Source organism: Sphingomonas sp. DC5200-1 (assembly GCF_049897245.1).
In the GTDB taxonomy this organism is placed as follows: domain Bacteria; phylum Pseudomonadota; class Alphaproteobacteria; order Sphingomonadales; family Sphingomonadaceae; genus Sphingomonas; species Sphingomonas aquatilis.
Map to the genome: position 1 here is coordinate 449,528 of NZ_JAFCVW010000003.1, position 56,211 is coordinate 505,738.

Genomic DNA, 56,211 nt, shown 5'->3' on the forward strand with positions numbered 1-56,211 from the left:
CGTCGGGGAAGCTCAGCACGCTCGGCTGGATCGCCTCGATGTTCATCGGCGAGGGGATTTCCGCCTCCGCCTGCCACGTCTTGCCGCGATCGGTGGAGCGTTCCATCTTGAGGAACCAGCGGTTCTTTTCGGGCGTGCCGACTTCGCGGCTGGACGGCGCGAGCCATGTCCCGTCGCGGGTCACGAACATCTTGTTCTTGATCGGGCCGAGGATGCCGTCGGGCAGGCGCGTCGGCTGGCTCCAGTGGCGGCCACCGTCGGTCGAGGTGATGACCATGCCCCACCAGTCGCGCGGGTTGGGGCCGATCTTGTAGAACAGATGGAGCGGCTGGCCGGCGGGCTGGAACAGCACCGGGTTCCAGGTGGGGTAGAGCTTGCCGTCCGCGCTGCGGCCATCGGCGACCGCGACGGGCGTGTCCCAGCCCTTGGCGCTGTGGCGGGCGAACCAGATCTTCACGTCCGGCCGGCTTTCGCCGCTGCCGCCGAACCAGGCGGCGGCGAGGGTGCGGTCGGGGAGTTCGACGATCGTCGAGGCGTGCGCCTGGGGGTAGGGCGGGGCGGCGTCGATGAATTGGGATTGCAGGATGGGGGATTGCGCCAGCGCAGGCGTGGCGGCGGCCGTGATGACGAGCGCCAGCCATCCAACCCACTTCGTCACCCCGGACTTGGTCCGGGGTCCACTCTGCGGCGAGGGGGATGGCTGGAAGCTCCGACGCTGCCCCCGCGGCCCGGTGGACCCCGGAACAAGTCCGGGGTGACGAAGGTGGTGGGTCGAGGGGAATGGCTGGAGGTTCGCGCGCTGCCCCCGCGGCTGGGTGGACCCCGGAACGAGTCCGGGGTGACGGTGTGGGTGGGGCGAGCGGAGGGGCAAACGCGGGGTCGTCATCGTGCGCAGGTATCGCCGGTGCCGGGGTCGAGGTCCAGGCAGCGGCCGTCGAGGCCCTTTACCGGTAGATGGATCGTCGCGGCGAGGGTGGGCGCGATGTCGACGGTTTCCACCGACAGCGGCTGTTCGAAGCCGGCGATGCCCTTGCGCCAGAACAGGATCGGCACGCGGCGGTCGTAATCCCAGGGCGACCCATGCGTTTCGATATAGCCTTCCTTCGGCTCCTCGATCGTCGTCACGCGCGGTTTGAGCAGGACGAGCAGGTCGCCCGACACGTCCGGGTTGAACGAGGCACGCGCGCGTTCGAGGAGCGTCCAGTTTTCGGGCGGCGTGGTGGCGAAGGGCGTGGCGGCGATCTGTGCGCGGGTGAAGGCGCCGGCGACCTGCGGCATGGCGGCGAAACGCTTCTGCGCCTCGGCCAGCACGCGCGGGCGCAGCGCGGCGGGCAGGTCCTTGCCGAGATAGACGTCGCCCTCCGCGCCGACCAGCGCGGGAACGGTGAGGCCGAACTCGCGCATCAGCGCGGCGTTCACCACCTTGATCGAGGCGTCGCCGGAGACATGCTCCTCCATCGGCATCGCATGCTGCTGCTGGCGTTCGGTCATGTCGTGCGCGCCGTGATCGGCGGTCAGCACGACCTCGTAATCGATGCCCCAGCTGTCGAGCGTGTTGAGGAAGCTGCCCAAGGTGTGATCGAGCTGGTCCATCTGGATGCACATTTCGGTGCCCTGCGTACCGAGCGCATGGCCGATATAGTCGGTCGCCGAGGCGCCGATATCGATGATGTCGGTCTGCGGCCCCTTGCCGAGGCCCATGTCCTGGATCAGCCCCGCGGCGATCGCGAACACCGCGGCATCGCTGGCGGGCGAGACGCGGAAGCCCTTGAGGTCACCCGCCGCGCGCGCAAAGCGGCCCTGGCCGTAGACCTTGCCCGCCACCGTGATCGGCCGGTCGAGCGCCTCGCAATAAGAGGGCAGTGGCAGCGGTTCCTGGGGCTTGGCGACCAGCGCCGCCACGGCGTCACGGCCACGCTGGACGGCGCGGGGCACGGCCCGGCCGGCATAGCTGGAATAGGTCTTGCCGTCCCACCACCAAAGTTCGTCGACCTTGTGACCGCCCATCATCACCGCGGCGCGATCCTTGCCCGCGACCGAGACGACGCGGGTGCGCGGATCGGCGGCCTTCATCATCTCGCCGAGCGTCGGCACCTTCAGATGCTTGTCGCTGACGACGTAATTGTTGTGGTCGGTGCCGGGGACGGTTTCGTCCTCGGTGCAATAGACGATCTTGTCGGCGCGGGCGATGTTTTGCTCGACCCAGTTGTTGGCGACGATGCCGGTGTGCGCCGGGCGCATGCCGGTGAGGATCGTCGAATGGCCGGGGCACGTCTCGGTCGCGGCATGGCTCTGATAGCCCGACGGGAAGACGACGCCGGTCAGCAGGCGCGCGAAGCCTTCGGTGAAGTGATTGCGATATTGCTGGAACAGGTCGGCGGAAAATTGATCGACCGAGATGGCGACGATCAGCTTCGGCGGCGTCTTTAGCGCGGTGCTGGTCGCGCCGGGAGCCGGGGCGGACGTCGGGATGCGGGGCGCGGGGCTCGGTTCGGGACGGAAGCCCGGCGCGGGCGCGGTTTGGGCGATCGCCGGCGCGGCGGCGGTGGCGAACAGGGCGGCGGCGATCAGCGCTTTCATCGAGGGTACTCGTGTTACGAAACCGCCGCCGCTATGACGGGCGGCGATGGATCGGGCAAGAATGGGCAAGCCGCGAACGGCGGTGGTGGCGATGCGCGCACTGTGTTGCGCGCTGATGACGATTCTGGCGAGCCTGTGGGCGGTGCCGGCGACGGCGGACCTCGCCCCCGCCGGCGGCGCGCCGCACCTGGCCATGCAGCTGGTGCCGGAGAGCGACAGTCCGCGGGCCGGGCAGGCGCTGACGATCGCGATCGCGACGCAGCCCGAAAAGGGGTGGCACGGCTATTGGCGCAATCCGGGCGATGCGGGGTTCGCGCCCGCGCTGCAATGGACGCTCCCCAGGGGCGTGACCGCCGCGCCCGACCTGCAATGGCCGGTGCCCTCGACGCTGGTCGTCGCGGGGCTGATGAATTACGTGTACGAGGCGCCCTACGCGCCGCTCGCGACGCTGCGGGTGCCGGCGGGGTTGGCCAAGGGCACCAGGCTGCCGGTGCGGCTGGCGATCAACTATCTCGTCTGCACCGACACGATCTGCGTGCCCGAGGCGCAGGCGCTGAGCCTGGACCTCACGATCGGCGATGGCGCACCGTCGCATGGCGCGGACTTCGACCGCTGGCGTGCGGCGATCCCCAAGCCGCTGGATGCCGCCGCGACCTATCAGGTGAAGGGCGGCAAGCTGGTGATGGCGGTGCCGCTGCCCGCCGCGGCGAAAGTCTCTGACGTCGCCTTCTTTCCCTATGGCCCCGACATGGTGAAATACGCCGCGCCGCAGAGCGTGACGCGCGACGGCGACCGGTTGCTGCTGACCACCGAGGGCGCGCCGAAGGGCGAGATTGCGGGCGTGCTGCGCATCGGCCGCGACCTGGGGCTGAGCGTGACGGCCAAGCCCGGCACGGTAGCCTCGCCCGACGATCGCAGCGGCTGGATGGCGGCGCTGCTCGCCTTTGCCGGCGCGGTGCTGGGCGGGCTGATCCTGAACGTCATGCCCTGCGTATTCCCGATCCTGAGCCTGAAGGCGCTGCATCTGGCGCGCGGCGGATCGGACGAGCGCGCGGCGCGGATCGATGCCTTGGGCTATATGCTGGGCACGGTGCTGATGTGCGTCGGGCTGGGCGCGCTGATCCTGGCGCTGCGCGCGGGTGGATCGGCGGTCGGCTGGGCGTTCCAGTTGCAGGACCCGCGCATCGTCGTGCTGCTGATCGCGCTGACCTTTGCGATCACGCTGAACCTCGCCGGGCGGTTCGAGGTGCCGGTGCCCGCCTTCGCCAGCCATGGCGGGGCGGCGGGATCGATCGCGACCGGCGCGCTCGCCGCCTTCGTTGCGACGCCGTGCAGCGGGCCGTTCATGGGCGCGGCGCTGGGCGCGGCGCTGGTGCTGCCCTGGCCGGCGGCGCTGGCGGTGTTCGCGGGGCTGGGGCTGGGGTTGGCGCTGCCGTTCCTCGCCATCGGGTTCGTGCCCGCGCTGCGGCGGCGGTTGCCCAAGCCGGGGCTGTGGATGGAACGCTTCCGTCGCGTGCTGGCGGTGCCGATGGCGCTGACGGTGCTCGCGCTGTTGTGGCTCGCGTGGCGGCAGGCGGGGACGATGGGGCTGGCATTGGGCCTCGCGACGTTGGTCGCGACCGGCGTGATCCTGAGCCTGGGCGGTACGCGGCAGCGGCGGGGCCAGGGCTTCGGCTGGGCGCTGGCGCTCGCGGCGCTGGTGGTGCCGGCGGGGCTGGCGGCGGCGCTGACCGGCGGCGCGACCAAGCCCGCGCATACCGGCGGCGATGCGTTCAGCGAGGAACGGCTGGCGAGCCTGCGCAAGCAGGGGCGGCCGGTCTTCGCCTATTTCACCGCGGACTGGTGCCTGTCGTGCAAGGTCAACGAAGCCTCGTCGATCGACACGAATGCGACGCGCGCGGCGTTCGAGCGCAACAATGTCGCGGTGCTGGTCGGCGACTGGACCGATGGCGATCCGGCACTGGGGCGGTTCATCCAGGCGCATAACCGCGCGGGCGTGCCGCTGTATCTATACTATGCGCCGGGAGCGGCCGAGCCGAGGGTGTTGCCGCAGGTGCTGACGCCGGGGATGCTGGCGGAGCTGAAATAACCCCCAAGTCGAAGTCCTCCCCCTGGCGGGGGAGGACTTGGGGGGGCGCTTGGGCGGAACTGGTTGAATATTCCCCTCTTGTGCGGCGCAGCGATTCCTCGCAGCATGGAACCGAAGCTGGCAGGGGGGCTTTATCGTTCCGATGGGGAAACGACCGGCGTTCGACGAGATCATGGGGCAGCACGGCGACACGCCGCCGCGGCCCGAACTGGCAGCCTTGGGCACGTGGCTCGCCGATACTCCGGATGACGATCTGCGCCGTCGGCAACAGGCCGCCGAAAATACCTTCCGCCAATTGGGCATCACCTTCGCGGTTTATGGCGACACCGATACGCGCGAACGGATCATCCCGTTCGACATCGTGCCGCGCGTGTTCCTGCACGACGAATGGGCGCGCCTGTCCGAGGGGCTGGTGCAGCGCGTCGAGGCGATCAACGCCTTCCTCGACGACATCTATGGCGAGCGCCGCATCCTGAAAGAGGGCGTGCTGCCCGCCGACCTGATCCTCGGCAACCCGCAGTTCCGCCCCGAGATCGCCGGCATGCGCCCGCCGCACGGCATCTGGGCGCACATCTGCGGCATCGACCTGGTGCGCACCGGGCCCGACCAGTTCTTCGTGCTGGAGGACAATGCCCGCACGCCGTCGGGGGTGAGCTACATGCTCGAGAACCGCGAGGCGATGGTGCGGCTGTGCCCCGAGCTGTTCCGCGAATATCGCGTCGAGCCGGTCGACAGCTATCCCGATCGCCTGCTCCAGACGATGAAGTCGGTGGCGCCACCGGGGCGCGGCAGCCAGCCGGTCTGCGTCGTGCTGACGCCGGGCCATTACAATTCGGCCTATTACGAACACAGCTTCCTCGCCGATTCGATGGGCATCGAACTGGTCGAGGCGGCCGATCTGGTCGTCGACGACGATCGCGTGTGGATGCGCACGATCGCAGGCCGGGTGCAGGTGGACGTGATCTATCGCCGGATCGACGACGACTTCCTCGATCCCTTGGTCTTCCGCCCCGATTCGATGCTGGGCGTGCCGGGGCTGATCGCGGCTTACGCGGCTGGGAACGTCGCGATCATCAACGCGCCGGGCAACGGCATCGCCGACGACAAGGCGATCTACAGCTACATGCCTGAGATCGTCCGCTTCTATTCGGGCGGCGAGGCGAAACTGCCCAATGTCGAGACGTGGCGCTGCCGCGAGCCCGAGGCCTTATCCTACGTGCTCGATCATTTGGACGAGGTGGTGGTGAAGCTGGTCGACGGGTCGGGCGGCTATGGCATGCTGGTCGGCCCGACGGCGAGCAAGGCCGAGATTGAGGCGTTTCGCGCTGCGCTGGTCGCCGAGCCGCACCGCTACATCGCGCAGCCGACGCTGGCGCTGTCGACCGTGCCGACGCTGACCGATGCGGGCGTCGCGCCGCGGCACGTCGATTTCCGCCCGTTCGTGCTGACCGGATCGTGCGGGGTGCAGGTGGTGCCGGGCGGGCTGACGCGCGTCGCGCTGAAGGAGGGGTCGCTGGTCGTCAATTCGAGCCAGGGCGGGGGAACGAAGGACAGCTTCGTGTTGATGGCAGAAGAGGCGCCGCGGCAGGGGCAGACGCAGACGATGGGTGAGATGACGCAGAGCCAGGGGGGCGTGGCGTGAGCGTGTCGCGGCCGCAAGCGCTCCGTCACCCCGGACTTGGTCCGGGGTCCACTCCGCGGCGAGGGGGATGGCTGGAGGTTCGGGCGCTGCCCCCGCGGCCCGGTGGACCCCGGAACGAGTCCGGGGTGACGGGTTGGGTGTGTCGTCAATTGCGTGCCACATTGGGTGGGGGGCGTTTCGCATGATGCTCTCCCGCACCGGCGCATCGCTCTACTGGCTTGGTCGCTATCTCGAGCGGGCCGATTTCATCGCGCGGTTGATCGAAGCGACCGTGCGGCTCGACGTCATGTCGTCGCGGCCGGCGGGGGAGATCGCCTGGTCGTCGGCGCTCGCGGTCACCGAAACCGAAGAGGCGTTCGCCGCCAGTGGCGCGGCGCTGCGGCAGACCGAGGTCGTGCGCTTTCTGACGCTCGATACCAGCCACCCGGGATCGGTGATCCGCTGCCTCGACCGCGCGCGCGACAATGCCAAGGCGGTGCGTACCGCGCTGAGCCGCGAGGCGTGGACCGCGATCAACCGCGCCTGGCTGGTGTTCGAAAACCGCAACCAGGTCGGCGACACCGCCCAGACGCTGAGCCTGGTCGAGGCGGTGAAGAACGAGACGCGCGGTTTCGAAGGCGCGGTGCATCAGATGCTGCGCAACCAGTCGCACTGGTTCATCCGGCTGGGGCAGGCGGTGGAGCGCGCCGACAACACCGCGCGCCTGCTCGACGTCAAATACCATATCCTGCTGCCCGAGGGCGAGGCGGTGGGCGGCGTGGTCGATCGCGACCAGTGGACGACGATCCTGCAGACGGTGTCGGCGGTGACCGCCTATCGCTGGCTCTATTCGGACGGGTTGACGCCGGCGAACGTCATCGACCTGCTGATCGCCAACCGCGACCTGCCGCGCAGCCTGCTCGCCTCCGCCGAGACGACGGTCGATCTGCTCGGGCTGCTCGCCGAGCGCACCGGCGCGCATGGCGAGGCGGACCGGATGGCGCGGATGCGCGCCGCGCGGCTGGGGCGGACGCGGTCGGGCGAGGTGATCGCCAGTGGGCTGCACCAATATCTGCAAGCCTTCATCCGCGAAAATGGCCAGTTGCACGAGGCGATCGGCCGCCAGTTCCGGTTCGGCTGATGCGCCTTTCGATCGATCACCGCACCGTCTATCGTTTCAGCGAACCGCAGAGCCGGCTCGTCCAGATGCTGCGCATGACGCCCGAAAACAGCCACGACCAGACGGTGGCGCGCTGGCGGATCGACGTGGATCACGACGCGACGATGCGGCGCGGACGCGACGGCTTCGGCAATGCGGTGACGATGCTGTACGTCGAAGGGCCGCTGCTCGACATCGAGATCGCGGTGCGCGGCGAGGTGCTGACCAGCCATTCGGATGGCGTGGTGCGCGGCGTCAACGAGGTGCTGCCGCCCGCGGTGTTCCTGCGCGCGACCGACGCAACGCCGCGCGATCCTGCGATCGCCGCCTACGCGCGCGAGGTGGTGGCGGGCGCGGACGGTGTGATCGCGCAGCTGCACCGGCTGAACCATGCATTCCATGGCCGCTTCGCGCTCGACCGGCGGCGGCCGGAGGCGGGGCTGAGCGCGGCGGTGGCGTTCACGCGCGAGGCGGCGACGTCGCGCGATCTGGCGCAGATGTTCGCGGTGGCGGCGCGCAGTCTCGAGATTCCGGCACGCTATGTGTCGGGGTATAGTATCGTCGAAGGATCGCTGCGCCCGACGCCGCATGGCTGGGCGGAGGCGCATGTGCCCGGGCTGGGCTGGGTGGGGTTCGATCCCTGCACGGGGCGATCGCCGCAGGAGGAAAGCGTTCGCGTTGCGGCGGCGCTGGATGCAGCGGGCGCGGCGCCGGTGGCGGGATCGCGGCTGGGCGAGGGCGAGGAAGAGCTGGACGTCGCGGTGAAGGTGTCGGCGGCGCAATAACCGCGTGCCGTTTTCGCTGTGCCGGCGGGATGCATGTCCGCTGACGGTGCGACTTGAGCCGAGACGGGAGCGCGTCTGGATTCCCGCCTGCGCGGGAATGACGATTGGGGGGCGCGCATTCCTTTCGTCATCCCGGCGGACGCCGGGATCGATGGTGTCGGAACGTCGGTTGGCGCGTGATGCGGCAAGGATCCCGCATCCATGGATCCCGGCCTGCGCCGGGATGACGAAAAGGGGGGGCGTTCCTGTGCATCATCGCTCCCCCGCAAACGCAGTTAACCGGATCACAACTCCGCGGGCGTTAGGCGGGCAGCGTGGGGTATGTCCGCATCTCGAGGCTGCGATACGCATGGGTTGGCGTGATACTGGTCAGCGCTGCGTCGTGCGTGCCGCCGCGGCAGGGCGTCAGTCGCGTGTCGCAGGCGGTGCCGCCGCCGACGCCGCGGCAGTTGCTGCGCGACCTGGCGCTCGACGTGCCGGGCGATCTGCCGGGGCTTGCCGGTCTGCCCGCGAGCCTGCGCGATGCGGTGGACGGCGACGATGCCGCGGCCGTTGCGCCGCAGGCCGCGCCGCCCTTCCTCGCGCAGATGCAGAGCCAGGAGGATGCGGCGCGCGCGACCGACTGCCTGACCGCCGCGGTCTATTACGAGGCGCGGTCCGAACCCATCGATGGCCAGCGCGCCGTCGCACAGGTGGTGCTGAACCGTGTGCGCGACCGCGCCTTTCCGCACAGCGTGTGCGGCGTCGTGTTCCAGGGATCGACGCGGCGCACGGGGTGCCAGTTCAGTTTCACCTGCGACGGATCGATGGCGCATCGCCGCGAACCCTATGCCTGGGCGCGGGCGCGCAGCGTGGCCGAGGCGGCGCTGGCGGGCAACGTCTATGCCCCGGTCGGCGGCGCGACCTTCTACCACACCGATGCGATCCTGCCGTGGTGGGCGTCCAGCCTGACGCGGATCGGGTCGGTCGGCGCGCATATCTTCTATCGCTGGCGCGGCGCGATGGAGAGTGCGCTCAGCTTCCGCGCGGCCTATGCGGGCGTCGAGCCGGGGGTGGTTGCGGGCGGAGGCGATGGCGGAGCGCAGCCGCAGGTCGCGACTTTGTATCGCGACAGCCAGGACGATCGCGGCGTCACGGTACATCGCGGCCGGATGACGCCGGTGGCGAGCGTGGCCGAGGCGCCCGCGACCGATGCGCCCAAGGCGGACGCGCCTGCTCCACGGATGATGATCGCGGCGGGCGTTCGCGTGCATCGCGGCAGCGAGGCGCCGCGGCGCCTGATGACCGAGGGTGCGGTGATCGGCGCCGAATCCGACCCGACCTGAACCGCGTCAGGCGACCGCCATCGCGTCGGGCAGCGGCGGCGGGGCCAGTTCCTCGTCGGTTAGCGCACGCCAGCCGTTGGGGCCCAGCATCTCGATCGGGCGATAGCGCGTCTTGTACGCCATGCGCGCCGATCCCTTCACCCAATAGCCGAGGTAGACATAGGGCAGGCCGCTGTCCCGCGCGCGCAGGATATGGTCCATGATGATGTAATTGCCGAGGCCCGGCCGCGCGGTCGCGGGATCGTCGCCATCCGCATCGAAGAAGCTGTAGATCATCGACAGCCCGTCCGCCTGCCGGTCGGTCAGGCAGGCGCCGACCAGCTGGCCGCGCATGCCCCCGACCGAGGGCGTGCGATATTCGATGACGTGCGAATTGACTGGGGAGTGCTCGACCATGTCGGCATAATCCTCCTCGTCCATCCCCGCCATGCCGCCGCCCGGATGACGCGCGCCGAGATAGCGGCGCAGCAGCTGGAACTGTTCGTCGGTCGCCCAGGGGCGGCAGGCGCTGACCTCCAGATCCTCGTTGCGGCGGAGCAGCTTGCGCTGTGTCGCATTGGGCACGAATTCGTCGGTGACGACGCGCACCGACACGCAGGCGGCACAGCCCGCGCACGAGGGGCGATAGGCGACGCCCTGCGACCGGCGAAAGCCGATACGGCCAAGCGCGTCGTTCAGCTCGGCGGCATGCGGGCCGGACAATTCGGTGAACACCTTCCGTTCCTGCCGGCCCGGCAGATAGGGGCAGGGCGCGGGCGTGGTGACGAAGAAGCGCGGAAAGCGAAAAGGCGCAGTCACCGCCGACAAACCCCCGAAGCAGACAGGCGCACGATACGCCGCGGCGACATATGAATCACCCCGTCGGTCCTGAAAAGCGGCTTTACCATCAAAGAAGGTTAATCGGCGGCAGAGAGTCTTTCCAGCACGGCCTGTTGGTCCGATCCGGGACAAACGGCGCCCATATTGCGTCGCACCCTGATTGCTGCGTTGCGGGAACTTTTATCGGAATGGGACGTAGGCCTTGTCCCTAGGTGTAACTTCGGAGTTGACTGATGACCAAGATTGCAGGCTCGCTCGCCGCGCTCGCGCTGACCACCGCCTCGATCGCCACGCCGGCGTTCGCGGCTCCCGTGAACCCCGCCGCCTCGCTGTCGGTGGCCAAGTCGGTCCGCGCCAGCGCGCCGTCGGCGCAGAAGAACAAGCTCGCCGGTGGCGGCCTGCTCGCTGCGATCATCGCCGCCAGCGTGGTGGCGATCGGTGTCGTCGCGATCGTCGACGACGGCAATTCCGACAGCAACTGAGCTTTCGCTCAGCTGCAAAGCGGGGGTCGCGCCACGGCGCGGCCCTCTTTTTGTGTGACCCGCTTAGGCAAGAGTGCAGTCAGCTGTCGGACTGCCTTTGGATCAATTCATACAATGAGCGAACATGTGGCACCCGCATGAATTGCGGCGTCGTATCGGCCGTGGGTTGCCAGATGCCGAAGTTGTTCGCTCCGCTGAAAAATCCCTCAGACGCGCCAAATCGTATCGTCCCTGATCCGTCGGATCGCTCACTCCATTCTACAGTGGGTAGGCGTTTGATATCCAACGACTTGAGATTGGATGCTCGTGCGATGATGATGCGCCTGTTCGTCACATAATATGATGTGTTTCGTCTGATGGCGATGTCGACGAAAAAGCGGCCGATCGTTACGTAAAGGCCAATGAACAGGAAGGGAAGTCCAAACAGTTTGAATGAAAGGTCTGCGTCGGTCTTCCACACGTCGTTGTTCCAGAGCATGGCAAAGCTGCCCCATACGAGGCTAAAGGGTATCAAGAAAACGTCTATTGGCCGGAGGATCAGACCGCGACTTGGCACGCCTTCCCAAATGATATTTTCACCAGCAAGGAGTTGCGGTCTCACATCGATCATGGCTTTTGCTCTTGGTCAGACGCAGGCGGCTCCGTGGCAACCTATTCGATACTTACCTTTGTCCTGAGTCAGCCGCAATCGCCCCCTACGCCTGTTCCACCATGCTCGTCTCGAAGCCGCCTTCGCGCAGGGCGGCGATCAGGCGGTTGAGGTGGTCGCGGTCGCGGGCTTCGCATTCGATGTCGGTGATCAGGCCCTTCGCCGGCAACGAGGTGAAGATGCGTTGATGGTACACCTCGATGATGTTGACGCGCTGGGCGTCGAAGATGCGCGCGACGTTGTAGAGTGCACCGGGCTGGTCCTGTAGCCGCACGCGCAGGCGGGCGAGCCGGCCCGACCGGGCGAGGTCGCGCAGCAGCACGTTGGCGAGCAGGCGCGTATCGATGTTGCCGCCGCATAGCACGATGCCGACGGTGCGGCCCTTGAACCGCTCCGGATAGGCCATCAGCGCGGCGAGGCCGGCGGCGCCGGCGCCCTCGACCACGGTCTTTTCGATCTGGAGCAGAAGGCTGACCGCCTCTTCCAGATTGCGCTCGCCGACCAGCACGATGTCGTCGACCAGCTCGGCGACCATGCGCGAGGTGATGCCGCCCGGCTCCTTCACCGCGATACCCTCGGCGAGCGTATCGCCGGCGCAGGGCAGCGCGGTGCCGCGGATGCGATTGTACATCGAGGGGAAGAGTTCGGCCTGCACGCCGATGACCTCGATCGGATGGTCCGAGGCGCGCGCGACGACGCTGTTGCCCGAGATGAGGCCGCCGCCGCCGATCGGGATCAGTAGCGTGTCGAGGCTCGGCACATCCTCCAGCATCTCGACCGCGACGGTGCCTTGCCCCGCGATGACGCGCGGATCATCGAACGGGTGGACGAAGGTGAAGCCGCACTCCGCCTCCAGCACGCGGGCATGGGCGTAAGCGGCGTCGAACGTGTCGCCTTCGAGCACCACCTTGGCCTTGTGGCCTTCGGTCTGCGTCACCTTCACCGTCGGCGTGGTGCGCGGCATCACGATCGTCGCGGGGATGCCGAGGCGGTTGGCATGATAGGCGAGGCCCTGCGCGTGATTGCCGGCCGAGGCGGCGATGACGCCCTTGGCGCGCGCCTCCGGCGACAATTGCAGCAACGTGTTGAGCGCGCCGCGTTCCTTATACGCCGCGGTAAATTGCAGATTTTCGAACTTCAGGAACACGGTGGCGCCGGTCATCTCGCTCAGCGTCTTGCTGATCAGCGTCGGCGTGCGGACGATCGCGTCGCGAATGCGGGCGTGGGCGGCGTACACATCGTCGATGGAGACGGGGAGCGAGGCGGTGTCGGCAGGGTTGGTGGCCATGGCGCCGAGCTAGACCATCTGGTGCGGCGGGGGAACACCGCTTATGCGCTGAGGCTATGGCACGATCGGCTTTGACAATAGTGGCGGCGCTGGCCGCGGTTCTGGCGACTTCGCAGGCGGCCGGGGCCGACGGGCTGGTCGATAACGTCAACGGCATGACGCTGGACAAGGACGGCAAGGTCGTCCGGTTCCAGGCGATGCTGGTCAATGCGCAGGGCGCCGTCGTCAGGTTGCTGTCGGCAAAGGACAAACGGCCGGAGAAGCTCGACTGGCGGGCCGACATGAAGGGCAAATATCTGTTGCCCGGCATGATCGACGCGCATGGCCATGTGATGGAACTGGGCTTCCGCGCGCTCGAACTCGACCTGTCGGATACGAAGAGCCTCGCCGAGGCGCAGATGAAGATCGCCGCTTATGCGCGCGACAATCCTGACAAGGCCTGGATCATCGGCGGCGGCTGGAATCAGGAGACCTGGGGGCTGGGCCGCTTCCCGACGACCGCCGATCTGGATGCCGCGGTCGGCGATCGTCCGGTGTGGCTGGCGCGCGCCGACGGCCATGCCGGCTGGGGCAACAGCGCCGCGCTGAAGGCCGCCGGCGTCACCGCGAAGAGCGTGTCGCCCGCGGGCGGCCGGATCGAGAAGGGGCCGGGGGGGCAGCCCGCGGGCGTGTTCGTCGATGCGGCACAGGATCTGGTGGTGAAGATCCTGCCCCAGCCGCTGGGCAAGGACCGCAACGCCGCCTTCCTGAAGGCGCAGGAGATCTTGCTCGGCTATGGCGTCACCGCGACCGCGGACATGGGCACGAGCATCGACGACTGGCTGACCTATCGCCGGATCGCGGACCTCGGCGGCCTGCGCGTGCGCATCATGAGCTATGGCATGGGGGTCGATACGACGGTGCAGATCGGCGGCACCGGGCCGACGCCGTGGCTGTACGACGACCGGCTGAAGCTGGTTGGCGTCAAGCTCTACGCCGATGGCGCGCTGGGATCGCGTGGCGCGTGGCTGAAGGCGCCCTATGCTGATGCGCCGGGCCAGACGGGCGCGGGCTTCATGAACGACACCGTGCTGCGCAACCGGATGAGCCGCGCGGCGATGGACGGTTACCAGGTCGCGGTGCATGCGATCGGCGACCGCGCCAATGCCGAGGTGCTGGATGCGATCGACGAGATGGCGCAGACCTACAAGGGCGACCGGCGCTGGCGCGTCGAACATGCGCAGATCGTCGACCCCGTCGACCTGCTGCGCTTCGGCAAATATGGCACGATCGCCTCGATGCAGCCGGTGCATGAGACGAGCGACCGACTGATGGCGGAGGCGCGGTTGGGGCCGCAGCGGCTGGCGGGTGCCTATGCCTGGGCGTCGATGCTGCGCAACGGCGCGAAGCTGGCGTTCGGATCGGACTATCCCGTCGAAAAGCCCGATCCCTGGACCGGCTGGGCCGCGGCGTTCACGCGCCAGGGTCCCGACGGCCAGCCGTTTGGCGGCTGGCAGCCGCAGGAGGCGATCACGCGCGAACAGGCGTGGTGGGCCTATACCGGCGGCGCAGCCTATGCGGGCTTTGCCGAGGATCGCTTCGGCCGCCTCGCTCCCGGCCAGAAGGCGGACTTCGTCATCGTCGATCGCGACCCCCTGCTCGCCTCCCCCGCAGACCTGCGCGCGACCAAGGTGGAACAGACGTGGATCGGCGGCCAGAAGGTGTGGCAGCGGAAGTAAGCCGCACGCCAAAAGGGCCGCAGCACCCCCCGATGCTGCGGCCCTTCACTCCCGGATACTGGGGAGGGGTAAAAATGGGCGGTCAGGCGACCGCGACGACCTCTTCGGGTTCGCGCAGCACATAGCCGCGGCCCCAGACGGTCTCGATGTAATTCTCGCCGTCGCACGCCAGGCTGAGCTTCTTGCGCAGCTTGCAGATGAAGACGTCGATGATCTTGAGTTCGGGTTCGTCCATGCCGCCGTACAGGTGGTTCAGGAACATTTCCTTGGTCAGCGTGGTGCCCTTGCGGAGGCTGAGCAGCTCGAGCATCGCATATTCCTTGCCGGTCAGATGCACGCGCGCGCCATCGACCTCGACCGTCTTGGCGTCGAGATTGACGGCGAGCTTGCCGGTGCGGATGACCGATTGCGAATGGCCCTTCGAACGACGGACGACCGCGTGGATGCGGGCGATCAGTTCTTCGCGATGGAAGGGCTTGGTGACGTAATCGTCGGCGCCGAAGCCGAAGCTGCGTACCTTGCTATCCATCTCGTTGATGCCGCTGAGGATCAGTACCGGCGTGGTCACGCGGGCGACGCGCAGCTTCTTCAGCACGTCATAGCCGTGCATGTCCGGCAGGTTGAGGTCGAGCAGGATGATGTCGTAGTCGTACAGCTTGCCGAGGTCCAAGCCCTCCTCGCCAAGGTCGGTCGTATAGACGTTGAACCCCTCGGTGCCGAGCATCAGCTCGATCGCCTTGGCCGTGGTCGGCTCGTCCTCGATCAACAACACCCGCATCGCGTCGTCCCCTGTTGGCGAGGCCGCCAGCACCCCTGGCTCGCGGCTCGCCCCGATTCATTAACCAAACGACATCTGAAGGCAAAAGGTTAATTCGGGATTAAGTGCGGGCGTCAATCTTTACGATTTGCGCTCGTCCGCCTCGGGATCGGCATCCGGATCGTGCGGCGTCAGGTCGGGGCCGAGCAACGTCTGGTGGCGGCTGCGCGGGATATCCTCGCCCAGCACCTCGCGCAGATACAGGCTGCGCACCAACGTGAAGATCACGACCAGCAGCGCCGCCGAGAAGAATAGGCCGAAGATACCGAAGATCACGCCGATACCGATGATCGCGAAGACGGTGATCGCCGGCGGGATCGAGACGACACGCGCCTGGACGTAGGGGGTGATGAAATTGGTCTGGATCAGCCGGACGATCGCATAGGTGGCGAGCGCGCCGATCAGCGCGCCATTGCCCTGCGTCGCGGCGAGGCCCAGCGCGGGGATCATCGCCGCCGTGGGGCCGACATAGGGAATGAATTCCGACAGGCCGGCGAGCAGGCCGAGCGCGGCGGCGGAGGGCACGCCCGAAATCCACAGGCCGATGCCGATCAGCAGCCCCATCGTCGTCATCAGGATCAACGACGAACGCAGCCACAGTCGCAGCGTCGAGCCGACGTCGAACAAAGCATCCTCGATCGCCGGGCGCTTCGAGGGCGGGATCAGGAACAGGAAGCCGCGCTGGTAGATGCCGGGATCGGCGGCGAAAAAGGCCGCACCGACGAGCAGCAGGATGCTGTTGAGAATGAGTTCGCCCGCGCCCTGCACCAGCCCGCCGACGTCCTGCGCCGCCTTCGACCCGGCATAGGCCTGCTGCACGGCATCGACGATCTTGGCGCCGACCGGGCTTTGCGATGCCCAGGCGGCCAGCTGGTCGAGCAGGTTGGGCAATTGCGTGACGAGCACGTTGACCTGCTCGCGGAACTGCACGCCGAACAGCCAGACGAGGAACGCGACGACGCCATAGGCCGTCGCCATGCCGAGGCAGAAGGCGGTCCGGTCCGACACGCGCAGGTGATCGCGGTAAAGGTCGGCGAGCGCATGGATGGCGATCGCGCCCAGCATCGACCCGAAAGCAAGGATCAGCAGATTGCCCGCGCGCAGCAGCGCCGCGGCGACCGCCGCGATGATGAGGACGTAAAAGATGCGCCGGATGAAGCGCGCATCGTCGGGATCGGGGGCGAGACGGTTCACGCGGGGCGGGGGGCGCTGGACATGGGCTATCCTGACAGGATCGGGGGGCACTGGACAAGAGGTGGGGGCAGTACTGCCGTGGGGCCGGATCGGTTCCGGTTGCAGGGTGACGGAGGTGGGCGATGCGGGGGCGTCGCGACCGCCGCCCGCACACACCTTACACCTTTGTCATTTGATCTTTATCCGCCGACACGGCAGCCCTTTGGACGTAACAGCGTCGAGCGGACCCGAGCCCCATGAAGATCCTCCTGGTTGATGACGACCCCGTCCTGGCCGATTCGCTGGCGGATGAACTGACCGGCTTCGGCCACGCGCTGTCGACCGCGAGCGACGGGCGGGCGGCGCTGGCGGCGATCGATCAGGATGCGTTCGATGCGGTGGTGCTCGACCGGATGATGCCGCGGGTGGACGGCATCGCGCTGCTCGAGCGGCTGCGCGGTGACGCGCGATCGGTGCCCGTCATCATGCTGAGCGCGCGCGGCCAGTCCGACGACAAGATCAGCGGCCTTGCCGCCGGCGCCGACGATTATGTCGTCAAGCCGGTCGAGGCGGCCGAACTCCACGCGCGGCTGCAGGCGGTGGTGCGCGGCCGGCAGTGGACGCGCGAGGCGAGCGACACGCTGCGCGCGGGCGATATCGTGGTCAGCCCGTCGCGCTTCCGGGCGTGGCGCGACGAAAAGCCGCTCGACCTCGCCAAGCTGGAGCTGAAGCTGCTCGCCGAATTGGTGCGCAACGCCGATACGGTGCTGACGCGCGCGATGCTGATCGAGCGGGTGTGGGGGTACGATTTCGAGCCCGACACCAATCTGGTCGACGTCTACATCCGCCGCCTGCGCCAGAAGCTCACGGCGCATGGCGGCGACGATCCGATCCAGACGATGCGCGGCGTCGGCTATCTGTTGCGCAGCTGACGCATGCCGCGGAGCCGGCGGCTGCGTGCGCCGCGATCGCTGCGGGCGCTGACCTGGATCTTCGTCGCGGCGATGATCGCGGCGACGCTGGGCACGGGCGTCGCCATCTATACCGCGCAGCGTCGGGCGATCGTCCAGCTGGTCGACCAGCGGATCGCCACGGCGGTCGACGCGATCGCGCACGAGGGCGAGCGACCGATGCCGACGCCGGTGCTGGTCGAGCGGCTGCGCATGCTGGCGAGCGACCGCGACACGGGCGATATCGGCGCGATGCTGGTCGACGCGCAGGGGCGGCAGATCGGCGGCAACATCCGGTTGCGTCAGGTGCCGCCGCGCGGCTTCAGCTCGCTGCATAGCGACGACGGGATCAAGGGGCTGACCGCAGGGCGCGCCTACACCGGTGACGTCGGCGATGGGCGGCGGCTGACGATGATCGCCGAGACCGAGCCGTTCGACGATTCGGGCACGGCGCGGCTGCGCAGCTATTTAGCCGGTTTCGGATCGATCCTGCTGGTCGTCGGACTGGGGCTCGTCATGTTTTCGCGGCTCGTCGAGCGGCGCATTGGCGCCATGCGCGCGACCGCGGCGGCGATCGTCGATGGCGACATGCAGCGCCGCGTGCCGACCGAGGGCGATGGCGGCGCGTTCGATGCGCAGGCGCACGCCTTCAACGCCATGCTCGACCGGATTGCCGAGCTGATGCGCGGGATTGCCGAAGTGTCGAGCGATATCGCGCATGACCTGCGCAGCCCGCTCGCGCGCCTGCGTGGCCAGCTCGTGCAGCTCGAACGCCGTGCCGAGACGCCGGCGATGCGCGACGGCCTGGCCGCGGCGATCGCGCAGAGCGACACGATCCTGGGCATGTTCGCTGCGATCCTGCGCATCGCCGAGGTGGAGGGTGGCGCGCGGCGCGCGGGCTTTGCGCGCTTCGACCTGGGCGAACTCGTGGCGGAGGTCGGTGAGATGATGGCGCCGGTGGTCGAGGACGACGCGCATGTCTTGGTCTGCGACCCCGTCGCCGCGCTGCCCGTCCACGCCGATCGCCAGTTGCTGACGCAGGTGCTGGTCAATCTGATCGTCAATGCCGTGCGTCATACGCCGCCGGGCACGCGCATCACGCTGTCGGCCGTGGCGGTGCGGGGGCAGGCGATCGTCCGCGTGGCCGATAACGGCCCCGGCATCGCCGCGGTGGATCGCGCCACCGCGCTGCGGCGCTTCGGCCGGCTGGATGCGAGCCGGTCGACCGGCGGGTTTGGGTTGGGCCTGCCGCTCGCCGCGGCGATCGCGCGGCTGCATCATGGCGAGCTGTCGCTGGAGGATGCGGCGCCGGGCCTGCGCGTGGTGTTGAGCGTGCCGCTGACTGGGTGATCGATCCCGACAGTACCGTCGCCCCGGCGGAGGCTGGGGGCCCTCGCGTTTTCTGCTGCGCCTCATTGCACGGAGATCCCAACCTTCGGTGGGCTGACGTCTGTCGGAGTCCAAACGAAAGGGGCGGCGCCGTCGCCGGCACCGCCCCTACGCAGTTGGACCTGTCGGCCGCTTAGAAGTTCACCGATCCTTCCAGACCGATCGTGCGCGGCGGGTTGAAGTTCGCATACGAGCCCAGCACCGCGATGTTCGCGTCCGAACGGCGATAGATATGCTGTTCGTTGAGCAGGTTGCGCGACCAGAGCGACAGCGTCGCCTTCTGGCCCTGTGCGCTCAGCGGGATGTCCGCCAGCGCGATGCGGCCGTTCACGATGAAGCTCGAGTCGGTCTTCACGCTTTCCGACTGGAAGCTATACTGCGGCGCCGCATAATTGGCGTCGAGGTGGAAGCGCGCATGCGTGCTGCCCGTGCCGATCGGCAGATCGTAATCGATCGCCGCCGATGCCGCGTGCGGCGGCGTGTAGACGGTGTAGACCTGCGTCAGCACGCCGAAGGTCGGGCCCGGGTTCGGGTTCGCTGTCGCGGGCACCTTGGTGTAGGTGTAAGCGTAGGAGGCGGTCAGCGTCAGGCTGTCGATCGGGCGCGCGCTGACGTCCAGTTCGATACCGCGGATCTTCGACGTGCCCGGCGCATTCGCCGTATTTTCGGTGTGCAGGTTGAAGTTCGGGTTGGCGATGGTGGTGCCCGGCAGGAACTGGTTGGTATCGACGTTGTCGAAGTCGATCTGCGTGTTCTTGCGGTCCATGATATAGCCCGCGACGTTCACGCGCACCTTGTGGTTCAGGAAGTCGGTCTTCGCGCCGATTTCATAGGCCTTCACCGATTCCGGGCCGAACGCGCCGAAGTTCGACGAGCGGTCGTTGGCGCCACCGGCGCGGAAGCCGCTCGAATATTTGGCGTATAGGTTGATGCCGGGCGCCGCATCGGCGGCCAGCGTCACCATCGGGTCGAACCGCCCGCGATCGTAGTTCAGCACGTAATTGGTGGGGACGCCCGACACGAGGTACAGCGTGCCGTTACGCTTGTCCTTCGAATAGCGGCCGCCGACCGTCAGGTGCAGCATCTCTGCCGCGGCGGGGGTCCAGGTCGCCTGGCCGTACGCGGCATAGCTGCGGGTGCGGGCGACGCTGGCGCGCTGCAGGAAGCGGGAGTTATAGTCCCAGCCCTGGTTGGACGAGCTGATCGTGCCGAACACCTGCGAGGGCAGGATGGTGTAGGCGGTGCCGTCGGCGTTCCACTGGTTCGACGAGGGCGTCGCGGCGGATTCGCGGGCCTGTTCGTTGAAATAATAGAGGCCGGCGACCCAGTCGAGCTGGTCGACGCTGCCGATCGCCTGGAATTCCTGGCTGAACTGGCTCTGGTACAGATCCGACAGGCTGTAGCGGCTGAACTTGCCGTTGGGGGCGTAGGCGACGCGCTCCGGACCGCCCGAATTGTCCCACTGGTTGGTCGCCACGCGGCGCCAGGCGGTGATCGACTTCAGCGTGATCGCCGGATCGACCTTGTACGACAGCGTCGCGCTGACGCCCTGCGTCTTGTCGACGCTGTACTGCTGCGGCACGCCGACGTCGGCGACGCTCTGGCGGTTCGGGTGGACGCCGACCAGCGCGGGCAGCGGCGCGATGCAGGTGGTGGCTGAGATCGTGCTCGACAGGCAGGTGGGCGCGCCGGCCGCGCTGCCCGGCAGGACGATGCGGTTGGTGGTGCGGTCGAGCACGCCGACGGTGCGGCCCAGCGGGTTGTAGTTGATCAGCTGGCTGAAGAACGGCGTGTTCTCGTCACGCGCCTTGTCGAAGGCGACGTCGGCGGTGAAGCTGTCGGTCGGCTTCCAGCGCGCGGCGATGCGGCCGCCGACGCGGTCATAGGCATTCCAGCCGAGCTGGCCGGCGAGCGGGTTGCGCGTCGTCGCATCCTGATGCTGGTACACGCCGTCCAGCTTGATCGAGATGTTCTGATATTCGGGCAGGTCGATATGCGCTTCGCCGTTGCGCGCGCCGTAATTGCCGAAGCCTGCGGTGACGCGGCCACCGAATTCCCCGGTGGGCGCCTTGGTGACGATGCTGAGCGCGCCGCCTTCGGTGTTGCGACCGAACAGCGTGCCCTGCGGGCCACGCAGCACTTCGATGCGCTGCACGTCGAACAGCGCGGCGTTCAGGCCCTGCGAGCGGCCGAGGTAGACGCCGTCGATATAGACGCCGACGCCCGAATCACGCGCGGTCTGGTTCTGGTCGAACGGCACGATGCCGCGGATACCGATCGTCAGCGCCGACTGGCGCGCTTCGAACGTGGCGACGCGCAAGCTGGGCACCGCGCCGTCACCCAGGTCGAGCAGGCTCTGGACGTGGCGGTCCTTGATCGCTTCGGGATCGAGCACGCTGATCGCGATCGGCGTCTTCTGCAGGTTGGTTTCGCGCTTGGTCGCGGTGACGACGATGTCCTGCAGCTGGTCCGGCTCGGCCGCGGGGGTCGGGTCCGTGGCGGGCGTAGGATCGGCGGCCGGCGCGGTGGTGGCGGTCGCCTTGGCGGCATCGGCGGCGAACGCCGGTGCGGCGGCGAGGGCGGATGCGGCGACGCCGATCATCAGCAGCGCGCGGCTGCCGGACATCTTCATCATGACGAAATATTCCCCTTCGAGGCAATGTGCCTTCCTGGGGCGCGCCTACCGCCGGGCTGTGGCGGGCGTGTTGCGATTCGATGACGCCGCCGGCGAGCGGGAATTCATCTTGGTGTCATTTTCGGAACGGGGCCACGCCGTGGTGACGATTTGGCTCCGGGTCGGCATAATCCATGCGAAGCCTTGGGGTTCCCCGAACGGGGCGGTTGACGATCGCGGCGGACCGACGCGCAGTTTTGGGGGCGACCGCATGTCGAGGGCAGCGAAGACCCGCTGCTCCTCGCTGCTGGCGATCGCAAAGGTCAGCGGAACGATGCTGCCGATATCGGCAAATGCTGGGGCCGGGGTGTCAGGACGGACGTCGGTCGACGGCCTCCTGCGCCTCTCCCTCGGCGATCAGCTTGGCGTAGCGTCGGGCCATGTCGAGGTGGACGCGGCGTCCGTCGCTGTTTGGCGTGCGGTCGGCGAGCGCGCGTTCCTGGCGCTCGCGGTGGATATAGAATTGGGTTTCGGCATGAGTCGGCATGAAGGCCTCCCTCATTGGGGTGATGCTTGTCGCCAACGGGCAACGCGTCACAAGCCATGACCTTTTAGCATGATAGGGCGCGTTTCGCCTTCATCTGCATCAATCCGCCCCGGGCCGGCGCCGCGGCTCTCGAACGGCACACAAACCGATCGGTCTCCAAACGAAAAGGGGGCCCGGCATCGCTGCCGAACCCCCCATTCCATCAGCCGTTGGCTGACGATCAGTCGCGATCGCCGGTCAGGAAGGCCGGCGCAAATTCGGGCGCAGGGCCGTCGTCGTTGCCGCCGCCGTTACGCGGGCCACGCCCACCGTCGCGGTCGCCGCCTTCGCCGCGGGGGCCACGGTCACGGCGCGGGCCGCGATCGCCGCGGTCGCCGCCACGATCGCCGCCGTCACGACGGGGACCACGGTCGCCGCGATCGCCACGGTCGCCGCGCGGGCCACGGCTGCCACGGTCGCCGCCTTCACGCGGTTCGCGCGCCGGACGCGTGTCTTCCAGTTCGGCGCCGGTTTCCTGATCGACGACGCGCATCGACAGGCGAACCTTGCCGCGCGGATCGATCTCGAGGACCTTCACCTTGACCTGCTGGCCTTCGCTGAGGACGTCCGAGACCTTCTCGACGCGCTCGTTCTTGATCTCGCTGACGTGGACGAGACCGTCCTTGCCGCCCATGAAGTTCACGAACGCGCCGAAATCGACCAGGTTGACGACCTTGCCGTCGTAGATCTTGCCGACCTCGGCCTCTTCGACCAGGCCCTTGATCCACTTGATCGCGGCTTCGATCTGCGACGAATCCGACGACGACACCTTGATGACGCCCTCGTCGTCGATGTCGACCTTGGCGCCCGTGGTGGCAACGATCTCGCGGATCACCTTGCCGCCGGTGCCGATCACTTCGCGGATCTTCGACTTGTCGATCGTGAAGGTTTCGATGCGCGGCGCGTGCGCCGACAGCTCCGAACGGGTCTCGCCCAGCGCCTTCGCCATTTCATTGAGGATGTGCGCGCGGCCTTCGTGGGCCTGCTTCAGGGCGACCTTCATGATCTCTTCGGTGATGCCCGAGATCTTGATGTCCATCTGCAGCGCGGTGATGCCCTCGCTGGTGCCGGCGACCTTGAAGTCCATGTCGCCGAGGTGATCCTCGTCGCCCAGGATGTCCGACAGGACGGCGAAGTCCTTGCCTTCCAGGATCAGGCCCATCGCGATGCCCGAGACGGGGCGCTTCAGCGGCACGCCCGCGTCCATCATCGACAGCGAACCGCCGCAGACGGTGGCCATCGACGACGAGCCGTTCGACTCGGTGATGTCCGACGTGACGCGGATCGTGTAGGGGAATTCTTCCTTCGACGGCAGCACCGGGTGCAGCGCGCGCCAGGCGAGCTTGCCGTGACCGACTTCGCGACGACCCGGCGCACCGAAGCGGCCGACTTCACCGACCGAATAGGGCGGGAAGTTATAGTGGAGCATGAAGTTCTGGTACGACAGGCCGTTGAGGCCGTCGATCATCTGCTCCGCGTCGCGGGTGCCGAGCGTGGTGGTCGCGATCGTCTGCGTTTCGCCACGCGTGAACAGCGCCGAACCGTGCGCACGCGGCAGGAAGTGGACTTCCGATTCGATCGGGCGGATCTGCGTCGTGGTACGGCCGTCGATGCGGCGGCCCGTCTTCAGGATCGCGGTGCGGACGATGTCGGCTTCCAGCTTCTTCACCAGCTTCAGGCTGGCGAGATACGCCTGCGGATCGCTGTCCTTCAGGTCGGCCATGCCGTCGCGGGCCTTGGCGCGCGCGTCGTTAATCGCCGTCTGGCGAGCCTGCTTGTCGGTCAGCTTATAGGCCGCCTCCAGGTCCTTGCCGATCAGCTTCTTCAGCTTGGCCTTCACGCCTGCGCTGTCGGCCTGGACCTTGAGTTCCCAGGGCTCCTTGGCGGCCTGTTCGGCGAGGTCGATGATCGCGTCGATCACCTGCTGCGACGCCTTGTGCGCGAACATCACCGCGCCGAGCATGACGTCTTCCGACAGCTCCTTGGCTTCGGATTCGACCATCATGACCGCGTCATGCGTCGCGGCGACCATCAGGTCGAGCTCGCCGGTCAGCACGTCGGCATCCGACGGGTTGAGGACGTATTCGCCGTCCTTGTAGCCGACGCGCGCTGCGCCGATCGGGCCCATGAAGGGCACGCCCGACAGCGTCATCGCGGCCGAGGCTGCGATCATCGCCAGCAGATCGGGCTCGTTCTCGCCGTCATACGACAGAACCTGCGCGATGCAGTTGATCTCGTTGTAGAAGCCTTCGGGGAACAGCGGGCGGATCGGACGGTCGATCAGGCGGCTGACCAGCGTTTCACGCTCGGTCGCGCCACGCTCGCGCTTGAAGAAGCCGCCGGGGATGCGGCCCGAAGCCGAAAACTTTTCCTGGTAGTGGACGGTGAGCGGGAAGAAATCCTGCCCTTCCTTCACCGACTTGGCGGCGGTCACGGCGCAGAGCACCACCGTCTCGCCGAGCGTCGCGATCACCGCGCCGTCGGCCTGGCGGGCGACCTTGCCCGTTTCGAGGGTGAGCGTCTGGCCGCCCCACTCGATCGATACCTTCTTGGCATTGAACATGTATTTTCCTTCACTCCCCACGCCAAATGCGTCGGGGGGCCTATCTGCGAGCTAAGCCGGCTCGCGCGGTGTGGAGCGTCTTGTCGCTCCGATGGATCGGGGCCGAATTGCCCGTCTTCCGCTTACCCGGCTCGTGCCGGTATTCGTGAAACGCGTGGCGCGCCCATAGCACGGATATACGAAAAGGGCGACCCGAAGGCCGCCCTCTCGTTTCACCCGCTGGGGGTTACTTGCGAAGACCCAGCTTCGCGATCAGGTCCAGATACCGCTGGCCATCGGTCTTGCGCAGATAGTCGAGCAGCGAGCGCCGCTTGTTGACCATCATCAGCAGCCCGCGGCGCGAATGGTTGTCCTTCTTGTGACCCTTGAAGTGCTCGGTCAGGTTCTTGATGCGCTCCGACAGGATCGCGACCTGGACTTCCGGCGAACCCGTATCGCCTTCCTGGCGGGCGTGAGCCTTGACGAGTTCGTTCTTGCGCTCGGCGGTAATGGTCATGTGTTCATCCTCGACATCACAGATTGAAAACGCGGACGACGCGGACCTCATGGTCCTCGACCGATACCAGCGCGACCGGCGTGTTGCCGTCGCATGCGAAGTATGGGCCATCGTCCGTGGCGATCCCGGTCAGAACACGCCCCTGACGGAGCGCCCCTGCCTGATCGGGGGTGAGGGGTAGAGCCGGGATGTCGTCCAGCCCCGCCCTCAACGGCAGGAGTATCTGTTCAAGGGTGCGCCCCATACCGGCTTCCGCCAGATTGTCCAGCGTTATCGCGGGTGCGAGGGTGAACGGGCCGGCCTTGGTGCGGCGGAGCATCGTGACGTGGCCGACCGTGCCGAGCGCGAGCGCGATGTCGCGGGCGAGGGAGCGGATATAGGTGCCCTTGGAGACATGCGCGGTGAGGGTGATGTCCTGCAATTCCTCCCTCGCGTCAGCGGGGGAGGGGGACCGCTCGCCGCAGGCGAGTGGTGGAGGGGGCGTGTCCGCAGATGCGACGTTCGCCGTATCCTCCCCCTCCGTCAGCGCGTCGCGCTGCCACCTCCCCCTGGCGGGGGAGGAATGGAGGGCATGCACCGTTACGTTTCGGCTTGCGAGCACCACTTCCTCGCCCGCCCGCGCCAGATCGTAGGCCCGCTCGCCGTCAACTTTCAGCGCCGAATACGCCGGCGGCACCTGGCTGATCGGGCCCGTGAAGCGCGGCAGCACCGCCTCCACGTCGGCCAGCGTCGGCCGCACGTCCGACGTCGCTACACCCACGCCTTCCGCATCCAGCGTATCGGTCTGCTCGCCGAAGCGGATGGTGAAATCATACACTTTGTCGCTGTCGAGCATCCGCCCGGCAAGCTTCGTCGCCTCGCCGACCGCGACCGGCAGCACGCCGGTCGCCAGCGGATCGAGCGTGCCGCCATGGCCGACCTTGAATTTGCCATAGCTCCCCTGGCGCAGCGCACGCTTCACCGCGGAGACGACCTGCGTGCTGCCGAGCCCCAGCGGCTTGTCGACGATGATCCAGCCGTGCATCAGCCGATCGCCTGCGCCAGTTTCAGGAACAGGCCGATCACCGCATCGGCCGGCGGGCCGACCAACCGCCCGACGACATCCGCCTTGGGCGCGATCATCGGCAGGACGACGAGGACGAAGAGCAGCAGCAGGAAGCCGAACCGCCCGATCTTCGCCCATTGCGCCGCGAGCGGGCGGGGCAGGATACCCTCGACGACATGTCCGCCATCGAACGGCGGCATGGGGAGCAGGTTGAAGATCGCGAGGAAGACGTTGACCAGCAGGAAGTTGACGAGGTTCGCGAAGACGAACGCCGCAACACCGGTCGGCTGTGCGCCATGCAGTAGCGCGACCGCGGTGCCGATCAGAATCGCGGCGATCGTGGCGAGGATCAGGTTCATGCCCGGCCCTGCGAGCGCCACCGCGACCATGCCCCATCGAGGGTTGCGCAGGCGCTGCGCGACGACCGGCACCGGCTTCGCCCATCCGAACACCGGCGCGCCCGCGATGGCGAGGCCGAGCGGCAGGATCAGCGTGCCGACCGGATCGACGTGGCGGAGCGGATTGAAGCTCAGCCGTTTCCGCTCCGCGGCGGTCGGATCGCCGAGCCACTTCGCCATCCAGCCGTGCGCAACTTCGTGAAAGACGATCGCGATGACGAGCGGGATGATCCACACGGCCGTGCGGTAGACGATGTTATCGGGGTTCATGGCGCGCGATATGGCGCGGGAGAGGGGATAGCGCCACTCCCTGTTCGTCATCCCGGCGTACGCCGGGATCCATGGACGCGTGACGCCGATGGCAGCTCGCCCTTGTTTGCGGCACCGGAACCATGGATCCCGGCGTGCGCCGGGATGACGAACAGGGGATTATGTGCCCAATGCCTCCGAAAAATGCCGCCGGCACAATGCGATATAGCGATCGTTGCCGCCGATCTCGGTCTGCGCGCCCTCGGCGATGGCGCGACCCTCGCCATCGACACGCAGGTTCATCGTCGCCTTGCGCCCGCATACGCACACCGATTTGATCTCGATGAGCGCATCCGCGATCGCGAGCAGCCGCGCCGATCCTTCGAACAACCGCCCCTGGAAATCGGTCCGCAGGCCATAAGCGAGCACCGGCACGTTGAGCACGTCGCAGATATGCGCCAGTTGCGCGACCTGGGCGGCGGAGAGGAATTGCGCCTCGTCGACCAGCACGCAGGCGAGCGGGCCGCGCGTCAGCCGATCCGCGACGCAGGCGGCGAGGTCGGTCGTGCCCTCGAACGGCGTCGCTGGTGCCTCTAGCCCGATGCGGCTGGTGATCGTGCCGTGCGCAAAGCGATCGTCCACCGCCGCGGTGAACAGCATCGTCTCCATCCCCCGCTCGCGGTAGTTGAAGTCCGCCTGCAACAGCGTCGTCGACTTCCCCGCATTCATCGAGGCGTAGTAGAAATAGAGCTTGGCCATCAGAAGCGGCGGTACAGGGGATCGCGAGGTTCCTGTAAAGCACCTTCTGCCTTATCCACCCTCACGGACTGGGGGGCGATCCGCCCCGTAGCGACGTCGCCGATCATCCACAGCGGCCACCAGTCGCCGGCCTTTGCGTTCTCGCTACAGGCGTAGGACGAACTGATCGTAACGATCATGAGATGCCGGCTGTCCTTCGACCAGCGCATCGCCGATGGTAGGACGGCGTCCGGAGTAAGGCAGCGGAACCGACTAACTGCCTGCCGTTTCGCTGCTGTGACAAGCTGACGGCGTCGCACGACCCGGCGGTCGACGATTTCAAAGAGCTCAAGCTCATCCATGAACGAACCGACATGATGGTTCACTGCAAGCCAGTGGGCATCCGGCGACCAGAGCACCGTGAACGGCATATCATCGGACAGGGAGCTCAGACGCGCGAGTATCTTGCCGCGCGAATCCTGAAGCTCGATCGGCGGCTGGCGATCTTGATATGCCCGCTGGACAATAACCAAGCTGCCATCCGGGGATGGCGCCCGACCGCGGCATGTCGCAACGAATTGATAGACGGTCTTGGTGCGATTGAACCCGCTGGATTTGCAGTTGGTGGTCAGCGCACCGATCTGCGCTTGGACGAACGACGCCTGGCTGAGTGCCGTTATGATGGTGAGCGCGCAAAGCCATAGACCATGGCGCCTAACGGCCGTGCGAACCCGATACGCTTTGCCCTTCCGTCCCACCGACACCTCGAGCATTGAACCACTGGCGCATGTAGGGCGATCCGGCGGTAGCATTCGGCCGTCCGCCTACGTGATGACGGTCGCCATCGTGCACCAACGTGACCTGCCGCCGTCTAGCCGTCAATCCTCGCCCGCGTCGCCCAGATCGCGTGCCACTTCCGGCCGGCGGAGCAGCTGGTCGATGTGGCTGCCTTCGTCGAAGCTTTCGTCGGCGAGGAACTTCAGCTTGGCGGCGTATTTGTTCTGGATGCGGTGCGCGACTTCGCGTTGCAGATAGGCGGTGTTGGTGCGCAGCGCCTTCAGCACCGCCTCCTCGTCCTTGCCGAGCAGCGGCTTCACGAAGACGGTTGCGTGGCGCAGATCGGGGGACATGCGCACTTCGGTGATGCTGACCATGTGCTTGGCCAGCGTTTCGTCATGCACGTCACCGCGCTGGAGGATCTCCGACAGCACGTGGCGCACCTGTTCGCCGACGCGCAGCGTGCGAACCGATTTTTCCTGGGGGTCTTTGTTCATCATGCCTCCAACCCCTCTCCCGCCGGGAGAGGGAGGGGCCCGCCGCCGTCAGGCGGTGGGAGGGTGAGGGTGACGGCCGGTGCCATTGCCACCCTCACCCTTCCGCTGCCTGCGGCAGCTCCCTCCCTCCCCCAAAGGGAGAGGGACGTCAGGGTTAGAGGGTGCGTTCGCGCATCTCGACTTCGAACGTTTCGAGGAAATCGCCGGCCTTGATGTCGGTGAAGTTCTGCGTGAACGTCACACCGCATTCCAGACCCGCGCGGACCTCGGCGACATCGTCCTTGAAGCGGCGCAGCGACGCGATCTCACCCTGGTAGATGATGACGTCGTTGCGCGTGATGCGGGCCTTGAGCGCCTTGCGGATGACGCCTTCGACGACCAGCAGACCCGCGGCCTTGCCGTGCTTGCCCGCCGAGAAGACCTCGCGGATTTCCGCACGACCGACAACGGTTTCGAACGCTTCCGGCCCGAGCTCGCCCGCCATGCCGGCGCGGATCTCGTCGATCAGGTCGTAGATGACGTCGTAATACTTGAGCGCCACCTTCTGCCGATCGGCGATCTCGCGTGCCTTGGCATTGGCACGGACGTTGAAGCCGATGATGGGCGCGCCACTGGCACCCGCCAGCGTCACGTCGCTTTCGGTGATGCCGCCGACACCCGAATGCAGCACGCGAGCCTTGATGAGATCGGTCGAGATCTTGTTGATCGACGCGACGATCGCCTCGACGGTGCCCTGCGTATCGGCCTTGACGACGAGCGGATATTCCTTCGCCGCATTGGCCTTCAGCGCCGAGAACATGCTCTCGAGACTCGCCGGCGCGGTCGTGGTGCGCTTCTGCGTCAGCACGCCCTGACGATATTCGGCGACCTCGCGGGCGCGCGCCTCGTTCTCGACGACCTGCAGCGGATCGCCCGCCGAGGGCACGCCCGAGATGCCGAGCACCTCGACCGGCATCGCCGGACCGGCCTGCTTTACCTGACGGCCCTTGTCGTCGACCAGCGCGCGGACCTTGCCGCTCTCCGCGCCGATGACGAAGACGTCGCCGACCTTCAGCGTGCCGCGGTTGACCAGGATCGTCGCGACCGGGCCGCGGCCCTTGTCGAGCTTCGCCTCGATCACCGTGCCCTCGGCCGGGCGGTCGGGGTTGGCGCGCAGTTCGAGCAGTTCGGCCTGCAGCTGGATTTTCTCGATCAGCTCGTCGAGGCCGGTCTTCTTGAGCGCGGAGACTTCGACGTCCTGGACGTCGCCGCCCATTTCCTCGACCACCACCTCATGCTCCAGCAGGCGCTCGCGCACGCGCTGGGCATTGGCCTCGTACTTGTCGATCTTGTTGATTGCCACGATCATCGGCACGCCGGCCGCCTTGGTGTGGTTGATCGCCTCGATCGTTTGCGGCATCAGCCCGTCGTCGGCCGCGACCACCAGCACCACGATATCCGTGACGTCCGCGCCGCGCGCACGCATCTGCGTGAACGCCTCGTGGCCCGGCGTGTCGAGGAAGGTGATCTTCGACTTGTCCTTCAGCGTGACCTGATAGGCGCCGATATGCTGCGTGATGCCGCCGGCTTCGCCGCGCACCACGTCGGTACCGCGCAGCGCGTCAAGCAGGCTGGTCTTGCCGTGATCGACGTGACCCATGATTGTGACGACCGGGGGACGCGGCTTCATCGCCTCTTCGGCATCCTCGACCGTGTCGATCGCCAGATCGATGTCGCTGTCGGAGACGCGGACGATGTTGTGGCCGAATTCGGTCACCAGCAGCTCGGCCGTATCCTGGTCGATCGTCTGCGTCATCGTGACGGGCATGCCCATCTTGAACAGCGTCTTGACGAGGTCGGCGCCCTTTTCCGCCATACGGTTGGCGAGTTCCTGGACGGTGATCGCCTCGGGCACCTGCACGTCGCGGATCTGCTTGGGCTGCGCTTCACGCGGGCCGCCGAAGTGACGCTTTTCCTTTTCGCGCGCGCGCTTCAGCGCGGCGAGGCTGCGGCTGCGCGCACCATCGTCGCCCAGCGCGCGGTTGACGGTCAGCTTGCCGCCACGACGCTCGTCGCCCTTGCGGTCGCGCTGCGTCGGACGGCTCGGCGGCGCGTTGCGCGGCGTCGCCTGACCCGAAGGCAGGTTGCGGTTGACGCCACCCGAGGCGCTGCTGCCCGACGCACTCGCGGCCGGAGCCGCTGCGGGCGCGGGCGCCGGCGCCGGCTTGGGCTGCGGCTTGGGAATTTCGGGACGTGCGACTGGCGAGAAGCGACGCGGCGCGGGAAGCGACGGATCGCGGCCGAGTTCCACCGTCGGCGCAGGCGCCGGGGCGGGTGCCGCCGGACGCGGCGCAGGCTGCGCGACCACCGGAGCCGGAGCCGGAGTGGGGGCCGGCGCGGGCGTGGGGGCCGGCGTCGGTTCGGGCGCCGCAACGGGTTCCTCGACCGGCGTCGGCGGCACGGGTCGCTCGACCGGGCGGAAGCCGCGGCCGGCCGGGGTCGGCACGGTCACGGTCGGCGCGGCGGGAGCTGCCGGGGCGGCTGCGGCAGGCGCAACCGGCTCGGGCGCGGGCGTGGGCTCGGGCGCAGCCGGGGGAGCGGCGGCGGCTGCCGCCGCAGCGGCGGCCTTTTCGGCGGCGCGCTGGCGTTCGTCCTCGAGCGCCTGCGCACGCGCGGCCTCTTCGCGGCGACGCGCGTCTTCCAGCGCGTGCATGCGCTGGTCTTCAGCCTCGCGCAGCATGCGGGCCTGGCGCTCCTGCGGTGTCTCGTTCGACGGCGCCGGGCGCGGGGCGGGGGCCGCCGGAGCCGGAGTCGGTGCGGCGACGGGCGCCTGCACCGGCTGCTCGGGCGCAGCCTGTGCCTCGCCCGGGCGGCCCAGCACGCGCCGCTTCTTCGTTTCCACGATCACCGTATTGGACCGGCCATGGCTGAAGCTCTGCTTCACCTGGCCGGTCTCGACCGTGCGCTTCAGCCCCAGGGGCGCGCGCATGCCAAGTTTCGGCTTATCGTTGTCGGTGTCGCTCACTCAAATTCCTCGTTCACGTCTACGGCCGGTCGCGTCCCGCCGGGTTCGGCGCCGGATAACCGGTGCGCCGATGCGCCTTGCGGGGCCGTTTCGCAAGGCACGGGAGTGGGTTCAGGTCCGATAAAATGCAGCCAGCGGTCGAGCGCGTCGCTCACCCGCGCGGCGGCAGCGCGGTCGGTCAGGGCGATGTGTACCACATTTTCGCGGCCCAGCGCCAACGACAATATGGTGCGCGAGACCGGCAATACCAAGCCCCTGACGGCAGAGCCTTCGCGATCGGATCCGATCCGCCACGCCTGATCGAGCTTGCGGTTGCCGTCGGTGCCGGCATCGGCCGCATGATAGAGCGCGTGGAGCTGGCCCGATCGTGCCGCCGTCTCGATCTTTTCCGATCCGGTCAGCAGCAGGCCGGAGCGCGATTCGAGGCCGAGCCGGTCGAGCGCGTTGCGTTCGAGTGCGCTGGCGATGCGCGCGGGCAGGTCGTCAGGGATCACGAGCTCGGCGCCCTTGAACGCCCGCGCCAGCGCACCGCGCAGGCGCTTCTTGGCGATCGCCTCCTCCAGTTCGGCGCGGGTCACGCCGATCCACGCGCCGCGGCCGGGGGCCTTGGCACGCACGTCGGGCAGCACCTGTCCGTCCGGCGCGATGGCGAGTCGCACGAGGTTATCGCGCACGTCGCGGTCCTGCGTCAGGATGCATTTGCGGATGGGGTCGGTCATGCCGCCACCTCCGCTACAAACGGTTCGTCATTCCCGCGAAGGCGGGAATCCAGACGCGCCACCGTCAGCGACCGAGTCGCAACGTCAGCCAGTCTGGATCCCCGCCTAGGGCCCCATCGAAGTAATACTTCGATGGGGTCCCTGCGCGGGGATGACGGATAGGGAAGGGCGAACGAGTCGCCCCTCACAAAGCGTCGTTGAACCGTCAGCGTCTCATTGCGAGGGAACCGCATCAGCGTCCTCCCGCACTTGGGGCGCATCGCGGTCGGCGATCAGCTGACCGCCGGCACCGTAATTCTCCGTCGACACTTCCTCGATCACGATCTGGACCGCGGCCGGATTCTTGCCGAGGCGCGTGACGAGGCTGGCCGTCACGTCCGCGACGACCCCTGCCTTCTGCTCCTTGGTCGCGGAGCCGGCCAGTCGGATCGAGACGAAGGGCATCAGGCCTCCTCACCCTCCGACGCGTCGGCATCGGCGGTCGCAGGCGCTTCGTCCTCGAACCAATGCTGGCGCGCGGCCATGATGATCTCGTTGCCCTGCTCGTCGCTGAGACCGTATTCGGCGAGGATGCCGCCCTTCGGTTCGGGGCGCTTGGGCGCGTCCTCGTTGCGGCGACGCGGCTCGGCGCGCTTCTTCTCGACCAGTTCGTCGGTCGCGAGGTCGGCAAGGTCGTCGAGCGTCTTGATGCCCGCCTTGCCGAGCGTGACCAGCATCGCTTCGGTCAGGTACGGCATGTCGGCGAGCGCGTCCTCGACGCCCAGCGCACGACGTTCGTCACGCGCCGCGGCCTCGCGGCGGTCGAGCGCTTCCTGCGCACGGCTCTGCAGTTCCTGCGCCAGGTCCTCGTCGAAGCCCTCGATGCCGGCCAGTTCGTCGAGCTCGACATAGGCGACCTCTTCCAGCGCGCCGAAGCCTTCGGCGACCAGCAGCTGCGCCAGCGTCTCGTCGACGTCCAGTTCGTTCTGGAACATCTCGGAATTCTGGACGAATTCCTTCTGGCGCTTTTCGCTCGCATCGGCCTCGGTCAGGATGTCGATCGCCTTGCCGGTCAGCTGGCTGGCGAGGCGGACGTTCTGGCCGCGGCGGCCGATGGCGAGGCTGAGCTGGTCGTCGGGCACGACCACCTCGATCCGGTCCTCTTCCTCGTCGATCACGACGCGGCTGACCGAAGCGGGCTGCAACGCGTTGACGACGAAGGTTGCGGTGTCGGGCGACCAGGGGATGATGTCGATCTTTTCGCCCTGCATTTCCTGCACGACGGCCTGGACGCGGCTGCCCTTCATGCCCACGCAGGCGCCGACCGGGTCGATCGACGAATCGCGGCTGATGACGCCGATCTTCGCGCGCGAGCCGGGGTCGCGAGCCGCCGCCTGGATGGTGATGATGCCGTCGTAGATTTCCGGCACTTCCTGCGCGAACAGCTTCTTCATGAAGTCGGGGTGCGCTCGGCTGAGGAAGATCTGCGGCCCGCGGTTCTCGCGGCGGACGTTGAGGATCAGCGACCGGATGCGGTCGTTGACGCGCACCACTTCGCGCGGGATCTGCTGGTCGCGGCGGATGACGCCTTCCGCGCGGCCCAGGTCGACGACGATATGGCCGAACTCGACGCGCTTGACGACGCCGGTGATGATCTCGCCCTGGCGGTCCTTGAACTCTTCATACTGGCGCTCGCGCTCGGCGTCGCGGACCTTCTGGAAGATGATCTGCTTGCTCGCCTGCGCCTGGATGCGGCCGAATTCGATCGGGGGCAGCGGATCGACGATATAGTCGCCGACGGTCGCGCCCTTCTGCAGCTTCTGCGCCTGATTGACGTCGACCTGCTTGAAATAATCGTCGACCGCCTCGACCACCTCGACGACGCGCCACAGGCGCAGGTCGCCGGTCTGCGGGTCGAGCTTCGCACGGATGTCGTTCTCGATGCCGTAGCGGGTCTTGGCCGCGCGCTGGATCGCTTCCTCCAGAGCCTCGATCACGATGCTCTTGTCGATCATCTTTTCCGATGCGACCGAATTGGCGATCGCGATCAGTTCCGCGCGGTTGGCGGTGGCGACGGTGGCCATCTTACTGCTGTCCTTCGTTGGATGCGTCGGTGTCGTCTGTTTCTTCGAATTCGTCCGCGCCTTCGCTCGAAAGCGGTGCGGTGGCGGCGAGCAGGCGATCGGTGATCGTCAGCTTCGCATCGTGGATCTGGTCGAGTCCGACGGTCATCGGCTGATAGCCGCGCACGTCGATCGTGACCTTGTCGCCGTCGATCCCGACCAGGTCGCCGGTCAGGATCTTGCGGTTATCGATCTTCTCGACCAGCGTCACCTTCGCCTCGTGCCCCGCCCAATTGACGTAATCCTGCGGGCGGGTGAGCGGCCGGTCGATGCCGGGCGACGACACTTCGAGGCGATAGGCGTCCTCGATCGGATCCTTGCCCTCGGCCTCCAGCGCGTCGAGCACGTCCGAGATGCGGCGCGACAGATCGGCGCAATCGTCGATCGTCAGCTGGCCGGTGTCGGGCCGTTCGGCCATGATCTGGAGCGTGGGGTCGGATTTGCCGCCGAACATCTTCACGCGCACGAGGTCGAAACCCAGCGCTTTGGCTTCGGGTTCGATCAATGCGGTCAGAAGGGCGATGTCCGCCATGCGGGCTCCAAAACAGATATGCGTGTTCGCCGCCGCGGAAGGGGTCCCCCGCAGCCTCTTTCACCTGACGATGTTAGAGAAGGCAGCGGCTATATACGCCGGCCCCCGAATAGAAACAAGCATCCATCGTGCGGGCCCGTGCGTTCGCTGCACCGATAAAAAGGGAGACATTCATGCGCCTGCACCTGCTCGCCGCCTTGCCGGTGGCCCTGATCGCCTGTTCGGGCAACGCCCCCGCGACCGGGGAGGGCGCGCAGGCCGGTGAGACGCCGCCCTCGGCCAAGCCGTTCCGCGAGACGGTGGTCGCCGATTTCGTCTCGCCCTGGGCGCTGGCGTTCCTGCCCGACAATCGCATCCTCGTCACCGAAAAGGCCGGGCAGATGATCCTGCTGTCCGCCGACGGCAAGCGCCGCCAGACGATCGCGACACTGCCCGTCGATTCGGCGGGGCAGGGCGGGTTGATGGACGTGGTGCCCGCGCCCGATTTCGCGACCAGCAAGCGCATTTATTTCAGCTATTCGACCGCCGGCCAGGGCGGCAAGGGCGTAGTCCTCGCCCGCGGTCGGCTGCGCGGCGAAGGGGCGAGCGAACGCCTCGGCGAGATCGAGGCGCTGTTCCAGGCGCGGCCCTTCGTCGAGGGTAACGGCCATTATTCGGGTCGCATCGCCTTTGCGCCCGACGGCCAGAGCCTGTTCTTCACCAATGGCGAGCGGCAGAAGTTCACGCCGGCGCAGGACCCGCAGGCGACGCTGGGCAAGGTGCTGCGCCTGACGCTCGACGGCAAGCCCGCGCCGGGCAATCCGCTGGTCGCCAAGGGGTTCGCGCCGGAGGTGTGGAGCTATGGCCACCGCAACCTGCTCGGCATCGCCTTCGACGCGCAGGGGCGGTTGTGGGAACAGGAGATGGGGCCGAAGGGCGGCGACGAGCTGAACCTCATCATGCCGGGCCGCAACTATGGCTGGCCCAATGCGTCGAACGGCAGCCATTACGACGGCCGCGACATTCCCGATCACCGCCCCGGCGACGGCTACGAACCGCCGAAGGTGTGGTGGAACCCGGTGATCTCGCCGGGCGGCCTGATGATCTATTCGGGCAACCTCTTTCCGGCGTGGAAGGGTGATGCCTTCATCGGTGGCCTGTCGTCCAAGTCGCTGGTCCGCGTCGACCTCGACGGGCAGACTGCGAAGAAGGCCGACCAATGGCCGATGGGCGCACGGATCCGTGACGTGGAGCAGGGGCCGGACGGCGCGATCTGGGTGATCGAGGACGGCGGCGAGTCGCGGGGGCGGCTGATCCGACTGACGCCGCGGTAATCTCTTGCGCTCGTCACCCCGGGCTTGACCCGGGGTCCCGCTTTTTGGCCGGCCGTAGAAGAAGCGGGACCCCGGCTCTTCGGCCGGGGTGACGGGGCAGTCTCAGTCGCGCACCACCAGATAGTTCATCCGGGCATGCGCGATCGGCTTGTCGCGGTCGTCCTGCCAGGCGATAGCCTCGACATTCGCGACGCGCGTGCCGAGCCGCGTCACGATCCCCTCGGCACGCGTCGGCTTGTCGCGGCCGCCGCGCATGAAGTCGACGGTGACGTTGACGGGTTTGATCCGTCCGCCACCCTCTTCGGCTAGCGCATGCTGCAACGACACGATCGCCGCGACCTCCAGTAGGCCCGAGATCGCGCCGCCGTGCAGGAAGCCGGGACGGCCCAGCACTTCGTTGCGGAAGGGCATCACCAGCAATGGTGCGGCGCCGTCGCGTGGCTCCAGCGTCACGCCGAGCATCTCGGCATAGGGCGGCAAAGCGTGCTGCGTGTTCATGCCATCTGGTCCATCAGCATGAAGGTGCCCGCGACATGCGCCAGCGGATCGTCGGGCGTTTCATCATAGGCGATGCCGCGGACGAAGGCGATCGAGCGCGTCAGCTTCAGGCATTCGCCGCGCCCGATCACGGTCCGCCCCGGCACCGCGGGCCGCAGGTAATCGACGCGCAGGTCCAGCGTCGCCTGGGGCGCGAACTTGTCGCGCTTGATCCACACCGCGACGCTGGTCGCCATGTCCATCAGCGCGATGATCGGGCCGGACGCGAGGACGCCGCTGTCGACATCGCCGATCAGCCGCGCATCGTAGGGCAAGGCCAGCTCGACCCAGTCGTCGTCCCTGCCGTGATAGGTGATACCCACTGCGCCGCCATGGCCGCCGAAGCGATGCGCCATGAACGCCTCTAAGTTGAAACCGCTCATACGCCCGTCTCTACACGCCGCGCCCGGTGGCGCAACGCGGGGCGAGCAGGTAGCGTGCGGTAAAGCATGAACGCATCTGCACGCCGTTCGTGCTGAGCCTGTCGCAGCACGGTGGCCGCCACCTGCCCTTCGACAGGCTCAGGGCGAACGGGCAGGATTTGGGAGAGAGCCATGAACGACCGCGTCACCACGACCATCACCGACGGCATCGCCGACGTCCGCCTGACGCGGGCCGACAAGATGAATGCGATCGATCCTGCGATGTTCGAAGCGATCGGTGCGGCGATCGATGCGCTGCACGATCGCACCGACGTGCGCTGCGTCGTGCTGTCGGGTGAGGGGCGGGGGTTCTGCGCCGGCCTCGACATGGCGAGCATGGCGCGCGGCGGGTCCGGCACAGGAATTGCGCGCAACGATCAGGGCAGCATCCTGCCGCAGCATGTCACCTGGGGCTGGCGCCAATTGCCGATGCCGGTGATCGCCGCGGTGCATGGCGTCGCCTTCGGCGGCGGCTTCCAGATCATGTCGGGCGCCTGCATCCGCATCGCCGCGCCCGACACGCGCTTCGCGATCCGCGAGACGCATTGGGGGCTGGTGCCCGACATGGCGGGCTTCCCGATCTGGCGCGGGCTGGTGCGCGACGACGTGCTGCGCGAGCTGGTCTATACCGCGCGCGAATTCGATGCGGCGGAGGCGCTGCACCACGGCTTCGTCACGCGGCTGGCGGACGACCCTTACGAAGCCGCCATGGCGTTGGCGCGCGAGATTGCCGGGCGCAGCCCGCATGCGATCCGCGGAGCGAAGCGCCTGCTCAACATGGCGCACGACGCCGACCCGCGCGCGATGCTGGAAGCGGAGACGGCCGAACAGCTCAAGGTGATCGGCAAGCCCAATATGATGGAGGCGGTCGCGGCGAACATGGCCAAGCGGGCGCCGGTGTTCGTGGATTGAGGGGCGACGTCCCGCACCCACCCTCACCCTTCCGGCGCTGCGCGCCTCCCTCCCTCTCCCGGCGGGAGAGGGAAGGGGCCCGCGGCCGTCAGGCCGTGGGAAGGGTGAGGGTGGGTGCGGGACGGCCGCCTTACCGCGGCGCCATGCGGATACCGCCGTCGAGGCGGATATCCTCGCCGTTGAAATAGCCGTTCTCGATCAACGTCATGGCAAGGTGCGCATATTCCGCCGGATCGCCGAGCCGCTTTGGGAATGGCACGCTGGCCGCCAGCGCATCCTTCACCGGCTGCGGCGCGCCTTGCAGCAGCGGCGTGTCGAAGATGCCGGGCAGGATCGTGTTCACGCGAATGCCTTCGCCCATCAGGTCGCGCGCGATGGGGAGCGTCATGCCGACGACGCCGCCCTTCGACGCGGAATAGGCCGCCTGGCCGATCTGGCCGTCCTCCGCCGCGACGCTGGCGGTCATCACGATCGCGCCCCGTTCGTTATGCTCGCCCGGTTCCAGCGTCAGCATGCCGGCCGCGGACTTGGCGACGCAGCGGAACGTGCCGACCAGGTTGATCTGGATGAGCCAGTCGAACGCCTGGAGCGGGAAGTGCTTGATGCTGCCGTCTTCCTTCGATCGGCTGGCGGTCTTCACCGCATTGCCCGTGCCGGCGCAGCAGACCAGCACCGATTCCTGCCCGTGCGCCTCGCGCGCCTTGGCGAAGCCGGCGTCGACGCTGTCGTCGCTGGTGACGTTCACTTCGCAGAAGATTCCGCCGATCTCCGCGGCGAGCGCCTCACCCTTCTCGCGTTGCAGGTCGAAGATCGCGACCTTCGCGCTCTTGGCGGCGAGCGCGCGTGCGGTGGCGGCACCGAGGCCGGATGCGCCGCCGGTGACGACCGCGGCGGTGGTGTTCGTGATGTGCATGATGGTCCCCTTCCTATTGAGTCCTCCCCCGCCAGGGCGTGTGAGGATGAACGGCCCCCGGCCGTTCAAGATCATGCCGGGGGCATGATCGACCTCGCACGGTGGCGCCGCGAAGCGGTGACGGAGGGGGAGGGCGGAGGCGCCTTTCGTTACGGAACGTACCGCCGTCCGCCCCCTCCACCACGGCCTTCGGCCGCGGTCCCCCTCCCCCGCTGAAGCGAGGGAGGAATTTTACAGTCGCTCGACGATCGTCACGTTGGCGATGCCGCCGCCTTCGCACATCGTCTGCAAGCCGTACCGCCCGCCGCGCGCGTGCAGCGCATGGACCAGCGTCGCCATCAGCTTCGTGCCCGATGCGCCGAGCGGATGGCCGAGCGCGATCGCACCGCCGTTGACGTTAAGCTTCGCCGGATCGCCGCCGGTATGCTGCAACCAGGCGAGCGGCACCGGCGCGAACGCTTCGTTCACCTCGTACAGGTCGATGTCGTCGATCCGCATGCCGGCGCGCTGCAAGGCGCGATCCGTGGCGAACAACGGCTCTTCCAGCATCACGACGGGATCGCCGCCGGTGACGGTCAGATTGTGGATGCGGGCGAGGGGCGTCAGGCCATGCGCCTTCAGCGCTGCCTCGCTCACCACCATCACCGCACTCGCGCCGTCACAGATCTGGCTGGCGTTGGCGGCGGTGATTGAGCCGCCCTCCTGCAACAGCTTCACCGCGCCGATGCTTTCCGGCGTCGCATCGTAGCGGATGCCCTCGTCGCGGTCGTGGATCACCGTTCCCTCGGGCGTCTCCACCTCCAGCCCGACGATCTCGTCGGCGAAGGCGCCGGCCTCGGTCGCCGCAGCAGCGCGGCGGTGGCTTTCGAGCGCATAGGCGTCCAGCTGCGCCCGGTCGAAGCCGTATTTGCGCGCGATCATCTCGGCGCCCATGAACTGGCTGAACTGCACGCCCGGAAAGCGCGCCTCCTGCCGCGGGCTCTTCGCCTTGCCGAGGCCGGCTTGTGCGAACAGCGCGCCGGTCGAGCCCATCGGCACGCGTGTCATGCTTTCGACGCCCGCGGCGATCACGACGTCCTGCGTCCCGCTCATCACCGCCTGGGCAGCGAACTGGATTGCCTGCTGCGACGATCCGCACTGGCGGTCGATCGTGACGGCGGGCACGCTGGTGGGGAGCGACGAGGCGAGCACCGCGCCGCGCCCGACCTGGAAGCTCTGCTCGCCGCCCTGGCTGACGCAGCCCATGATGACGTCTTCGATCGCGGCGGGGTCGATGCCGCTCCGTCCGACGATCGCGTCGAGCGTTGCCCCCGCCATGTCTGCCGGGTGCCAGCCTGCCAGCCGCCCGCCGCGCCGTCCGCCCGCGGTCCGCACCGCCTGGACGATATAGGCCTCCGCCATCGCTTCGCTCTCCATAACTCTTGTTATTGTGGCGATGTGTCGCGTAATCCATGGCAAAGCGCAAGAGGGTGACGATGGACGTTCGACAGGCGGTGGCGGCACGACGATCGGTGCGCGGATTCCTCGATACGCCGGTGCCGCTGGCGCAGTTGCGGGACCTTGCCGAGGCGGCGGCGCGGGCGCCCTCGGGCGGCAACCTTCAGCCGTGGCACGTGCAGATCGTCCAGGGCGACGCGATGGCGCGGCTGAAAGCCATCATGGCCGATCGACTGGCGAGCGGCGCAAGCGAGACGCCGGCCTATGCCATCTATCCGCCCGAGCTCGATGATCCGTGGCGCGGCAGGCGCTTTGCGGTGGGTGAGGCGCTGTACGACCGGCTCGGCATCCCGCGTGAGGATAAGGCGGGGCGCCGGCGCTGGTTCGCCGCCAATTATCGCTTCTTCGGCGCACCGGCGGCGTATTTCTGCTCGGTGGACAGGCGTATGGGGCCGCCGCAATGGTCGGACCTCGGCATGTATCTGCAAACGCTGATGCTGCTCGCGGAGGCGGCGGGGCTGGCGACCTGCCCGCAGGAATGCTGGGCGATGTATCCCGAGACGGTGGGGCGGTTCCTCGGCCTGCCCGAAGGCCGGATGCTGTTCTGCGGCGTGGCGATCGGGTTCGAGGATACGGACGCGCCGGCCAATGCGCTACGCAGCGAGCGCGCACCGGCGGACGAGTGGCTGAGCGTGGTGGAATAGCGGCTATCGTCGCCCCGGACTCGATCCGGGGTGACGTTCCTTACCGGCTTTCTTAGGACCGATCGACATTCACTGACGCCAAGATACGAAGAGGTAAAGACAAGATGGTTCGCGCGGAGGCGCGGAGGACGCGGAGATGTCACGCGCGTGGGAACGCTTCGCCTTGACCTCGACCGAGATAGACAGGCCGCTCGCGCGGCAAACGCGACACCTCTGCGTCCTCCGCGCCTCCGCGCGAACAAAACCCTTTCTTCTTCATGCCTTTCCGCTCGTCGAAAACTCCATCACGACGGTGACCGTTGATCGGCTCTGGAAGCGGGGCCCCGGATCAAGTCGGGGGTGACGGGGTGCTACAGAACCACCCGCTCAGGCTTCGACTCCTCGATCGCCGCCAGCACCATCCGTTCCCACACCGCCGGGTCGCCTGCCGCGGCCATGCGCTGGTCCGGCTCGCGTAATGCGCGCAGCACCGCCAGGGCATCGGGCAGGTAATCGCGCCACGCGCTGTCCACCTGATCGCTCGCGCTTTCGGTATCGCCGCCAGCATTCACGCTGATCCGCTGCCCCGCCAGCACGCGGGCGATCCGTTCGGCGACGGGAGTGGTCGACACGTCCATGGCTGCTCTCCTTTGCCATGGACAATGCGCGAACCCGCAACGCGGTTGCCGGACATGACAACGGCCCGGCGAGGGATGCTCGCCGGGCCGCCATCAAAGTCGCGAAAGGAAGGGGGTCAGCGCGCCGCGCCGGCACCCTGTCCACGGCCGCCGCCGCCCGAACGGCCGCGGCCGCCACCGCCGCCACGACGGCTGGCGTTGGCATAGTTGCGCGTCGCGGTCGGCGCATGCGTCGCGCGCGGGCGGGCCGGCTGGCGCTGGCCGCGCGGCAGGTCGGCGCGCGGCGCGGGGTCCGCACCGATCGCCTTGATGCGCGTCGCCTTGATCTCGTTGGCGAGGCCGGTGAAATTCTCCGGCAGCGGACGCACGGTCACCTTCTGGCGCGTGATCTTCTCGATGTCCTTCAGGTACGGACGCTCGTCATCGGCGCAGAAGGCGATGGCGATGCCGCTGTTGCCTGCGCGTGCGGTGCGGCCGATGCGGTGGACATACTGTTCCGCGACGTTCGGCAGCTCGAAGTTGACGACATGGCTGACGCCCGACACGTCGATGCCGCGCGCGGCGATGTCGGTGGCGACCAGCACCTTGGTCTTGCCGTCCTTGAACTCACCCAAGGCCCGTTCGCGCTGGCCCTGGCTCTTGTTGCCGTGGATAGCGTTGGCCGCGATGCCGTTGCCGGCGAGCAGCTTCACGACACGGTCGGCGCCATGCTTGGTGCGCGTGAAGACGAGCGCGCGGTCGATCGCGGGATCCTGCAGCACCAGCGTCAGCAGCGCCTGCTTCTCCGTCTGGTTGACGAAGGTGACATACTGATCGACGCGCTCGGCGGTGGTCGATTCCGGCACCACCGACACAGTCTTCGGGTTGGTGAGGAACTGGCCGGCGAGATCGCGGATCGCGGTCGGCATCGTCGCGGAGAAGAACAGGGTTTGGCGCTTGCGCGGGATCATCCGCACGATCTTCTTGAGCGCGTGGATGAAGCCGAGGTCCATCATCTGATCGGCTTCGTCGAGGACCAGGATCTCGATCATCGACAGGTTGCACATGCCCTGCTCGACCAGGTCGATCAGGCGGCCCGGCGTCGCGACGAGAATGTCGACGCCGCGGCTCAGGTCCTGGCGGTTCTTATTGATGCTGGTGCCGCCGAACACGGTCGCGACGCTGAGCTTGGAAAACTGGCCATAGCCGCGCGCATTGTCGGCGATCTGGCTGGCGAGTTCGCGCGTGGGCGCGAGGACGAGCATGCGGACATGCGTCGGCAGAACGCGCTTCTGCGCGGCGACCAGGCGCTGGATCGACGGCAGCACGAACGCCGCGGTCTTGCCGGTGCCGGTCTGCGCGATACCGAGCAGATCATTGCCTTCCAGCAGGATCGGAATCGACTGCGCCTGGATCGGCGTGGGGGTGGCATAGCCCTTGGCCTCGAGCGCACGGACGAGCGGCTCGGCAAGGCCGAGATGAGCGAATGACATGGAATAACAACCTTCAAAAACGGCCTCGCCAGCGCGCCGTCCAAAGGAGAGGGCACGCCGGTGCGGCGGGGGAAACCGACACCCCGCGTGAAAAGGGAAGCCTTCAGCTAACGACCGAGGCGGAGCCGGGGGTGGCAGGGCCAACCCGTTCACGCTGCATGACGCCTCGATAGCCCGGCATGTGCGCTGCACTGCCGCAAAAGTCAAGGTGGCTGGCCTTGGTTTGCGCGCCACGTCGCATCACAGACCGCGTCATTGCGAGGAGCGAAGCGACGCGGCAATCCAGAGCGTATCGCGCGCGGCTCTGGATTGCTTCGCTGCGCTCGCAATGACGGGCAGGCTATCGGGACGACATTACAATGCCCGCCCGATCACCTCTTTCATGATCTCGTTCGTGCCGCCGTAGATCCGCGTCACGCGCGCCGACCGCCATGCCCGCGCGATCGGATATTCGTTCATATAGCCCGCGCCGCCGTGCAGCTGAAGGCAGGCGTCGAGCACCTCCCATTGCAATTCGGTGTGCCACAGCTTGGCGGCCGCGCCCTCTTCGTTGGTCAGCTCGCCCGCCAGATGCCGGCGGATCGCCCAGTCGAGATGCGCCCAGCCGACCTGCAGCTTCGTCTTGATGCCCGCCAGCACGAAGCGCGTGTTCTGGAAGTCGAACACCACGCCGGCGAACGCCTTGCGATCCTTGGTGAAGGCGACGGTATCGTCGAACGCCTTCTGTGCCGACGCCTGCGCGCCGACCGCGATCGACAGCCGCTCCTGCGGCAGCTGGCTCATCAGATAGACGAAGCCCTTGCCCTCTTCGCCTAAGCAATTGGTGATCGGCACGCGCACGTCGTCGAAGAACAATTCGGACGTGTCGGCCGCTTCCTGCCCGATCTTGTCGAGCTTGCGCCCGCGGCGAAAGCCGTCGCGTTCCGCCTCGACCAGGATGATCGACATGCCGCGCCACGCGGGCTTGGCGTCGGGATCGGTCTTGGCGACCACCAGCACCAGATCGGCGTTCTGGCCGTTGGTGATATAGGTTTTGCTGCCGTTGAGGACGTAGTGGTTGCCGTCTCGCTTCGCCGTGGTGCGGATCGACTGGAGGTCGCTGCCCGTGCCCGGTTCGGTCATCGCGATCGCGGTGATCGTTTCGCCCGACACCATGCGCGGCAGCCAGTGGCGCTTCTGCTCCTCCGACCCGTAATGCTCCAGATAGCCGACGACGATGTCCGATTGCAGCGTGAAGCCGGCGGGGACGCCGTTGTAGGTCAGCTCTTCGTTGACGATCGCGTTATAGCCGAAATCGAGGCCCAGCCCGCCGTACTCTTCCGGCACCGTCGGGCACAGCATGCCGACCGCGCCCGCCGCGCGCCAGAAGGCGGGCGGCACCAGTCGGTTCGCCTCCCACTCGGCGACATGCGGCACGCCTTCCTTGCGCAGGAACTGGCGTACGCTTTGCCGGAACGCCTCGTGATCCCCGTCATAGGCGCTGCGGCCCGCGACATCGTCCAGCGTCATGATCCTCTCCTCGTAACTTTGGGTGAGAGGCTGCGGATGCCGGCGCCTGGCGTCAAGACAAAATAACAAATGTTACGGACAGCCTCGGAAACCCCTGCCGATCGCCCTGAGCCTGTCGAAGGGCGGGTTTCCCCTAGCGCCGCGCCTGGGGCCACCCGTGCTTCGACAGGCTCAGCACGAACGGATGGAGGAGATCGTAACGCCTGAGACTTTTTCGGTGCATCCCGTCACCGCCGACGATAGCATGGGCCCCCAACCAAAAGAGGATGCCCGATGAAACTCGCCAGTCTGAAGCACAAGCGTGACGGCAGGCTCGTCGTCGTCTCGAACGACCTCGCCTGGTGCGCGGACGCGGGCCATATCGTGCCGACGTTGCAGGCGGCGCTCGACGATTGGGACCGGTATCTGCCCGACCTCCAGAATCTGGCGACCGATCTGGAGCATGCGGTGATCCCGCGCGAACGCTTCCACGAACATGACGCCGCATCGCCGCTGCCGCGCGCCTATCAATGGGCGGACGGCTCGGCCTATGTGAACCACGTCGCCCTCGTCCGTCAGGCGCGCGGGGCCGAGATGCCGGACAGCTTCTGGCACGATCCGCTGATGTACCAGGGCGGGTCGGACGGCTTCCTCGGCCCCCGCGATCCCATTCCGCTCGGCGACGAGAGCTGGGGCTGCGACATGGAGGCGGAGGTCGTCGTCGTCACCGGCGACGTACCGCTGGGCGCAAGCCGCGAGGAGGCGCTCGCCGCGATCCGCCTCGTCGGCCTGACCAACGACGTGTCGCTGCGCGGGCTGATCCCCGGCGAGCTCGCCAAGGGATTCGGCTTCTTCCAGTCCAAACCGGCCAGCGCCTTCTCGCCCGTGTTCGTGACCCCCGATACGCTGGGTGATTGGTGGCGGGACGGCAAGCTCCACCGCAAGCTCAACGTCGACCTTAACGGTCAGCCCTTCGGCCGGGTCGAGGCGGGCGAGGACATGACCTTCGACTTCGGCACGCTCGTCGCGCACGCCGCCAAGACGCGCGCGCTGGGCGCGGGGACGATCGTCGGATCGGGCACCGTCAGCAACCGCGGTGCCGACGGTGGCCCCGGCAAGACGATCGCCGACGGCGGCGTCGGCTATTGCTGCCTCGCCGAGCTGCGCACCGTCGAAACGATCGCGACCGGCAAGGCGACGACGCCGTTCCTCAAGCCGGGCGACACCGTGCGCATCTGGGCGGAGGACGACAAGCACCACCCGATCTTCGGTGTCATAGAACAGACGGTGGGATAAAGTCCTCTCCCGCCAGGGGGCATCGGGTTGCGCATGCCCCGCATGCTCAAGGATCGTCCGGGGGACGATCCGACCCGATGCTGGGACCGCCACGCGCCAGCGTGGGGGTGGAGGGGGAGGACAGGGTGAATCCCGATTAGCAGGAACACCGCCTTCCTCCCCCTCCGTCACGCCCTGCGGGCGCGCCACCTCCCCCTGGCGGGGGAGGACCGAGCCAAAATCTCGCTTGAAATCTAATTACAACGGCGCGAAAGTATCGATCAACGGTGCCGGCGACTCCCGCGGGGCACGGACAGGAGAGAAACGTGGCCGGCGAGCATCCTCGCGCCAATTTGCAGCCCCTGCGGCTGCACGTGCCGGAACCTAAGTTCCGCCCCGGCGATCCCGTCGATTTCGTCGGCGTGGACATCCCCCCGGCCGGTGCCGCACGACGGCCCGACACCGCCGAATCGGCGCACGATTTCACCGACCTCGCCTATACGATGGTGCGCGTCCTCGACGAGGACGGGCGCGCGGTCGGCCCGTGGGACCCCAAGCTGTCGCCCGATATGCTGCGCCGCATGCTGCGCAACATGGCACTGCTGCGCGCGTTCGACGAGCGCATGTTCCGGGCGCAGCGGCAGGGCAAGACCAGCTTCTACATGAAGGCGACCGGCGAAGAGGCGGTTGCGATCGCCGCGGCGCAGGCGCTGGACGCCGACGACATGTGCTTCCCGTCCTATCGCCAGCAAGGGCTGCTCATCGCGCGCGGCTATCCGCTGGTCGAGATGATGAACCAGATCTATTCGAACACCGGCGACAAGCTGCAGGGCAAGCAGCTGCCGATCATGTATTCGGCGAAGGATTTCGGCTTCTTCTCGATCTCCGGCAACCTCACCACGCAATATCCGCAGGCCGTCGGCTGGGCGATGGCCTCGGCGGCGAAGGGCGACACGCGTATCGCTGCGACCTGGTGCGGCGAAGGATCGACCGCGGAGGGCGACTTCCACTCCGCATGCACCTTCGCATCCGTCTATCGCGCGCCGGTGATCTTCAACGTCGTCAACAATCAGTGGGCGATTTCGAGCTTTTCCGGCTTCGCGGGCGCCGAATCGACGACCTTTGCGGCGCGTGCGATCGGCTATGGCATCGCCGGCCTGCGCGTCGACGGCAATGACGCGCTCGCGGTCTATGCCGCGACGCTGTGGGCAGCGGAGCGTGCGCGCACCAATGCCGGACCGACGTTGATCGAGCATTTCACCTATCGCGCGGAAGGCCACTCCACATCGGACGATCCGACGCAATATCGCAGTGCCGGCGAACCGACCGCATGGCCGCTCGGCGATCCGATCGCGCGGCTGAAGCAGCACCTCATCGTCATCGGCGAATGGGACGAGGAGCGCCACGCCGCGCAGGATCGCGAGCTGGCCGAGTACGTCCGTGCGCAGCAGAAGGACGCGGAAAAGAACGGCATCCTTGGCCACGGGCTGCATCAGCCGTTGGACAGCCTGTTCGACGGCGTGTTCGAAGAGATGCCGTGGCACCTGCGCGAGCAACAGGCGCAGATGATCGCCGAGGAAGAAGCGAGCGGGCGGCCATGGGCGCGCAAGTGATGTATCTCCCTCTCCCAGCGGGAGAGGGAAGGGGCCCGCTGCCGGAGGCAGTGGGACGGGTGAGGGCAGCCTGCCTTCCGACCCTCACCCTTCCGCCGCTTCGCGGCTCCCTCCCTCTCCCGCCGGGAGAGGGATTATGAGTGACGCCATGACCGACACCACGATCGACACGCCCGCCACCACCCGCATGAACATGATCCAGGCGATCAATTCCGCGCTCGACGTCTGCATGGGCCGTGATGCGGACGTGATGGTGATGGGCGAGGACGTCGGCTATTTCGGCGGCGTGTTCCGCGCGACCGCGGGGCTCCAGGCGAAATACGGCAAGACGCGCGTGTTCGACACGCCGATCACCGAGATCGGCATCATGGGCGTCGCGATCGGCATGGGCGCCTATGGCTTGCGCCCCGTCCCCGAAATCCAGTTCGCCGATTACATTTATCCGGCGCTCGACCAGTTGGTCAGCGAAGCGGCGCGGCTGCGCTATCGATCGGCGGGCGAGTTCACCTCGCCGATCACGATCCGCTCGCCCTATGGCGGCGGCATCTTCGGCGGCCAGACGCACTCGCAGTCGCCGGAGGGTATCTTCACGCACGTATCGGGCATGAAGACGGTGATCCCGTCGACGCCCTATGACGCCAAGGGCCTGCTGATCGCAGCGATCGAGGACAACGACCCCGTCCTGTTCCTCGAACCCAAGCGCATCTACAACGGCCCGTTCAACGGCCATTGGGATCGGCCGGCCGAAAACTGGTCGAAGCACCCCGGTGGCGAGGTGCCGACCGGCTATTACCGCGTCGACCTGGGCAAGGCGAAGGTGGTGCGGCCGGGCGAGGCGCTGACGATCCTCGCTTATGGCACGATGGTCCACGTCTGTGCGCAGGTGGTCGCCGACGAAGGCGTCGATGCCGAGATCATCGACCTGCGCACGCTCGTGCCGCTCGATATCGAGACGATCGAGGCGTCGGTGAAGAAGACTGGCCGCTGCATGATCGTCCACGAAGCGACGCGCACGTCCGGCTTTGGCGCCGAACTGTCCGCGCTGGTGCAGGAACGCTGCTTCTACCACCTCGAAGCCCCGATCGAGCGCGTGACCGGCTTCGACACGCCATACCCGCACAGCCTTGAATGGGCGTATTTCCCGGGCCCGGTCCGCATCGGCCAGGCGCTCAAGAAGATCATGAAGGACGCATAAGATGGGCCGCTTCACCTTCCGCCTGCCCGACATCGGCGAAGGCATCGCCGAGGCCGAGATCGTCGCCTGGCACGTCGCCGTCGGTGACCGTGTCGAAGAAGACCAGAATATCGCCGACATGATGACCGACAAGGCGACCGTCGAGATGGAATCGCCGGTGTCGGGCACGGTGGTCGAATTGGCGGGCGAGGTCGGCGATCAGGTCGCGATCGGCGCGGCACTGGTCGTGATCGAGACCGAGGAAGCGGGCGCCGAAGATGCGGGGGGCGAGGTCGTCGCTGCGCCCGCGACGGCGGAACAGGCCGAGGTCGCGCAGCAATACGAGGCCGAGAACCCCGGCGTCGAGGCGGTCGAAGCGGTGGCCGTGACGCCGCCGGCGGGATCGGGCGATACGCCATCCCCCGTTCGTGCTGAGCCTGTCGAAGCACAGGCCGCAAGCGCACCCCCCGCGGCGACCAGCCCTTCGACAGACTCAGGGCAAACGGCGGAGAAGGCGCCCACCGCCCACGTCCTCGCCTCGCCCGCGGTGCGCGCCCGTGCGCGCGATCTCGGCATCGATCTCGCCCAGGTGAAGACCGACGCCGATCGCGTCCGGCACGCCGACCTCGACGCCTTCTTGCGCTACAATGCCGGCCAAGGCTATCATGCCCCCGGCGCATCGCGTGCGCGTGAGGACGAACAGGTCCGCGTCATCGGCATGCGTCGTCGCATCGCCGAGAATATGGCCGCCGCCAAGCGCCACATCCCGCACTTCACCTATGTCGACGAGGTGGACGTGACCGCGCTGGAGGCGATGCGCGCCGATCTCAACGCACACCGCGGTCCGCGGCCCAAGCTCACCATGCTGCCGCTGCTGATCGTCGCGATCTGCCGCACGCTGCCGCAATTCCCGATGCTCAACGCGCGCTATGACGACGAAGCGGGCGTGGTGACGCGCTCGGGCCGCGTCCACCTCGGCATGGCGGCGCAGACCGATGCGGGGCTCACCGTGCCGGTCATCCGCGACGCGCAGGACAAAAACGTCTGGCAGCTCGCCGCCGAGATATCGCGCCTCGCCGAGGCGGCCCGCGCCAACAAGCTGAAGCCGGATGAACTCGGTAACGGTACGATCACCGTTACCTCGCTGGGGCCGCTCGGCGGCATCGCGACGACGCCGGTCATCAACCGGCCGGAGGTCGCGATCATCGGGCCGAACAAGATCGTCGAGCGCCCCGTCTTCACCGGCCGCGGTGACGAAATCCGTCGGGCGAAGCTGATGAACGTGTCGATCAGCTGCGACCATCGCGTCGTCGATGGCTGGGACGCGGCGAGCTATATCCAGGCGCTCAAGACGCAGCTCGAGACGCCGGTCCTGCTGTTCGCCGACTGATGCGCGGGGCCGCCGCCGTCGTGCTGCTGCTGCTGCTCGCCGGCTGCGGCGATGGCGGTGCGGACCGCGCGGCCCGGCTGCGCGCGGCAGGGGCGAATCCCGATATGGCCGCCCTGCTGCGGGTGGCGGATGCCGGGACGGGCGAGCGGTTGTTCGACGCCTGCGCGGCCTGCCATGCGATCCGCAAGGGCGCGCCCGATCGCAACGGCCCCAATCTGTTCGGTGCGATGGGCGCGCCGGTCGCCGGCGTCAGTCCGCGCTTCGGCTACACCGCCGCGCTGCAGCGCATCGGCGGCCGCTGGACGCCGGAGCGGATGGATGCGTGGCTCACCAACCCGCGCCGCTTCGCACCCGGCACGTCGATGGGCTATCCCGGGCTCGCCGACCCACTCGCCCGCGCCGATCTGATCGCCTATCTCGGCGCGCAACATTGAGCGCGTGAACCTCGTCACCCCAGCGCAGGCTGGGGTCTTCCTGTAATCGGCTGTGGCGTCCGGCAAGCGAAAGCTCCCAGCCTGCGCTGGCATGGCGGATATAGCTGCAAAGGCTACCCGGTAAGCCACCCCACTGGCGCGCCCGGCCAATCCACGGCACTGTCGCGCCATGACCCAGCCCCTCGTCCACACCGCCCGCGACGGCCATGTCGCCATTCTCACCTTCGCGCGCCCGCCGCACAATTTCGCCGATCTCGCGCTGATCGAGGCGATCGGCGCCGCCTTTGCCGCGGCGGACGCCGACCCGCAGGTACGCGCGATCGTGCTGCAATCGGACGGCCGCATCTTCTGCGCCGGCGCCGACCTTGCCCGCGACAATCCGGTTGAGAAGGACCAGCCCGCGGGCACGCGCAACCCCTTTTACGTCGCTGCCGCGCGGCTCTACGCGGTGAAGACGCCCGTCGTTGCCGCGATCCAGGGCGCGGCGGTGGGGGCAGGCCTCGGCCTCGCGCTCGTCGCCGATTTCCGCGTCGCGGCGCCGGAGGCGCGCTTCGTCGCGAATTTCGTCGCGCTGGGTTTCCACCCGGGCTTCGGCATTTCGGCGGTGCTGGAGCGGGTGATCGGGGGGCAGCGCGCGCTGTTGATGAACCTCACCGCGCGTCGCATCAAGGCGGAGCAGGCGGCGGACTGGGGTCTCGTCGATCTGCTGGTGCCCGCCGACCGCCTGCGTGCCGAGGCGCTGGCATTGGCGCAGGAGATTGCGGCGGGAGCGCCGCTCGCGGTGCAGTCGACGCGTGCGACGATGCGCGGCGATCTGTTCGCGCTGGTCGAGGCGCAGACCGACCACGAACTCGCCGAACAGGCGTGGTTGCAGAAGACCGCCGACTTTGCCGAAGGCGTGCGCGCCGTGAACGAACGCCGTCCTGGACGGTTCGTCGGCGCCTGACGCCGTCCCATACACGCCGTCACCCCGGACCGGGTCCGGGGTGACGGGGGGCGCTTACTTCATCAGCACCAGCTCTTCCGCCATCGTCGGATGCAGCGCGACCGTGTCGTCGAACTGCGCCTTGGTCAGCCCCGCCTTCACCGCGATCGCCGCGGCCTGCAGGATCTCCGGCACGTCCGGCCCGATCATATGCAGCCCGACGATCTTCCCCGACACGCCGTCGCAGACCATCTTGTACAGCGCGCGCTCGTTGCGCCCGGCCAGCACGTTCTTCATCGGCCGGAAATCGGACGAATAGACTGCGACCGACCCCAGCTTCTGCTTCGCCTCGCTCTCGGTCATGCCGACGCCCGCCATCGGCGGATGGCTGAACACGGCCGACGGGATGTTGGCGTAATCGACCGTGGTGGGCTTGTTGCCGAAGAAGGTGTCGGCGAACGCCTGGCCCTCTCGGATTGCCACGGGCGTCAGCTGGATGCGGTTGGTGACGTCGCCGATCGCGAAGATGCTATCGACGCTCGACTGGTTCTGCTCGTCGACGACGACCGCGCCCTTTTCCAGCGTGACGCCTGCCTCTTCGAGCCCGAGACCTTCGGTGTTGGGCACGCGACCGGTCGCGAACATCACCATATCGACCGTCACCGGCTCGTGGTTCGACATATGGACGGTCAGGCAGCCATCCTCACCCTTTTCGAGGCGCTCGAAATTGGCGTCGAACTTGAACTCCAGCCCCTTCATCATGCTAATCTGGAGCAGGCGATCGCGGATCGACAGGTCGTAACCGCGCAGGATGTCCTGCGTGCGGTTCATGATGATCACGTGCGCGCCGAACTGGTGGAAGATGCCGGCGAATTCATTGGCGATATACCCCGCGCCGGCGATCAGAATGCGCTTGGGGATCGCATCGAGGTGGAACGCCTCATTGCTGGTGATGCCGTGTTCGGCGCCGGGGCAGGCGGGGACGGCCGGATGCGCGCCGACCGCGATCAGGATGCGCTCGGCGGTCTTCTCGGTGCCGTCGGCCAGCCGCACGCTGTGCGGACCACTGACGGTGGCGCGCTGGTGGATGATCTCGACGCCATGCGTCTCCAGCGTCTGCGTATAGGCGCCGTTGATCCGGTCGACCTCCTCCAGCACATTGTCGCGCAGCGTCTTCCAGTCGAAGTCGCACTGGTCGGGGACCTGCCAGCCGAAGCGCTTGGCGTCCTTCAGATCCTCGGCGAAATGCGCGCCGTAGACGAGCAATTTCTTGGGCACGCAACCGCGGATGACGCAGGTGCCGCCGACGCGATACTCTTCGGCCACCGCCACGCGCGCACCATGCGCCGCCGCGACGCGGCTCGCGCGCGTGCCACCTGACCCTGCGCCGATGACGAAGAGGTCGTAGTCATATTGGGGCATGATGTTACTCCGGGGTGGCGAGCGCCGGGCGAAGGCCCAGATGCTGCACGAAAGGGTCGAAATCGCGATCGCTGTATAACAAGGGAAGCCGGTCGAGGATGCACCGCGTCGCAATCAGCGTGTCGATCGTCTTGCGGATGGTGATGCCGAGGCTGCGCAGGTGCCGGTAGTTGCGGGCGGCCTGCACGGCGACGCGGTGGTCGGCGATCTGGACTTTGTTAAACTTGGCGAAGAAGCGGATTGCATCATCGGCGCTCCGTTCGCTGCGGGCGCCCTGCAATACCTCCATCAACACTAGGTCGCCGATCGCGAGTGGGTCGCCACGATCAAGGCACTGCGTCAGCGCGCGGGTCTGTACAGTTGAGCGGTTGGCCAACAGGTCGATCCATACGCTCGAGTCGACGAGCGTCAGCCCCATTCGCGCACCGGGTCGTCGGTTCGCATGGCGTCGAGATCACCGTCCCAGCCCAAGCCACGTAAACCTTCGAGCGCTTCACGCTGCCGCTCGATGTTAACGTAGCGGTTCAGCACGAACTGCACGACGTCACGCTTGGTCTTCAAGCCGCTGCGCTGGATGGCCTCCGCCATCAAAGCATCGTCAATCTCGATATTCGTCCGCATGTGTATGGCTCCGCAGAGCCATACACATAGCGTTTACGCCCGGCTCAATCCAGACCGGCGCGGCGGATCAGGTCTTCCGTCGAGGGGTCGAACTCCTGCCCGCCCTGGTCGGCAGCCTTGGCCATTTCCTTGCCCAGTTCGACCCCGAACTGGTCGAAGCTGTTGATGCCGAGCAGCACGCCGTTCACGAACACGCGGTGTTCGTAGAAGGCGATCAACGCGCCCAGCGTGCGCGGGTCGAGCACGTCGAGCAGGATCGTCGAGGACGGGCGGTCGCCACTGTACGAGCGCGCGGGATCGTCGACCTGCTTGCCCTTCATCAGCGCCGCCCCTTGCGCGAAGGCATTGAGCAGCAACTGGCGATGGTGATCCTCCGCCAGCGTATCGCCCGGCTCGATCACCGCGATGAACTCGACGGGGACGAGGTGCGTGCCCTGGTGGAGCAGCTGGAACACCGCATGCTGCGCATCGGTGCCGACGCCGCCCCAGGTGATCGCCGCGGTCGGCCGCCCGACCGGCTCGCCGTCCACCGTCACGCCCTTGCCGTTCGACTCCATCTCCAGCTGCTGGAGGTAGCTCGGCAGCAGCCGCAGCCGCTCGTCATAGGCGAAGGGTGCGCGCGTTTCGGCGTGGCGAACCTGCGTGTAATAGAGGTCGGCGAAGGCGGCGAGCGCCGGCGCATTCTCGTGCAGCGCGGTCAGGCGGAAATGGCGGTCCATCTCGGCCGCGCCTTCCAGCAGTTCCTCGAACGCGCCCCAGCCCAGCGCCACCGCCGCCGGGAAGCCGATCGACGACCACAGCGAATAGCGGCCGCCGACGCCCTCGCTGAACGGCAGGATGCGGGTTTCGTCGACGCCCCATTCCATCGCCTTGTCGGGCGCGGCGGTCAGCGCGATCACCTTGCCGTACGGGTCTTCGACGCCATGCTCGCGGAACCACTGCATCGCCGATTCGGCGTTGAGCATGGTTTCCTTGGTGGTGAAGGTCTTGCTGGCGATGACGAGCAGCGTCGCCGACGGATCGAAATCCTTGATCGCCTCTTCCAGCGCCACGCCGTCGACGTTGGAAACGATCGCGACGTCGTAGCGCTTGTCCTCGCGTCCCAGCGCATCGACCAGCAGGTCCGGGCCCAGCGCCGATCCGCCGATACCGATGTGGAGGACGTGGCGGATGTCGCCCAGCGCGCCCGCCTCGATCGCGTCGATCAGCGCGCGCATCCGCTCGTGGAAGCGGCGAGCGCGGGCGACGCTGTCCGGATTACCCTCGCCGCGTTCGGCGGTGTGCTCGACCGGGCGATCCTCGGTGACATTGACGTGTTGGCCGCCGAACATCGCGTCTCGCTTGCCGGCAAGGTCCTTCGCCTTGGCCAGCGCTTCGAACGCCGCGACCGCCTCGCGCGTCAGATGCGTCTTCGACCAGTCGAAATGGATGCCGGAGACGTCCAGGCTGAACGTCTTCAGCCGGTCGCCATCCTCGGCGAACAGGTCCATCAGCTTGGGGGAGGGCAGGGCTTCGATCGCAGACCAGTCGCTCATATGTCCGTCCTTCATGGGGAGGGGTAAGTCGTGACCGTCCCGTATCGATCCTGCGCCGGGCGACAAGCCCGTTTCCGCCGACACCGGAACGACTGGTGAGGACGCACGGGGGCGGCTAAAGCTCCGCTCCTATGGCCGATACTCCTGCCCCCGCGACGCCCAAGCCGGTACAGCCCCGCTCGGAAACCAGCGAGACGATCCGCTTCCTCGTGAAGCTGGCGGTCGCCGTGTTCATCCTGCGCAGCTTCATCTTCGCGCCCTTCTCGATTCCCAGCGAATCGATGCTGCCGCGGCTGCTGATCGGCGACTATCTGTTCGTCACCAAATGGAATTACGGCTATTCGCGTTGGTCGCTGCCCTACGGCTTCCCGCCGATCCCGGGCCGCCTGCTCGGCCGCAACCCCGCGCGTGGCGACGTCGTCGTGTTCCGCTCGCCCGATCCCGCCCCCGGCGATACCGATCCCGAACACGCCGACCATGACGTCATCAAGCGCGTCATCGGCCTGCCCGGCGACACGATCCAAATGCGCCGCGGCCAGGTGATCCTGAACGGCGTGCCCGTGCCCAAGCAGCGCGTCGCCGACTTCGTCCTGCCGCTGACCGCCAATTTCAACGAGCAGAAGTGCGGCGCGACCTTCGTCGATGTCGACGCAAAGGGGCAGCCGATCTGCCGCTACCCCCAGTTCCGCGAGACCCTGCCCAACGGCAAGAGCTATATGGTGCTCGACCAGGCGGATATCCCGCAGGCGGACGACACCGGCCTCTACACCGTGCCTGCCGGCAGCGTGTTCCTGATGGGCGACAATCGCGACGACAGCGCCGACAGCCGCTTCCCCGCGCCAA

The 56,211-nt window shown here is 67.4% G+C and carries 51 protein-coding genes (2 of these 51 only partly in view); 19 read left to right on the plus strand and 32 right to left on the minus strand.

The features are described from left to right. On the minus strand, window positions 1–658 hold the 5' portion of the coding sequence (locus tag ACP7A3_RS08310; RefSeq protein ID WP_426256146.1) for a sialidase family protein. The gene continues 404 nt to the left of window position 1, outside the view; 658 of the gene's 1,062 nt are visible here — the first part of the coding sequence; it begins with the start codon at window positions 656–658; its stop codon lies beyond the left edge, outside the window. Between the two features lie 224 nt (window positions 659–882). Then, on the minus strand, window positions 883–2,580 hold the full coding sequence (locus ACP7A3_RS08315) for an alkaline phosphatase family protein (RefSeq protein WP_426256145.1): 1,698 nt from the start codon (window positions 2,578–2,580) through the stop codon (window positions 883–885). Between the two features lie 61 nt (window positions 2,581–2,641). Here ACP7A3_RS08315 and ACP7A3_RS08320 point away from each other — a divergent pair, with 61 nt between their 5' ends. The 5 genes from ACP7A3_RS08320 to ACP7A3_RS08340 all read left to right on the plus strand — a co-directional run bounded on the left by ACP7A3_RS08320 (window position 2,642) and on the right by ACP7A3_RS08340 (window position 9,559). Continuing rightward, window positions 2,642–4,669: a protein-disulfide reductase DsbD family protein gene (locus tag ACP7A3_RS08320; RefSeq protein WP_426256144.1), complete on the plus strand. Its 2,028-nt coding sequence runs from the start codon at window positions 2,642–2,644 to the stop codon at window positions 4,667–4,669. 142 nt (window positions 4,670–4,811) lie between these two features. Further along, the gene (locus tag ACP7A3_RS08325; protein ID WP_426256143.1) at window positions 4,812–6,311 is read left to right on the plus strand and encodes a circularly permuted type 2 ATP-grasp protein; all 1,500 of its coding nucleotides are present in this window, start codon (window positions 4,812–4,814) and stop codon (window positions 6,309–6,311) included. Between the two features lie 184 nt (window positions 6,312–6,495). After that, window positions 6,496–7,431: an alpha-E domain-containing protein gene (locus ACP7A3_RS08330; RefSeq protein ID WP_024310445.1), complete on the plus strand. Its 936-nt coding sequence runs from the start codon at window positions 6,496–6,498 to the stop codon at window positions 7,429–7,431. Further along, complete coding sequence (locus ACP7A3_RS08335; protein WP_426256142.1) at window positions 7,431–8,234, plus strand: transglutaminase family protein; 804 nt, start codon at window positions 7,431–7,433, stop codon at window positions 8,232–8,234. Before ACP7A3_RS08330 ends, ACP7A3_RS08335 begins: the two co-directional genes overlap by 1 nt. A 359-nt stretch (window positions 8,235–8,593) precedes the next feature. Beyond that, complete coding sequence (locus ACP7A3_RS08340; protein ID WP_426256141.1) at window positions 8,594–9,559, plus strand: cell wall hydrolase; 966 nt, start codon at window positions 8,594–8,596, stop codon at window positions 9,557–9,559. A gap of 6 nt (window positions 9,560–9,565) precedes the next feature. Here the strand turns inward: ACP7A3_RS08340 and ACP7A3_RS08345 are convergent, their stop codons facing one another. Next, the gene (locus ACP7A3_RS08345) at window positions 9,566–10,357 is read right to left on the minus strand and encodes an arginyltransferase (RefSeq protein WP_426256140.1); all 792 of its coding nucleotides are present in this window, start codon (window positions 10,355–10,357) and stop codon (window positions 9,566–9,568) included. A gap of 254 nt (window positions 10,358–10,611) precedes the next feature. Between ACP7A3_RS08345 and ACP7A3_RS08350 the strand changes: the two genes are divergently transcribed. Further along, a complete protein-coding gene (locus ACP7A3_RS08350; RefSeq protein WP_017977679.1) occupies window positions 10,612–10,860 on the plus strand; it encodes a hypothetical protein in 249 nt (82 codons plus the stop codon). A gap of 79 nt (window positions 10,861–10,939) precedes the next feature. Here the strand turns inward: ACP7A3_RS08350 and ACP7A3_RS08355 are convergent, their stop codons facing one another. Both ACP7A3_RS08355 and ACP7A3_RS08360 read right to left on the minus strand, forming a co-directional pair. Continuing rightward, a complete protein-coding gene (locus ACP7A3_RS08355) occupies window positions 10,940–11,470 on the minus strand; it encodes a hypothetical protein (protein ID WP_426256139.1) in 531 nt (176 codons plus the stop codon). 85 nt (window positions 11,471–11,555) lie between these two features. Beyond that, on the minus strand, window positions 11,556–12,797 hold the full coding sequence (locus ACP7A3_RS08360; RefSeq protein WP_426256138.1) for a threonine ammonia-lyase: 1,242 nt from the start codon (window positions 12,795–12,797) through the stop codon (window positions 11,556–11,558). Between the two features lie 56 nt (window positions 12,798–12,853). Here ACP7A3_RS08360 and ACP7A3_RS08365 point away from each other — a divergent pair, with 56 nt between their 5' ends. After that, complete coding sequence (locus ACP7A3_RS08365; protein ID WP_426256137.1) at window positions 12,854–14,515, plus strand: amidohydrolase; 1,662 nt, start codon at window positions 12,854–12,856, stop codon at window positions 14,513–14,515. Between the two features lie 82 nt (window positions 14,516–14,597). Here ACP7A3_RS08365 and ctrA read toward each other — a convergent pair whose 3' ends face one another. Both ctrA and ACP7A3_RS08375 read right to left on the minus strand, forming a co-directional pair. After that, window positions 14,598–15,293 (minus strand): response regulator transcription factor CtrA, encoded by a 696-nt coding sequence (ctrA, locus tag ACP7A3_RS08370; RefSeq protein WP_020486368.1) that lies wholly within the window; start codon window positions 15,291–15,293, stop codon window positions 14,598–14,600. A 120-nt stretch (window positions 15,294–15,413) separates the two neighbouring features. Next, window positions 15,414–16,526 (minus strand): AI-2E family transporter, encoded by a 1,113-nt coding sequence (locus ACP7A3_RS08375; protein ID WP_043060618.1) that lies wholly within the window; start codon window positions 16,524–16,526, stop codon window positions 15,414–15,416. A 236-nt stretch (window positions 16,527–16,762) separates the two neighbouring features. Between ACP7A3_RS08375 and ACP7A3_RS08380 the strand changes: the two genes are divergently transcribed. Together ACP7A3_RS08380 and ACP7A3_RS08385 are read left to right on the plus strand one after the other, a co-directional pair. Continuing rightward, entirely contained in the window at window positions 16,763–17,437 is a 675-nt protein-coding gene (locus tag ACP7A3_RS08380; RefSeq protein WP_017977685.1) for a response regulator transcription factor, read from the plus strand. Window positions 17,438–17,440: 3 nt separating this feature from the next. Next, window positions 17,441–18,805 (plus strand): sensor histidine kinase, encoded by a 1,365-nt coding sequence (locus tag ACP7A3_RS08385; protein WP_426256136.1) that lies wholly within the window; start codon window positions 17,441–17,443, stop codon window positions 18,803–18,805. A 172-nt stretch (window positions 18,806–18,977) separates the two neighbouring features. On the opposite strand, the gene ACP7A3_RS08390 is transcribed toward ACP7A3_RS08385, so the two are convergent. The 14 genes from ACP7A3_RS08390 to rimP form a co-directional block, all read right to left on the minus strand. After that, a complete protein-coding gene (locus ACP7A3_RS08390) occupies window positions 18,978–21,479 on the minus strand; it encodes a TonB-dependent receptor (protein WP_426256135.1) in 2,502 nt (833 codons plus the stop codon). Window positions 21,480–21,828: 349 nt separating this feature from the next. Next, on the minus strand, window positions 21,829–22,005 hold the full coding sequence (locus ACP7A3_RS08395) for a hypothetical protein (RefSeq protein ID WP_294214908.1): 177 nt from the start codon (window positions 22,003–22,005) through the stop codon (window positions 21,829–21,831). Window positions 22,006–22,225: 220 nt separating this feature from the next. Beyond that, a complete protein-coding gene (pnp, locus tag ACP7A3_RS08400; RefSeq protein ID WP_426256134.1) occupies window positions 22,226–24,607 on the minus strand; it encodes a polyribonucleotide nucleotidyltransferase in 2,382 nt (793 codons plus the stop codon). Between the two features lie 226 nt (window positions 24,608–24,833). After that, window positions 24,834–25,103, minus strand: a complete 270-nt coding sequence (gene rpsO / locus ACP7A3_RS08405) for a 30S ribosomal protein S15 (protein ID WP_017977691.1) — start codon at window positions 25,101–25,103, stop codon at window positions 24,834–24,836. Between the two features lie 16 nt (window positions 25,104–25,119). Further along, window positions 25,120–26,127 carry a tRNA pseudouridine(55) synthase TruB gene (gene truB, locus ACP7A3_RS08410; RefSeq protein ID WP_426256133.1) on the minus strand — a complete coding sequence of 336 codons (1,008 nt, stop codon included), beginning with the start codon at window positions 26,125–26,127 and terminating at the stop codon, window positions 25,120–25,122. After that, entirely contained in the window at window positions 26,127–26,816 is a 690-nt protein-coding gene (locus tag ACP7A3_RS08415) for a site-2 protease family protein (protein WP_017977693.1), read from the minus strand. Before ACP7A3_RS08415 ends, truB begins: the two co-directional genes overlap by 1 nt. Window positions 26,817–26,975: 159 nt before the next feature. After that, a complete protein-coding gene (locus ACP7A3_RS08420; RefSeq protein ID WP_426256132.1) occupies window positions 26,976–27,554 on the minus strand; it encodes a thymidine kinase in 579 nt (192 codons plus the stop codon). Then, entirely contained in the window at window positions 27,554–28,306 is a 753-nt protein-coding gene (locus ACP7A3_RS08425; RefSeq protein WP_426256131.1) for a hypothetical protein, read from the minus strand. Before ACP7A3_RS08425 ends, ACP7A3_RS08420 begins: the two co-directional genes overlap by 1 nt. 105 nt (window positions 28,307–28,411) lie before the next feature. Next, window positions 28,412–28,810, minus strand: coding sequence for a 30S ribosome-binding factor RbfA (rbfA, locus tag ACP7A3_RS08430; RefSeq protein ID WP_426256130.1), 399 nt, complete (start codon window positions 28,808–28,810; stop codon window positions 28,412–28,414). A 151-nt stretch (window positions 28,811–28,961) separates the two neighbouring features. Then, window positions 28,962–31,811, minus strand: a complete 2,850-nt coding sequence (gene infB, locus ACP7A3_RS08435) for a translation initiation factor IF-2 (RefSeq protein WP_426256129.1) — start codon at window positions 31,809–31,811, stop codon at window positions 28,962–28,964. Further along, the gene (locus ACP7A3_RS08440) at window positions 31,808–32,530 is read right to left on the minus strand and encodes a DUF448 domain-containing protein (protein WP_426256128.1); all 723 of its coding nucleotides are present in this window, start codon (window positions 32,528–32,530) and stop codon (window positions 31,808–31,810) included. The genes infB and ACP7A3_RS08440 overlap by 4 nt, the downstream gene beginning before the upstream one ends. Before the next feature lie 213 nt (window positions 32,531–32,743). Then, window positions 32,744–32,974, minus strand: coding sequence for a tautomerase family protein (locus tag ACP7A3_RS08445; protein WP_017977699.1), 231 nt, complete (start codon window positions 32,972–32,974; stop codon window positions 32,744–32,746). Further along, entirely contained in the window at window positions 32,974–34,593 is a 1,620-nt protein-coding gene (gene nusA, locus ACP7A3_RS08450; protein WP_426256127.1) for a transcription termination factor NusA, read from the minus strand. Before nusA ends, ACP7A3_RS08445 begins: the two co-directional genes overlap by 1 nt. A 1-nt stretch (window position 34,594) precedes the next feature. After that, window positions 34,595–35,164 (minus strand): ribosome maturation protein RimP, encoded by a 570-nt coding sequence (gene rimP, locus ACP7A3_RS08455; RefSeq protein ID WP_043059732.1) that lies wholly within the window; start codon window positions 35,162–35,164, stop codon window positions 34,595–34,597. A 173-nt stretch (window positions 35,165–35,337) separates the two neighbouring features. On the opposite strand from rimP, the gene ACP7A3_RS08460 reads away from it, so the two are divergent. Beyond that, window positions 35,338–36,477, plus strand: coding sequence for a PQQ-dependent sugar dehydrogenase (locus tag ACP7A3_RS08460; RefSeq protein ID WP_426256126.1), 1,140 nt, complete (start codon window positions 35,338–35,340; stop codon window positions 36,475–36,477). A gap of 102 nt (window positions 36,478–36,579) precedes the next feature. On the opposite strand, the gene ACP7A3_RS08465 is transcribed toward ACP7A3_RS08460, so the two are convergent. Further along, entirely contained in the window at window positions 36,580–36,975 is a 396-nt protein-coding gene (locus ACP7A3_RS08465; RefSeq protein ID WP_294314884.1) for a PaaI family thioesterase, read from the minus strand. Beyond that, window positions 36,972–37,397 carry a PaaI family thioesterase gene (locus ACP7A3_RS08470; protein WP_017977704.1) on the minus strand — a complete coding sequence of 142 codons (426 nt, stop codon included), beginning with the start codon at window positions 37,395–37,397 and terminating at the stop codon, window positions 36,972–36,974. The genes ACP7A3_RS08465 and ACP7A3_RS08470 overlap by 4 nt, the downstream gene beginning before the upstream one ends. A gap of 171 nt (window positions 37,398–37,568) precedes the next feature. Here ACP7A3_RS08470 and ACP7A3_RS08475 point away from each other — a divergent pair, with 171 nt between their 5' ends. Then, the gene (locus tag ACP7A3_RS08475) at window positions 37,569–38,348 is read left to right on the plus strand and encodes a crotonase/enoyl-CoA hydratase family protein (protein ID WP_426256125.1); all 780 of its coding nucleotides are present in this window, start codon (window positions 37,569–37,571) and stop codon (window positions 38,346–38,348) included. A gap of 130 nt (window positions 38,349–38,478) precedes the next feature. Here ACP7A3_RS08475 and ACP7A3_RS08480 read toward each other — a convergent pair whose 3' ends face one another. Together ACP7A3_RS08480 and ACP7A3_RS08485 are read right to left on the minus strand one after the other, a co-directional pair. Further along, window positions 38,479–39,261, minus strand: coding sequence for an SDR family NAD(P)-dependent oxidoreductase (locus ACP7A3_RS08480; RefSeq protein WP_426256124.1), 783 nt, complete (start codon window positions 39,259–39,261; stop codon window positions 38,479–38,481). 231 nt (window positions 39,262–39,492) lie between these two features. Continuing rightward, a complete protein-coding gene (locus ACP7A3_RS08485; RefSeq protein WP_426256123.1) occupies window positions 39,493–40,662 on the minus strand; it encodes an acetyl-CoA C-acetyltransferase in 1,170 nt (389 codons plus the stop codon). Between the two features lie 74 nt (window positions 40,663–40,736). On the opposite strand from ACP7A3_RS08485, the gene ACP7A3_RS08490 reads away from it, so the two are divergent. Then, complete coding sequence (locus ACP7A3_RS08490; RefSeq protein ID WP_426256122.1) at window positions 40,737–41,402, plus strand: nitroreductase; 666 nt, start codon at window positions 40,737–40,739, stop codon at window positions 41,400–41,402. 350 nt (window positions 41,403–41,752) lie between these two features. Here the strand turns inward: ACP7A3_RS08490 and ACP7A3_RS08495 are convergent, their stop codons facing one another. The 3 genes from ACP7A3_RS08495 to ACP7A3_RS08505 all read right to left on the minus strand — a co-directional run bounded on the left by ACP7A3_RS08495 (window position 41,753) and on the right by ACP7A3_RS08505 (window position 45,000). Continuing rightward, entirely contained in the window at window positions 41,753–42,019 is a 267-nt protein-coding gene (locus ACP7A3_RS08495) for a hypothetical protein (protein WP_426256121.1), read from the minus strand. Between the two features lie 116 nt (window positions 42,020–42,135). Further along, window positions 42,136–43,491 carry a DEAD/DEAH box helicase gene (locus ACP7A3_RS08500; RefSeq protein WP_426256120.1) on the minus strand — a complete coding sequence of 452 codons (1,356 nt, stop codon included), beginning with the start codon at window positions 43,489–43,491 and terminating at the stop codon, window positions 42,136–42,138. A gap of 354 nt (window positions 43,492–43,845) precedes the next feature. Next, window positions 43,846–45,000, minus strand: a complete 1,155-nt coding sequence (locus ACP7A3_RS08505; RefSeq protein WP_426256119.1) for an acyl-CoA dehydrogenase family protein — start codon at window positions 44,998–45,000, stop codon at window positions 43,846–43,848. A gap of 273 nt (window positions 45,001–45,273) precedes the next feature. Here ACP7A3_RS08505 and ACP7A3_RS08510 point away from each other — a divergent pair, with 273 nt between their 5' ends. From ACP7A3_RS08510 to ACP7A3_RS08535, 6 genes are all read left to right on the plus strand, one after another. Next, window positions 45,274–46,275: a fumarylacetoacetate hydrolase family protein gene (locus ACP7A3_RS08510; protein ID WP_426256118.1), complete on the plus strand. Its 1,002-nt coding sequence runs from the start codon at window positions 45,274–45,276 to the stop codon at window positions 46,273–46,275. Between the two features lie 305 nt (window positions 46,276–46,580). Next, window positions 46,581–47,867: a 3-methyl-2-oxobutanoate dehydrogenase (2-methylpropanoyl-transferring) subunit alpha gene (locus tag ACP7A3_RS08515; RefSeq protein ID WP_020486371.1), complete on the plus strand. Its 1,287-nt coding sequence runs from the start codon at window positions 46,581–46,583 to the stop codon at window positions 47,865–47,867. A gap of 187 nt (window positions 47,868–48,054) precedes the next feature. Then, window positions 48,055–49,062 (plus strand): alpha-ketoacid dehydrogenase subunit beta, encoded by a 1,008-nt coding sequence (locus ACP7A3_RS08520; RefSeq protein WP_241892497.1) that lies wholly within the window; start codon window positions 48,055–48,057, stop codon window positions 49,060–49,062. A gap of 1 nt (window position 49,063) precedes the next feature. Then, complete coding sequence (locus tag ACP7A3_RS08525) at window positions 49,064–50,431, plus strand: dihydrolipoamide acetyltransferase family protein (protein ID WP_426256117.1); 1,368 nt, start codon at window positions 49,064–49,066, stop codon at window positions 50,429–50,431. Next, window positions 50,431–50,865 (plus strand): c-type cytochrome, encoded by a 435-nt coding sequence (locus ACP7A3_RS08530; RefSeq protein ID WP_426256116.1) that lies wholly within the window; start codon window positions 50,431–50,433, stop codon window positions 50,863–50,865. The genes ACP7A3_RS08525 and ACP7A3_RS08530 overlap by 1 nt, the downstream gene beginning before the upstream one ends. Before the next feature lie 169 nt (window positions 50,866–51,034). Further along, window positions 51,035–51,811: an enoyl-CoA hydratase/isomerase family protein gene (locus ACP7A3_RS08535; RefSeq protein ID WP_294282177.1), complete on the plus strand. Its 777-nt coding sequence runs from the start codon at window positions 51,035–51,037 to the stop codon at window positions 51,809–51,811. Window positions 51,812–51,865: 54 nt separating this feature from the next. On the opposite strand, the gene gorA is transcribed toward ACP7A3_RS08535, so the two are convergent. The 4 genes from gorA to pgi are packed head-to-tail and all read right to left on the minus strand — an operon-like array spanning window position 51,866 to window position 55,368. Next, complete coding sequence (gene gorA / locus ACP7A3_RS08540; protein WP_426256115.1) at window positions 51,866–53,212, minus strand: glutathione-disulfide reductase; 1,347 nt, start codon at window positions 53,210–53,212, stop codon at window positions 51,866–51,868. Window positions 53,213–53,216: 4 nt separating this feature from the next. Beyond that, window positions 53,217–53,630: a type II toxin-antitoxin system VapC family toxin gene (vapC, locus tag ACP7A3_RS08545; RefSeq protein ID WP_017977719.1), complete on the minus strand. Its 414-nt coding sequence runs from the start codon at window positions 53,628–53,630 to the stop codon at window positions 53,217–53,219. After that, window positions 53,621–53,833, minus strand: coding sequence for a type II toxin-antitoxin system VapB family antitoxin (locus tag ACP7A3_RS08550; RefSeq protein WP_017977720.1), 213 nt, complete (start codon window positions 53,831–53,833; stop codon window positions 53,621–53,623). Before ACP7A3_RS08550 ends, vapC begins: the two co-directional genes overlap by 10 nt. Before the next feature lie 44 nt (window positions 53,834–53,877). Continuing rightward, window positions 53,878–55,368 (minus strand): glucose-6-phosphate isomerase, encoded by a 1,491-nt coding sequence (gene pgi, locus ACP7A3_RS08555; protein WP_426256114.1) that lies wholly within the window; start codon window positions 55,366–55,368, stop codon window positions 53,878–53,880. A gap of 131 nt (window positions 55,369–55,499) precedes the next feature. Between pgi and lepB the strand changes: the two genes are divergently transcribed. Continuing rightward, window positions 55,500–56,211 carry the 5' portion of a signal peptidase I gene (gene lepB, locus ACP7A3_RS08560; protein WP_063687820.1) on the plus strand. 143 nt of this gene lie beyond the right edge of the window, so 712 of the gene's 855 nt are visible here — the first part of the coding sequence; its start codon is at window positions 55,500–55,502; the stop codon falls past the right edge of the window.

Excerpts from the sequence above, each read along its gene's own strand:
- ACP7A3_RS08550 (WP_017977720.1), bottom strand. The coding sequence starts at position 53,833 with ATGCGGACGAATATCGAGATTGACGATGCTTTGATGGCGGAGGCCATC.
- ACP7A3_RS08380 (WP_017977685.1), top strand. The coding sequence starts at position 16,763 with ATGAAGATCCTCCTGGTTGATGACGACCCCGTCCTGGCCGATTCGCTG.
- pnp (WP_426256134.1), bottom strand. The coding sequence starts at position 24,607 with ATGTTCAATGCCAAGAAGGTATCGATCGAGTGGGGCGGCCAGACGCTC.
- ACP7A3_RS08415 (WP_017977693.1), bottom strand. The coding sequence starts at position 26,816 with ATGAACCCCGATAACATCGTCTACCGCACGGCCGTGTGGATCATCCCG.
- ACP7A3_RS08480 (WP_426256124.1), bottom strand. The coding sequence starts at position 39,261 with ATGCACATCACGAACACCACCGCCGCGGTCGTCACCGGCGGCGCATCC.
- rpsO (WP_017977691.1), bottom strand. The coding sequence starts at position 25,103 with ATGACCATTACCGCCGAGCGCAAGAACGAACTCGTCAAGGCTCACGCC.
- ACP7A3_RS08445 (WP_017977699.1), bottom strand. The coding sequence starts at position 32,974 with ATGCCCTTCGTCTCGATCCGACTGGCCGGCTCCGCGACCAAGGAGCAG.
- ACP7A3_RS08505 (WP_426256119.1), bottom strand. The coding sequence starts at position 45,000 with ATGACGCTGGACGATGTCGCGGGCCGCAGCGCCTATGACGGGGATCAC.
- ACP7A3_RS08350 (WP_017977679.1), top strand. The coding sequence starts at position 10,612 with ATGACCAAGATTGCAGGCTCGCTCGCCGCGCTCGCGCTGACCACCGCC.
- ACP7A3_RS08390 (WP_426256135.1), bottom strand. The coding sequence starts at position 21,479 with ATGATGAAGATGTCCGGCAGCCGCGCGCTGCTGATGATCGGCGTCGCC.
- ACP7A3_RS08485 (WP_426256123.1), bottom strand. The coding sequence starts at position 40,662 with ATGGCGGAGGCCTATATCGTCCAGGCGGTGCGGACCGCGGGCGGACGG.
- ACP7A3_RS08325 (WP_426256143.1), top strand. The coding sequence starts at position 4,812 with ATGGGGAAACGACCGGCGTTCGACGAGATCATGGGGCAGCACGGCGAC.
- ACP7A3_RS08535 (WP_294282177.1), top strand. The coding sequence starts at position 51,035 with ATGACCCAGCCCCTCGTCCACACCGCCCGCGACGGCCATGTCGCCATT.
- ACP7A3_RS08510 (WP_426256118.1), top strand. The coding sequence starts at position 45,274 with ATGAAACTCGCCAGTCTGAAGCACAAGCGTGACGGCAGGCTCGTCGTC.
- pgi (WP_426256114.1), bottom strand. The coding sequence starts at position 55,368 with ATGAGCGACTGGTCTGCGATCGAAGCCCTGCCCTCCCCCAAGCTGATG.
- ACP7A3_RS08500 (WP_426256120.1), bottom strand. The coding sequence starts at position 43,491 with ATGTCATTCGCTCATCTCGGCCTTGCCGAGCCGCTCGTCCGTGCGCTC.
- ACP7A3_RS08490 (WP_426256122.1), top strand. The coding sequence starts at position 40,737 with ATGGACGTTCGACAGGCGGTGGCGGCACGACGATCGGTGCGCGGATTC.
- ACP7A3_RS08420 (WP_426256132.1), bottom strand. The coding sequence starts at position 27,554 with ATGGCCAAGCTCTATTTCTACTACGCCTCGATGAATGCGGGGAAGTCG.
- nusA (WP_426256127.1), bottom strand. The coding sequence starts at position 34,593 with ATGGCCACCGTCGCCACCGCCAACCGCGCGGAACTGATCGCGATCGCC.
- ACP7A3_RS08355 (WP_426256139.1), bottom strand. The coding sequence starts at position 11,470 with ATGATCGATGTGAGACCGCAACTCCTTGCTGGTGAAAATATCATTTGG.
- ACP7A3_RS08365 (WP_426256137.1), top strand. The coding sequence starts at position 12,854 with ATGGCACGATCGGCTTTGACAATAGTGGCGGCGCTGGCCGCGGTTCTG.
- ACP7A3_RS08475 (WP_426256125.1), top strand. The coding sequence starts at position 37,569 with ATGAACGACCGCGTCACCACGACCATCACCGACGGCATCGCCGACGTC.
- ACP7A3_RS08525 (WP_426256117.1), top strand. The coding sequence starts at position 49,064 with ATGGGCCGCTTCACCTTCCGCCTGCCCGACATCGGCGAAGGCATCGCC.
- ACP7A3_RS08440 (WP_426256128.1), bottom strand. The coding sequence starts at position 32,530 with ATGACCGACCCCATCCGCAAATGCATCCTGACGCAGGACCGCGACGTG.
- ACP7A3_RS08385 (WP_426256136.1), top strand. The coding sequence starts at position 17,441 with ATGCCGCGGAGCCGGCGGCTGCGTGCGCCGCGATCGCTGCGGGCGCTG.
- ACP7A3_RS08465 (WP_294314884.1), bottom strand. The coding sequence starts at position 36,975 with ATGAACACGCAGCACGCTTTGCCGCCCTATGCCGAGATGCTCGGCGTG.
- ACP7A3_RS08470 (WP_017977704.1), bottom strand. The coding sequence starts at position 37,397 with ATGAGCGGTTTCAACTTAGAGGCGTTCATGGCGCATCGCTTCGGCGGC.
- ACP7A3_RS08335 (WP_426256142.1), top strand. The coding sequence starts at position 7,431 with ATGCGCCTTTCGATCGATCACCGCACCGTCTATCGTTTCAGCGAACCG.
- ACP7A3_RS08425 (WP_426256131.1), bottom strand. The coding sequence starts at position 28,306 with ATGCTCGAGGTGTCGGTGGGACGGAAGGGCAAAGCGTATCGGGTTCGC.
- rbfA (WP_426256130.1), bottom strand. The coding sequence starts at position 28,810 with ATGATGAACAAAGACCCCCAGGAAAAATCGGTTCGCACGCTGCGCGTC.
- ACP7A3_RS08330 (WP_024310445.1), top strand. The coding sequence starts at position 6,496 with ATGCTCTCCCGCACCGGCGCATCGCTCTACTGGCTTGGTCGCTATCTC.
- ACP7A3_RS08315 (WP_426256145.1), bottom strand. The coding sequence starts at position 2,580 with ATGAAAGCGCTGATCGCCGCCGCCCTGTTCGCCACCGCCGCCGCGCCG.
- truB (WP_426256133.1), bottom strand. The coding sequence starts at position 26,127 with ATGCACGGCTGGATCATCGTCGACAAGCCGCTGGGGCTCGGCAGCACG.
- ACP7A3_RS08520 (WP_241892497.1), top strand. The coding sequence starts at position 48,055 with ATGAACATGATCCAGGCGATCAATTCCGCGCTCGACGTCTGCATGGGC.
- ctrA (WP_020486368.1), bottom strand. The coding sequence starts at position 15,293 with ATGCGGGTGTTGTTGATCGAGGACGAGCCGACCACGGCCAAGGCGATC.
- ACP7A3_RS08460 (WP_426256126.1), top strand. The coding sequence starts at position 35,338 with ATGCGCCTGCACCTGCTCGCCGCCTTGCCGGTGGCCCTGATCGCCTGT.
- gorA (WP_426256115.1), bottom strand. The coding sequence starts at position 53,212 with ATGCCCCAATATGACTACGACCTCTTCGTCATCGGCGCAGGGTCAGGT.
- ACP7A3_RS08395 (WP_294214908.1), bottom strand. The coding sequence starts at position 22,005 with ATGCCGACTCATGCCGAAACCCAATTCTATATCCACCGCGAGCGCCAG.
- rimP (WP_043059732.1), bottom strand. The coding sequence starts at position 35,164 with ATGGCGGACATCGCCCTTCTGACCGCATTGATCGAACCCGAAGCCAAA.
- ACP7A3_RS08360 (WP_426256138.1), bottom strand. The coding sequence starts at position 12,797 with ATGGCCACCAACCCTGCCGACACCGCCTCGCTCCCCGTCTCCATCGAC.
- ACP7A3_RS08530 (WP_426256116.1), top strand. The coding sequence starts at position 50,431 with ATGCGCGGGGCCGCCGCCGTCGTGCTGCTGCTGCTGCTCGCCGGCTGC.
- ACP7A3_RS08495 (WP_426256121.1), bottom strand. The coding sequence starts at position 42,019 with ATGGACGTGTCGACCACTCCCGTCGCCGAACGGATCGCCCGCGTGCTG.
- ACP7A3_RS08320 (WP_426256144.1), top strand. The coding sequence starts at position 2,642 with ATGGGCAAGCCGCGAACGGCGGTGGTGGCGATGCGCGCACTGTGTTGC.
- vapC (WP_017977719.1), bottom strand. The coding sequence starts at position 53,630 with ATGGGGCTGACGCTCGTCGACTCGAGCGTATGGATCGACCTGTTGGCC.